The following is a 57671-nucleotide window of genomic DNA, read 5'->3' as shown; positions in this document are numbered from 1 at the left end:
CTGGGTTGACCGCACGTTTATGCCCGGACGTTTGAAACAAAAGACTTACGACGAACTTGCCCTTTCTACCCAACTACCCGCTACTTGTCTTACCATTTTTGGGTGCTTAATAGGTCAATTGTTACAAACTCCCAGTACTTCTTCTTTCAAACTTCAACGATTGATGGTATTTGGTGGCATCGGAATCGCCACGGGGCTAGTTTGGGGAGTGGTATTTCCTGTCAACAAACACCTCTGGTCTAGTTCATTTATCTTGCTTACGGGCGGTATGGCTTGCCTGATGATTGCGCTCTTCTATTGGCTGATTGACATCCGCAATTATACCCGTTGGGCTTTTTTCTTTAAGGTGATTGGGATGAACTCCTTGGTGATTTACCTAGCCTGTCGGTTTGTGAATTTTGGCGAAACATCGCGCTTGCTTTTTGCGGGTCTTTATTCACATACCACCGAAAAATGGCACGAAGTTTTCAATGCCCTTGGAGGTCTGATATTGGTCTGGCTCGTGCTGTATGTCATGTACCGTCACAAAATCTTTGTCAAAGTCTAACTTCTTTTACGATAGCCCAAATTCCCGCCGTATCAGTATTTTCTTTAATCACATCTTATTTCAAAAATGAAAAATAGAGTTTACTGGTACGGGGGAATATTGGCTCTTGCGAGTCATCTGGTCATGGCCCAAACAGGCAGTGTATATGAACCTGTACGATATGTAGGAGGCATTAGCGCCGATCCCCAAGTTCATGAAGGAAGGCTTCGCTACGCGATTGGGGTAGAAAGTCGCCAAACGGTGCGTGTCAACCGTACGCATCCTGAGATGGGAGATGGCTCAGGATGGACCTACAGTCATGCTTCTAATATTTGTTATTGGAACGATACCTTCTACCAACAATACCTCAGCAACCCCGTCGATGAACACATTGCCCCGGGCCAAACTCTCGTTTTGACCTCCAAAGACGGACGTACATGGCACAAACCTCAAGTGGTATTTCCGCCTTATGTGGCACCCAAAGGAGTCAAAGTTCCCAAAGGTTCAAAGGGATACATGATGCACCAACGCATGGGGTTTTATATCGCTCCCAACGGTCGCTTGTTAGTATTAGGATTCTATGCCCATGCCGAAGACCCTTTTAAAGAAGGTGGTATCGGGCGAGTAGTACGCGAAGCTTACAAAGACGGTACCTATGGTTCTATTTATTTCATCAGGTATAGTAGTCATAAAGCCACCAATGGCACCCAATGGACGGAGAAAAATACCGCTTTTTCTTTCTTTGAAAAATCATCTGATGCGGGTTTTGTGGAAGCGTGCCGCGCGCTTTTGAACGATAAACTCATGACTCTCCAATGGCGCGAGGAAGACAATGGCCTCGACGGATTTTATAAAAACAACCTCGACAAATCACTTGACATTCAAGCCCTTTCTTACTACCACCGCAAAGATGGTAAAGTAGTGGCTCTCTGGAAACGTTCCAAAACCGCTCTTTCGAATGATGAAGGTACTACTTTTTCAACGCCTGTTAAGGTACCCACTTTGACAATGGCAGGTGGCAAGCAATGGGGGCAACGTACCGACGACGGTCGCTACGCGATTTGCTACAATCCTATCGAAATGGATGAGCATCGTTTTCCGCTGGTTATTATCACGGGCGATGACGGGGCGATTTTCGACAATATGCTTTTGGTACAGGGCGAAGTGCCACCGCGTCGTTTTTTTGGACGCTGGAAAGACTTTGGCCCATGCTATATGCGTGGTATCGAAGAAGGCAATGGCAATCCTCCCGGCAATGACATGTGGCTTTCGTATAGCATGAACAAAGAAGACATCTGGATCAGCCGTATTCCTACTCCCGTACGTTATGAAATCAAAGGCAATGTGGAAGATAATTTTGATGCGTTAGCCCTTAACGGTTCGGTGCCAGATTGGAACATCTACGCTCCTCAATGGGCTCCTATCACGGTGATAAATACGCCTCAATCCACTGGTAAATGCCTCGAACTTTCGGACCAAGACCCTTATGATTATGCAAGAGCAATCAGGGTATTTGAAGAAGGAAATAACGTAGAATGTTCAGTGAAAATACAAGCGGCTCAAGCGCAAAATGGCACCCTCGAATTCGACCTTACCGACCGCTATGGAAACCGTCCTGTCAGGATTCGATTCGATGACAAAGGCAATATCGTAGCTTTTAATGGGGGCGTTGAAAAAATCTTGCAAACCTATCAAGCAGGGCAATGGTACGAGTTAAAATTAAAAATAGATGCCCGCCTGCAAGGAAGTTTTGATTTGAGCATCAACGGCAACAAAGTACTCGAAAAAGCAGCACTGACCGAAGCCGTAAAATCCATAGAGCGTCTTTCGCTACGTACAGGCCCCTATCGTGACTTGCCCAATCGCAAAACCCCCAATGAAGACCCACATCCACCATTGGCGGGAGCCGACGAGCCATTGACGAAGGCTATTTTTTACATAGATGATGTGAAAGTAAAAGGATATTAATTTTTTCAGTAAAGCCATAGGTACGATTGGCTTTACTGACAGTATTATACAGAGCCTTAGGCTAATTGTCATTTCCAAAAATCAATTCACAAACCTTAGGGCTTATCCTTATAAACTTACCAAGTTGTACGATTCGATTTCACTAAACTACCAACCTTTTTACTATTATCATGGAAGAAAACAAACCAGACCAACACTCCGATAGTCGTCGTCAATTCATCAAAGCCTCCTCGGTGGCAGCTACTTCTTTTTTCATTGTACCTCGCCACGTACTAGGCAAGGGCTTCGTCGCCCCTAGCGATAAGCTCAATATTGCGGGGATTGGAGTCGGTGGAAAAGGAAAAAGCGATTTGTCGTCGTTTGCGGCAAGTCCCAATGTCAATATTGTAGCTCTTTGCGACGTAGACGACCGCCAAGCCGTCGAATCTCGTAATCGTTTTCCCAAAGCCACTTACTACAAAGATTTTCGGGAAATGCTTTCCAAAGAGCGTAAAAACATTGACGCTTGCTCGATTTCGACCCCTGACAATACCCACGCCGTAGCAACGCTCGCAGCGATGCAATTGGGCAAACACGTATATACCCAAAAACCCCTCACCCACGACATCTACGAAGCGCGGATTTTGGGACAAGCCGCCAAAAAATACAAGGTAATCACCCAAATGGGCAACCAAGGTGGCTCGGGCAATGGGGTTCGCCGAATGAAAGAAATCTATGATTCGGGTATCATCGGGGATGTTCATAAAGTACTGACATGGACCAACCGCCCCGTGTGGCCACAAGCTATTCCGACCGACAAAACATATGATATTCCAAAAGAATTGGATTTTGATTTGTGGCTAGGGCCTGCCAAAAAAGTACCTTATAATGAAGCCTACTTGCCTTGGAACTGGCGCGGATGGTGGCCTTATGGTACAGGGGCACTTGGCGATATGGCTTGTCATATCATGGATCCGGTCTATCGGATTTTACCTATTGACTACCCGACTTCGGTCGAATGTAGCGTAGCTGGTACTTGGACTTTCACCCTTCGTCCCCAAGATGACAATCCTGATTGGACGCCATTTTCTACCTCTATTCACTTAGATTACCCGCGCAAAGACGGTAAAGGAAACATCAAAGTAAGCTGGTACGATGGCGGTATTTTACCTGAGCTTCCCGAGGAACTATTGCCTGGAGAAAGTTTTGGAAACTCCGACGGTGGCGTTCTGTTTATCGGAACCAAAGGAAAACTCATGGCCGATTGCTATGGTGCCAAGCCACGCTTGTTGCCTTTGAAAGCCAATGAATCTTTGAACATCCCCGAAACCATCGAGCGCGTGCCAAACGAAGACCACTACCTCCAATGGGTCAACGCATGTATCGCAGGCTACGGCAAAGGAGTTACAAGTTCGCCATTTGAATACGCTGCGCCATTTACCGAAAGTATTTTGATTGGAAACTTGGCAATTCGTAGTTGGATGCTCCGCGACAATCCTTCGGCCAAACGTACAGTCGATAAATACAATGGTCGCAAAAAGCTTTACTACGATGCGCCAAACATGAAAATCACCAATTATGACTTAGCCAATCAGTTTGTAAAACGTGATTATCGCGAAGGCTGGAGTCTGACGTTGTAGATTATAAAGATTCAACCCAATAAGCCCTTGCAAGTTTTGAAAACTTGGAAGGGCTTATTGTTTGACAAGTTTCTTATTTTTTTAGCATATATTTTTTAGTTATTACTACTTAAAATATTTATTTTTATTTACAAACCAAAAAAGCATCAAATATTTTGTATTTTGGCAATAAAAATCAAGCCAACCATGAAATTTTACAGCTTTCCAATCAAAACTATTAGTACTATTATTATCTCTATTTTTTTATTCAATTGTACAAGTTTTAAATACACAAATGGAACTTATGACAAAAGTACTTCAAAGAACATTGGGGTATTAAAACCAATCTCTATCATTGGTATTGTTGGAGAAAAAAATAAAATGAATTACGATTCGATTTTATCAATACAAATAACTAGTCAGTTACTCAACAATACCATTGAAGTTGCTGGCACTAACAAAACACCCGTACCTATTGAGGCTGACAATGATACAGAGGAAATCATATATAAAGAAGTTTTTGCATTAGGGCAAAAACTCAACTCGGCAAAAAGTAAAAAGAAAAAGCAAATAGTAGTTGACAATTATGAGATGTCAGAGGCTATTTATCAACTAATGAACGAAAAACAACTTGACCAGCTAATTATTTCTTATCACAAAGGCTTTTCACGAACAAAATCTAATTATCGCAATCAAAATTGGAAAGGATTAGGGGTAGGGCTACTTACTTTAGGAGCTTATATCCCAACTCCCATTAAGGCTAATTCTCTTATCTATACTTGGGTTTTTGATAAGAATAAAAAATCAATTGTTTTTAGCAATATGAGTATAAAAGAAATTGAGCCAACCGACACTAATGAATTTATAAAGCAAATATGTGAGTTATATCTTGGATTTTATACAGAAAAGACACCAGAAGGTCTCTGTTTTCATAGGTAGGAAGAACGATTAGTTTATTAAAACGGGGCTATCTTGAAAGCTCAATTCTGATTTTATAATTGATTTATACCCTCCCCTCCATATTAACTTGGAAGGGCTTATTATATCTTCTTAGTGACAGTTCGTAATTTTTATCATGAATCGATTCTTAATTATTGTTTTTCTTTTTTCAAAATGTACCCTGTGGGCCAATGAACCTTTTGTTTTGAATGTAAAAACATTTGGTGCCAAAGGTGACGGTAAAACTTTAGACACCAAAGCCATCCAAAAAGCGGTAGATCGCTGTGCAGCCCAAGGTGGCGGTACCGTTTGGTTTCCGGCAGGTCGCTATCTTACTTCTACTATTTTTCTAAAAAACAATGTAACACTCGACATTCCAGCGGGTACCACTATATTGGGGGCTACCGATATTACACTTTATCCAGTCATCACTCCAAAAGTGGAATATTACAGCAGTGACAATATTCACTTTTCGCTTTTTTATGCTGAAAATCAACAAAATATTACGTTAAAAGGGAGTGGCACAATCGATGGACAAGGAAGCGCTTTTAGCGACAAACACCCCTCCTTTCCCCCAAATTATAATCCTCGCCCTTTTATATTTTGGTTTGCTGAAGTCAAAGGATTGACCGTCAAAGAGCTACATTTGCGCAATTCGGGTTTTTGGATGCAGCATTATCTCAATTGTGAAAACATTTTGATTGACGGTATTAATGTCTTTAATCATAGCAATAAAAACAATGACATGATGGACATCGATGGCTGCAAAAATGTGCGGATTGTCAATTGCCTTGGCGACAGCGACGACGATGGTATCACTCTCAAAAGCATGAACGCAAGACCCGTCGAAAATGTAGTGATTAGCAACTGTATCTTGAGTAGCCATTGCAATGCTATCAAATGCGGCACCGAATCGTCGGGGGGATTTAAAAACATCGCTATCACCAATTGTGTCGTGCGCCCTTCTGCCGTAGCGGATCGGGCTATTTATGGCAACCCTACGGGCAACTCGGGAATTACGCTTGCTACTGTCGATGGCGGTCAGCTAGATGGTGTAGTGATTGACAACATTCATATTTCGGGTCCTCAGGTTCCTATTTTTTTGCGATTGGGCAACCGCGCACGTCCTTTCTCAAAAAACCAAGGAGAAATCCCTGTAGGTACTTTACGAAATGTACAGATTTCTAACATTGTGGCGACAGGTGCGTCCAAACTCGGTTGCTTATTGGCAGGACTCCCCAACCACCCGCTCGAAAATATCCATTTGTCTAATATTTCCATCACATTTTCGGGAGGAGGTACCATAGCCGATGCCCACAAACTCTTGCCCGAAAACGAAAAAAAATACCCTGATGCCGAGCAGTTTGGAATCAACAATGCCTATGGATTTCAGCTACGCCACGCGCGTAATGTATCATTACAAAACGTTAGATTGTATTTCAACCATCCCGAACAGCGCCCAGCCATTGTGCTCAATCAGGTACACGACGTCGTTGTAAAAGATATTTCGGCTATGATGTCGGCTCAAAGTGAATCATATATCAAACTTACTTGTAGCACAAAAGTGACCGTTGCCGACTGTACACCCTTTGTCCAAGAAAAGACCCGCTTTTTTTTGCAAGCAGACGATACTTCCGCCAAAACACTCATTGTCAAAGGCAATGACCTGCGCTCTTTCTTACAAATAAGCAATCTACCTCAAAATCAAATACTTACACTCTGGGGAAATGTGATGCCCTAAATCAAAAATTCCGTTGGGGAGATATAGTTCCAACGGAATTTTCTAATAAAAAAACGTTATTTACTCTGCTCAATAATCTGCTGCAATTCAGCCACTTCTGCCTCCGTAGGCATAGTAAGCGGTGGACGCACGTTGCCTGCACTACGTCCAATGAGCTTGGCACCTGCTTTGATAAGACTTACGGCATAGCCGCTTTTTTTGCTGCGCAAACGTACCAACGGAATATAAAATTTTTGGGTGATTTCGGTCACGGTGGCTGTGTCACCTGCCCGGAGACTTGCATAAAATTTGTTGGCCAACTCAGGCACAAAATTGAAAGCAGCCGAAGAATACGTATTAACCCCAATTGACAAATAAGCCTCCGCAATAATCTCCGCAGTAGGCACGCCTCCGATATAAGACAGGCGCTTGCCGACAGTCTTGATGGTATCGTTTAGGTCTTGCATGTTGCCTGTACCATCTTTCAGACCGATAAAGTTGGGGCAAGCATCCGCTAGTTTTTTGATATAAGTAGCCGACAATACGCCATTGCCACGATTGTAATAAATCACGGGCAATGAAGTATTTTGGATAATCGTTCGGGCATATTCATATATCCCGTCTTGAGGGCATTCGGTAAGATAAGGCGGAAACAAGAGCAAGGCGTTGATGCCTGCTTTTTCGGCTACTTTGGCAAAAGCAATCGCTTCTGGAATGCTCCTTCCTACGCTCGAAATCACGGGTACACGCTCCGCTACTGTTTGAGCAGCAATGCTGACAATTTGCTCATATTCAGCCGCCGAAAGCGAAAAAAACTCCCCTGTACCACCCGCTACAAACACCGACGATACATTATGACTAACAAACCATTCGAGACGGTCGGTATAAGTAGCGGGGTTGAATGCCCCCGTTTCATCAAAATCAGTAATGGGAAAAGACAGCAGTCCGTCTTCGAGCGATGATTTTATTTTCGACAATTCCATGTTTTGTGGTTGAGGGGTTTTAGTGATTCATCAATTATGTTTTTATTCTGAAAGATATGCTTCAATGTTAGCGAGTACTTTTTGGGAGAGACGCTCAAAGGCTGCATCGGTCATACCAGTAGTTTTGGAAGTGTAAAGCACTGACGGATGATTGACTAAATCTTCGGAAACACCAAATGCGCCATCCGCATCAAAAATGGCAAAATGACCAGCTTGAGCAAGCCAAGTAAGCAACGGTTCTGACTCAAAAGTAGGCCCGACCGAGGTGTTTATAAACACAGAATCGGGTTTCATCAACCCCAATTCGTGAGCAGTCATGAGTTTGGTATGACGAGGAAGGTGCGTACTCACTACGTCGCTTTCTTTCAACAACTGCTCCAAATCTGCATATTTAATCTGCTCACTTTCAAGCGAAATCTTGCGGGTACGGCTGTAGTAAAGTATTTTCATCCCAAAAGCCAAAGCGGTTTTAGCGAGCATTTGTCCCACTGTCCCAAATCCAACAATGCCTAGTGTCTTTCCTTTCAATTCGGTTTGCTGAGGCTTCCACTGATGAGTACCCAAGCCTTTGAAAAGCGAAATTAGCTGCGCCAATATAAACTCTACCACTCCTTCGTCTCCATAATCTCGCACTCCTTTTACGGTTATGTTTTGTTGCTCAGCGGCATCAATTGCTACATTTGCCGACTTTTTATCAATCAAACTACAACACATTCCGATATACTTTAGATTTTTAGCAGCCGCTATCACCTCAGCATCTAGCCGCGTTTTCCAGCTTACCAGTACTGCGTCGGCATCGCTTATTCTATTTATAATTTCTTGATTGTTAGAAGGATAATCATGGAAGACACGAACTTGTCGCTGCGAATATCCTGATAGTTTTTCTAAAGCCTCTTGGGTGAGCCTTGTATTATCTACACAAACAAGCTGTTCAAATTTTTTCATTTATGTTTACTCTGTAACAAATTTTGGAATCCATATTTACTAGACAAGTAAAGCCTTATGTATACCTTACAAGCTCCTTAAACTTGCCAAGTTTTGATAACCAACGCTTGTATAAACTTGGCAAGTTGATACACCCTAATATACCTTACAAGCTCCTTAAACTTGCCAAGTTTTGATAACCAACGCTTGTTATAAACTTGGCAAGTTGATACACCCTAATATACCTTATAAGCTCCTTAAACTTGCCAAGTTTTGATAACCAACGCTTGTATAAACTTGGCAAGTTGATACACCCTAATATACCTTACAAGCTCCTTAAACTTGCCAAGTTGATAGAAAAGTTTCAGGTCAAAGGTCCGGGGTTAAAGAGTACTAAATCATTGTAAAGCCCTAGCTTATCGGTCGCGACTTCTTTGGTACCACTCGCTACCTCCAAAATCAACTTAAACAGCTCCCACCCCATATCTTCGATGGTCTTGATACCAAAAGCCACTGGCCCTGTATCAAAATCTATCAAATCGTGCCAACGCGCACTCAGTTTTGAGTTAGAACTTACCTTGATTACAGGAACCATATTCAAGCCATAAGGTGTACCACGCCCCGTGATGAATACGTGTATATTCATACCCGCAGCCAACTGCAAAGTACCACATACAAAATCGCTAGCGGGCGTCGCTACAAAATTTAAGCCTTTCTTACGGATTTTGTCCCCTGGCGAAATCACATCCACAATCGGGCTTTTACCAGATTTGGCCACCGAACCAAGCGATTTTTCAACAATCGTACTCAATCCTCCACTTTTGTTGCCGGGAGTAGTGTTGGCACTGCGGTCAGCTTTGCCTCGCTCTAAATAATCATCATACCAAGCCATTTCATCTTTCAGGGCTTGGGCTACCGACTCGTCTATCGCCCTTGGCACGAGCAAGTGGATAGCATCTCGCACTTCGGTTACTTCCGAAAAAAACACCGTGCCACCTGCTCTCACAATCAAGTCGGCCGCAAATCCTGACACGGGATTGCCTGTCAGACCAGAAAACGCATCGCTACCACCACATTGCATTCCCACTACCAAATCTGAAGCAGGACAAGTAGTACGCTGACGTCGATTAAGCTTTTGGAGGTGTTTCTCAGCTAGCTCCATGATACCTTCTACCATACTCTCAAACCCCTCAAAGGCTTCGTCTTGTAAATACAGAATCGAAGCATCGTTTGAACTTTGTGGTAGTAGTCGTTCGGGGCGTAGTTTTTCACACCCTAATCCAATAATCATGATTTCACCACCAAAATTGGGATTTTGGGCAATGTTTTGGATAGTTCGAATAGGAACAATCGCCGCAGGAGCATCAATCGCAATACCACAGCCATAACTATGATTGAAAGCCACTACATCATCTACATTAGGATAAAGCGGCAATAGTTCGCGCCTGATTTTTTGACAGATATAATCGGTCATTCCGGCGACGCACTGCACACTTGTGGTAATCCCCAGTACGTTTTTGGTACCCACACTACCGTCGGGGTTTTTGTAACCTTCAAAAGTGTAGCCTTCGAGTGGTTTGGGAGGAGTCCATTCTTTCCGAACATAGGGGATATCTTGGAGCGCTGGCGGTAAAGGCAAACTAATATTAGTTTCATTGACCCAACCACCCCTGAGAATATCTTCACCTGCATAAGCAATCACTTGCCCATATCGTATTACAGGCTCACCTACCAACAGGTTTTTGAGGGCTACTTTATGCCCCATCGGAATGTCTTGCACCAGCATTAGATTTTCCCACACTACCGTCCCTTTTTTAAGCCCTAATGGGTTGGCTACAATACCCACGTTATCGTTGGGATGGGTACGAATCACAATATTTTCCGCCGTTTGAATCATCCGATTTTTTTGTTAACTCATTATACCAAAGGAAAAAGCTGTGCTGCTATCATGGTCAAAATCAACCCTGTCAGCCCCATTAAACTCTGCATAGGGGCGATAGTCTTGAGGGCTTCTTGCTCGGTTAGATTACTGGTTTTGCACATAATCCAAAATCCCGCATCGTTCATCCAAGGAATGAGTTTGGCACCACTTCCAATCGCCAAACATAGATACACAGGATGAAAACCCAGGTTGGCATTTTGAGCCATTCCCGCCAAAATCCCCGAGGCCGTAATGAGTGCTACCGTAGCCGACCCTTGGGCCGTACGCACTACCGCCGTGATAAAAAATGCCAAAGGAATCAACGCCATTTGATAGTCTTTAGTCATTTCGGCGATGCGTTGGCTAATGCCCGATTGCTGAAGCATTCCTCCAAAAGCGCCACCCGCTGCCGTAATAAGAATGATACCTCCACCACTCATCAGGGCGGTTTGTACAAAACTAGTCACGGCTTGTTTGGCCATTCTTTTTTGATACACAAGTACCAAAAGAGCGAAAATCGCGCCCGTAAGCAAAGCGATATTTTTATCCCCAAAAAACAAAACCACATCTATGATTCCATTCAAAACAGCAGAAGACGTAAGCGGTGCCTTATGAGAAGTAAAAGCCTCTACTGCTGACCGAATACAAATGGTGACTAAGGGAAATACAGCGGGTAACAGCGCCAATCCAAGAGAAGGCAAATCTTTGTCGTCTTTGTTGGCAATCGCCGCAATATCTTCCAAACGTGCATCAGGGGCATCGCGTAGCGGAATAGGATATTTTTTATTGAGCCAAATTGCAATAAAGTACCCCACTGTAATGGTACAAAGCCCTAAAATAGAGCCACAGACCATCATCAATCCAATGGGTACATTGAGCGCTCCTACCAAAAACAAAGGTCCGGGCGAAGGTGGCACGTAGGAGTTGGCCATGACTGCCCCCGCAATGACCGACAAGGCAAGCAAAAGATAATTTTTACCCAAACGCATCCCCATCGCTTTGGCCAAAGGCATCATAAGGAAGATGACCGTATCCACAAAAACTGGAATGGTAAGAAAAAAACTACTTAATACAAACCCAATAGGGGCGTTTTTGACGCCCGTTACTTTGAGCATGGCTCGAATGATTTTTTCGGCAGCACCACTATCAAGCATGGCTTTGCCTATGATGGCGGCCATCGCAATCAAAATTCCTATTTTGGCGCAGGTATTCCCAAACTCGGTACCAATACGCTCGCCGATGCTTTTGTGGGAAAGTTTAATTGCCTCCGCCGCAGAGCTTCCTTTTGATAAGTAAAACTGCTCTACCGATGCCGTAGGCGTGAGCAAAGCTACCGCCAAAGCCGCTAGTAACAACGCTAAAAAAGGATGTAATTTAAAACCAATAATGCCACCAACGACAATGACTACACCAACGATGAGAATAAGGATAGGGTCGCCCATTTGAGAGAGGTTTTGATGCTTAGAAAAGGAGGTTGTTTTGGAATGTAATATTTGATGCTTAGAAAAGGAGGTTGTTTTGGAATGTAATATAAACTAAGCCCCTACTTAACAATTCAATAGCGTAAAAGAGACTTTTATACAAGGAAAAAGCTTTTAATGGGTTTTATACTTTAAAAAATGTAACTACTTAGCAATACGCTTTAAGCTGTAAGCCATAGGCTTTTTATTAAAAATGGTCTTACCTACTAACGAGTCGCCGCTGTACTTGCCAAAAAACTACCTACTGCCTACAGCTTATAGCATAAGGCTATGTACTTCCAGCCAATTATCCTGCTTGATTTGGGATATTTATAGTTATTCTCTTGCTAAGATTAGGGCAAACATTATAAACAAACAAAGGAAATTTTGTCTTTTTTCACGCAAACGTTCCCGACAACGTTTGCAATTAATCACAAAGATTGAGAGAAAGAGAGTTATTAGATTTTATTAGGCGGTTTATTTGTGGATTGAAATACATGAATCTTCTACCTGTTTATTTATTTGATAATCAACTAAATACTCTTATTTACTACTTCTTTTATTTACAAAAACAAGCATTTAACACATTAATAAACATATGTTTAAAATAAGTAAACAAAATATTTGTCATCTTTGCATTCTTAGATTTTCAAAAAATTAATTTTATAGAGCATTCATGACAGGTTCTGGCACCTTACTCGTCTTCAATGGCACTGGCCAAAAAATGCAATTACAACAAAACACACTCCCCCATTTACGGTCAGGCGAAATACTCGTTCGGAACCTTTATACCACGATTTGTGGCAGTGATTTGCATACTTTTTGTGGAATAAGACAGGAAAAAACGCCGACGGTGCTAGGGCATGAGATAGTGGGTAGGGTTGTAGAAATCGACAACAATCATTCTGGGAAAGACCATGCCGGAAACCCTCTTAATGCAGGAGACATCGTAACTTGGAGTATTTTCTCCGCCGACCCTACTTCCGAAATGTCGGTCAAAGGAATGCCCCAAAAATCAGAAAATGTTTTTAAGTATGGGCATGCTATGATTACCGAAGAAGATTGTTTTCACGGAGGTCTTGCCGAATATACCATTCTAAAACCTTACACTGCTATTTTAAAAATCAACGCTAGTGTCCCGATTCCTGTGGCTGCTACTATCAACTGCGCCGTGGCCACTGTGGCGGGGGCATTGAGGCTGGCGGGAGAGCTGAAAAATAAGAAAATACTCATCACGGGCATGGGGCTACTAGGAATCATGTGCGCCGCTATGTGCAGGGATGCGGGAGCTCGCAGCATAATAGCCGCCGATGTAGAGGCGGCACGTTTGGGGCAAGCACTGGCATTTGGCGCGGATAGTACTTGCTTAATAAACACCGATTCCCTTCCTTCAGCTATTGACTTAGTATTTGATATGAGTGGTTCACCGAGCGCCATGGAAGCTGGCATCGAGGCCTTGGGAATTGGAGGCATAGCAGTGTGGATTGGGGCAGTGTTTCATAATCGCAAAATTATGATTGATGCCGAGCAGGTTATCCGCCGACTAATTACCATCAAAGGCCTTCACAATTACAACTATGAAGATTTCAGTTATGCCGTAGATTTTATTAGTCGCAATCATCAAAAATTTCCTTTTGAACAAGTCGTCGGGAAAGAGTTCACCTTAGCCAACGCCCACGAAGCTTTTGAGTATGCACTCATGCACAAGCCTTTAAGAGTAGGAATCCGCATCGATTAATCTCATTTATTCTAAACCCTTATCATGGAAAAATCTTTCCGTAGTCAACAATGGAGGATGTTGCTCGTCACCATGCTCTGTTACTTATTTTTTTATACAGGACGGCACAATTTTGGCTGGGCAGCCAAAGGCATGGCAGCCGCTTTAAATATTCCTTATACTTCTATTGGTTGGGTAAGTTTTGCGATGCTATTGGGATATGCGTTTGGGCAGCTTATCAATGGCAATTTGGCCGACCGTTTTAGTGCGCGCGTGATGGTCACCACTGGTGCTTATTTGTCGGTACTTACCAATGTCGCCATCAGCTATTCTAATTCATTTTCAGTCATTTTAGCGTTATGGGCGCTTAATGGATACTTCCAATCGATGGCTTGGGCGCCGGGAAGCAAGCTTATCAGCAACTGGTGGAATGGTCCCGAACTCGGCAAAGCATTTGGCTTTTATACCATGGCGGCAGGGCTCTCGTCGGTAGTTACTTATTTACTATCCATTGTATTGCTTCAGCAAGGGATGGAGTGGCGGATGCTATTTCGTATTCCTGTGTTGTTGTTGTTGGTAGCTGCTACGGTTTTTGTGATAGTAGCTCGCGATAAGCCCAGTGCATCACTTCAAAATGACTCCCATTCTCCTATTCCTAATGGCGAAGACACTTGGCTTTCTCGTTACAAGGTAGTGGTATCCCATCGGCATTTTCTATTTACATCCTTAGCCTTTGGTTTCGAAAACATGGCACGTTATGGGCTTATTTTTTGGGTACCGGTACATTATTTAGGTCAAAACTGGAAAGACAATCCGGGCAATCTTTGGGTAACCTTTTTATTGCCTATAGGGATGGCAGCGGGTGCTTTGTCGTTTGGGATGCTATCGGACACGCTTTTTCAAAGAAACCGTATCCATTCTATTCGTTTTGGGATGTTGATGAGTGCCTTAATGGCGTTGTTGGTATTTGTGGTTCCGACTACCAATCTAGTTTTGGGCGGAATCCTGATGCTATTGATAGGTTTCTTTGTGTATGGTCCACAATCATGTTTTTGGCCTCTCAGCCCCGAAATGTTGGGGACTTCCTACACCGGCACAGGCATCGGATTTATGAATATGTTTGGATATGTTTTTGCGGCTTTAGGCGAGCCTTTATTTGGCTATGTCATCGACAAAACAGGCAATAGCAGTACTATTTTTGTCTTTATTTCGGGGATTTGCTTACTATCAGTGTTGATGATTACTTTGGCAAAGAAATCTTGGAAAGTAACCTCTTAAAAAAAATCTCCGTTTCTCAGTAGTTGTTAATAAAACCACTGAAAAACGGAGAAATACACAATGCAAGAATAGGTTACTGTTTCGGGGCACTGATTACACCTAAGTACCGTCCCATCCAATAAGGCAACAGCCAAATATCACCCGCACTATGTTCGGAGGTACCATTGCTGCCTGTACGGTCGAGATGAAACATATTGCCATTGTGACGCTGTACGGGGCGCTCATCAGGAGGCAATACTTCCTTGATAGTTTGGTTACGGAAATTAGGCTGCATTTTCTCAATGTCTTTACGATGACTGTTTGAAATCGCCCAATCGATAAGGTCGAGCGGATGCTCTTTGAGATACCATACAGCTTCGTTCAAATCAAAATCAGGCGTACCTACCAAAGCCGTGAAAATATTCCAAGCTCCTTCTTTTTCAGGCCGTTCGATTTCCCAGTGATCAATGATGGCTTCTTTGTATTTGGCTTTGAGGGTATCGTTGAAAGCATAGCGATACAGCCCCCAATAACTCACAAAGTACATTTCGTCGTCGGAGTGGTTCCAGCCATCTGATAGTTCTTTGCTAAGGGCATCGGCTTCGCCAGGGGCAGGGCTAATCTCTTTCATAGGTCTCATCAAATTTTCCAAATAACCATGTTTTTGCATGAGTTCAAAAGCTTTTTCTTTATAGAGTTCTTTTTTGGTAAAATGATAAGCCGTTTGGAGCATCGCTACGATATTCGACGAAGTAATCTTGCGGTCTCCTACATTTTTAGGAAAGGCGTTGACGTATTCGGGGCTCCAACGTCCCCAAGTAGTAGGCTTACCGTCATAATCAATCAAATAGAAATTGTTTTTGACAATATGTCCCATCAAAGTATCAATCAAAGCAACAGCGCGGCTTTTCATATTGGGCTCGTCGATAAGCTCTGCCATGGCACCAAAAGCAAAGATATGCCCCACGGCTTCATCGCTACTTGTGGTAGCCTTCCAGTCCCAATTAGGATCAGACGAATGCTGCCAACGGTCAGGATCAGCTAGTTGGGAGATATATCCCGCTCTTTCAAAAGAGCGAGCAGGAAAGCCCGGCACAGGGTTAATGGTATAGAGGCGCTCCATTGCATCGAGCGATTCGCGGCAGTTTTGGAGTGCGTCTTCTTCTTTGGTAGTGGCGTATCTGAAAATCTCCCCTGCCAAATACATCGACGTCCAAAGACCGTCGTTGTCAGAATCGGCAAGATAGCCTGAAGCGATATTGCCTTTCTCCATGTTGTCGAGCGAAGCATTGAAACCATTGCGAATATGACGCTTACGTACTTGCTCTTCGTAGTAAACGGCTTTGTCGTGTAGGGTCATTTTTTTGAAACAAATTTGACCTAAACCAGCAGTAGTTAGTACCAAAACTGAATTTTGGGGGCCTTCCGAAATATGCACAACGCCATTGCTTGGTAGCCAACGCTCGCCGTTGTAATAATCTACTTTTCCGTCGGTGTGTAAAGCAAAGGCGCCATTGGTAGTACCAAACCATACTTTATCGCCAATGACTTCAATAGCGGTGATGTCAGTCCAAGGAAGTTTTTGATGAAGGGTGCCTATGGGTTTTTGGGTGGTGATGTCCCATTCAAGATAGCCGTCGTTGGTACCGATATAGATTTTTTTGTTGTCTGCCGCAAGGTCGAAAGCAGTGAGATTATTTCCTTGATACACATTTTTTAGTTGTGGGCTAGTGGAAGAGACTGTATAAAGACCTTTTTTACCCAACACCCAAAAAATACTTCCTTCTGCTTGATAGCGTACAGATAGGACTTCATCTTCTACGGCTCCTTTCCAAAGAGAAGTCGAATCTTTGACCAATTCCAACGATTTTCCGTCCGATACCAAAAAAGTAAAATCTTTACCTCCCGCCATTAGCTTGGCGTTAGGAAGTTGGTGTTTGGCGTAGAGTTTGCCCGCCCAAGCATCGCTCAAAACAGCTTTGTTGTCAAGCATTACAAATTGATCCTCATAAGCAATGACGGCCGTGATTTTTTTGTCTTTGATAGGACGATATTTACCATCGGCTTGAAGTTTTCCATGATAGAGAAAATGTCCATTGTGGGGTTGGAATAGCCCTGCCGAAGAAAGCACCTTGATGACGCCATTGCGATCGCTCGCCGCCGAAAGAAGTGTTCCATTTGAAGGCTCAGCATAATATTTGACACTATAGTCTTGCCAATAAGGGACATCTTCGTAAACGGGCTGGTTGGTTGTAGCCTTACGGTCACAAGCCACGAATAAGCCACCCGCACAAAGCACAAATAATACTAGAAATTTGACGAAACGCATGAGAAATTGTTTGAGAGGTGTATAAATTAAAAATTATATATAGAGGTTTGGAGAAGCTTAGCGAATCATTTCCAAATACCTTCCCATCCAATAGGGAAGCTGCCAAAAGACAGGTTCGCGTTCGCGATGAGGGTCGCCCCCAGCGGCAGTCCAAGGGTTTTTGTCCCAACGAACCGTCATCCGAATGCTAGGAGGTTGTAAAACATTAACTTGTTGGTCTTCCAACACTGGCGTCCTTACAATCTTTATATCTTCACGTATAGTATGGTCAATAGGCCAATCAATGAGGTCGAGTGGGGTATCTACCAAAAAATCAACCGAATTTTGGAGTTCTACTTTTTTGTTTCGGGCGTAGCAGTAAATAAAATTGATAAGCGGATTGTGGTCGCCTTTGCGTTTTTCAAACCATTCGTCCATGTGTTTTTGATAAAAGGCTAACCGTTGAGGGTCGGTTTCAGCTTTCAACAAAATAGGATATACATAGGCTTGTAGCATTACATCGAAATAAATAAACCAAGCTGGATTTTGATTAAGAATGTTGGCCATGTTGTCGAGATAATGCTCTTTTTCAATCAAGTGCAAATATGCTTTTTGGTATTTCTCATTTTGGGTCATATAATGCGCCAACTTCAAAAAAGCGAGCATTTCCATTGAATTTTGGCTTTTGTCGGGTGCCCATTCGGGGTCGCGGTTGAGTTGGTCAGGCGACCAAACCGACCAGCGGGTATGCTTCCCGTCGGTATCCGTAAAATTGAAATTATGAGCCATAAGGTAATCCACAATCCGTGCTACATGCTTTCTTACTACGGCTTTTTCGGCTTCGTCGGCCACGAGTTGATAGTAAAAAAAATAGCCAAACATATGTCCACACATCTCATCGCTACTTGTATCACCTTTCCAGAGCCATTTGCCGTCTTTAGATTTATGCCATCTAATTTCTACGGGCTTAAAACGCGGCTCTTTCACCAGCTCATCGGCTAGTTGTTCGGAGGTATAAGTTAGATTTCCATCGTGCACCTCCGTCCAATCGGCAGGTACAATAGTACGAGCAAAGAACCCTTCGGTATCGGTGATTTCTTGTAAAAGCTTTAAAAAGCCAAACGCTTTTTTTGCATTTTGTTTAGCATCTGGACTTTTGGTGGTAGCATATCGAAAACTCTCCATCGCCAGATAATTGCCCGTATATTCGCCGTCATTGTCGTCGTCTTCAGGTTCCCAAGTGCTAAGGTCACCTGCTGTTTTGAGGCGGCATTGCCCTGCTATCCAAGGCGCGCGGATGTGGCGTTTGAGCAATACATCTTGAAAATAATCTTGTTTTTGAGCCAACGTCATCTTCTGACGTTTGATGACACTTACGCCGCCTAACGTAGCAATCCAAGCATTACCATCGGCATCAAAATCAATGTCTGTCACATAATCATGAACGAGCCACCGCCTGCTAAAGCGCAACGAATGGCTCCCGTCTGTCGCATAGCGCACTACTCCTTTTTCGGTACCAACCCACACGGTACCATCAGGAGCGGTTTTGAGAGTGGTCACATATACAGTAGGGAGGCCGTCGGCGGTAGTAATGGACTTTATTTTTTTGCCTTCTTGAAGGATACTTACTCCGCCTAATCCACCCGCCCAAAGATGGTGCTTGGTATCAAAATCTACGCCTTTGATATACCCACTTTGAACCTCATTTGGCTGCCGAAAAATCTGCGTTTTCCCATCCTTATTTATATTATATAATCCGACATCACTTGCAAGCCAAATACCTCCCTTTTCATCGAAAGATATATCTCTTAGAGAACGTGGTATATCGTAGTTTTTTTTGACAAAATTATCACCCTCTTTTTTCCAAATTCCCTTCGGACCTAGTGCCCATATTTCCTTATCGTGACATCCTATGATGGAGATAGGAGCTTCAATCTCTTTAATAAATAATGGTGTTTGGTTTTTGAATTGATAAACGCCTTTCCAAGTACTTGCCCATACCTCTCCCTGACCATCCAGAGCTACTGAAAAAGCTGGCCCTTGTTCGGTAGTAGGCAAGGCGGCTTGCCATTGGGAAGATTGGGTAGTTTTCTTAAATATACCATTAGAAGTAGCAATCCAAGCATTACCTGTTTTATCAAGGACAATACTCCTAACATTCGTAGCTGACATAGGATGTGCCTCGTGGGATTCTTGCCAAAAAGCAATATCTCGATAGGGCTTGAGATCGGTAGCTTGTGCACTTGCATCATTTTGATAAACTGACACAACAAATATCAACAAAGCAACAACTGTCTTCTTTAGATAGTCAATAACTGAATAATGCATAAGTTACGAATGGGATTGATGCTAGTAATACTTGTTTGGGAGGTCACAGGGCTATTAAACAAGTATTAATTTTTGGAGTGTCAAAGGTTAATAAATGGTGTATAGATATAATGCAGTATTATGTTTTTATTATCATATTTCAAGTTTGCGCAATTTGAGGATATATTTACGCAATTTGATACGTTTTGTTGCAAAAAACAACGTAAATTTACTTTCGCAAATGCACCGTTATGGATTTGCCAACCCTCAACCAATTTATACCTCACCTCTTTTATAACCATGGCCTGTATCAGCGAATATACCCTCAGGAAAGTAATCCAAGGTGATCAATCGGCTTTCGCGGAGTTATATAATTTTTATAAAACTCCCGCTATCAAGTTTTGCGTGTCGCTCGTCAAAGACGAAGAAGAAGCAGAGAATATGCTGCATGAGGTTTTTATTAAAATCTGGGAGAAAAGAGCTCAAATTAATCCTACCCTAAATTTCAACTCTTACCTATTTACTTGCCTCAGAAACTTGGCTTTTGACTATTTTAAGAAAATGGAAAAAAGCCAGCTCATCAAACAGCAATACATAGAGAGAATGGAGCATTTTGATGACGAAGAGCTAGAAGTCGAAGAAGTAAAATTTACCAATTTGCGTACAGCAATCGATTCTCTATCCGAAAAGCGTAAGTTGATTCTCAAACTCAATGTAGAGGAAGGTAAATCATACCAAGAAATTGCGGAGTTGATGCGTATTTCGAAGAATACCGTCAAAAATCAGTTAGTAAAAGCGAAGCAATTTTTGAGAGAAAGAGTTGATATAGCTGCGGCATTTTAAAAAGGGCCTTTAAACAATAACTTTATCGACATAAATAAATCTACTCAGTAGACTTATCTCACACTATTATAATCTGCGCGATTAGTGAAAACATATATGTTTTCACTAATCGCGTTTTTTGTTATATCTAGCCTACTCACGTTTATCCAAAAGTCTACTTTTTTAATCGGAATTTAATCCCGTCTTTTTAGTCCATCCCTCAAATGAGAAGTATTTATGGATATACAAACCAGTTAAATACTCTAATCAAATGAACAACAATTTTACCATGGGAAGGGCTCTGAAGCGCCTTTTACTCACAACGCTCATTGTGAGTGGATGCTTCATGATGGCCTGGTCTCAGACCAGAACCATCACGGGGAAAATCACTTCTAAAGAAGACGGAAACCCCATGCCAGGCGTAAACATTATCTTGAAGGGAACTCAAAGAGGCTCAAGTACCAACGCAACAGGTAGTTATACAATCGAAGTGCCTAACAACAATGCCGTATTGGTTTATTCTTTTGTTGGTTACAAAACCCAAGAGATTCCAGTCGCTACTCGCAGCGCCATTGATGTTACGCTCGAAGCCGGCGCAGAAAGTTTACAAGAAGTTGTCGTGACGGCGTTGGGTATCAATCGCGAAAAACGCTCTCTAGCCTATTCGGTAGGTGAGCTAAAGTCAGAAGACATCGTCAAAGCAGCCAATCCTAACCTCCTCAAATCGTTGGACGGTAAAATCAGCGGCGTAAACCTCACCAACCTCAGTAGCGACCCTACCTCATCGGTTTTGGTAAATATTCGGGGCTCTTCGGCAATGCCTACTCTCAGTGATGCCAACGTCTCCTTAAAAAGCCAACCCTTGTACGTTATCAATGGCGTACCTGTAGGCACCCAATCATTTACCAACAAAGACGGAGTAGATTTTGGTAACATTCTTTCGCAGCTCAACCCTGAAGACATTGCATCCGTGACTATCCTCAAAGGTGGAAGTGCAGGGGCGTTATATGGAGCTGAAGGTGGTAATGGGGTAATTATGATTACTACGAAGTCAGGAGCAGGTATGAAAAAAGGAATTGGTGTAAGTTATACTTCTTCTGCTACTGCCGATCGCGCTTATCAGTTTTTTCCTGAGCAACAGATATTTGGGCAAGGAGAAAGAGCCTACGAGTGGCAATATGACAATACCGACACCTGGGGGCCTATTCTTGACGGGTCATTTTCGGCTGATTACTGGGATGTGGCAGCTAAGCAATGGAAAAATGGTCCCATGCGGTCTTCGGGCGAAAATCGCATGAAGTCGTACTTGCAAACGGGGAGCACATTTACCAATACCATCGGAGTAACAGGCAATTACGACAAAGGTTCGTTTCGCTTTTCGGTGTCTGACATGAACAACAAAGGGGTAATGCCCAACACCAAAACCGACCAAAAATCCTTTACGTTGAATACTACTTACAATTTGACACAAGACGTAAGAGTGACGGTAAGTGGTAGCTACATCAAAACTTTTACGCCCAACAAAGCCAACGTGACGGGTTCTAACAGTGTCTTAAATGATTTGTTGTTTAACCTCCCTACCAATCTTCAACCTTTGTCACAAATGCGCGATTATTGGTTGACTGGCTTTGAAGGCGTACGTCAAAACGGCGCCATCATGAAAGACAATGGCATAGACGTAGCCCAAAACAATCCTTGGTGGATTACGTACGAAAAAATCCACAAGTTTGCCCGTGACAACTATTTTGGAAAGGCACAGTTGGATTGGCAGCTCTCTCAGCCATTTTCTTTGATGCTACGCACAGGTATGCAAAATGTGAAAGAAAATTATGAATTGCGCCAATCTTGGGGAGCGAAAGGCGACCCTTACGGCCAATACGTGGTGGGTAGCAACAACAGTATGGAGGCCAACACTGATGCGATTTTGACTTACAACAATACCTTCGGAAAAACCTCAGTGACGGTATCGGGCGGGGGTAACTATCGATTCACCAATGCTAGTTCGCTCGAAGTGGTGGGAGGTGATTTGAGTTCTCCCAACTTATTTACTTTGGCCAACATCAAAGCTGGAACTTTGACCGTAAATGGTACTAGTACAAACTTAGGCACCAACGTAGGAGCGCCGTATTTCAACGGCAAATCGGTAAGTGCCTATGGTACGGCCAACATCAGCTACGACAATAAGTTGTTTTTGGAAGTAACGGGTCGTAACGATTGGAAAGGCGCCTATGCACAAGAAAAAATCAGTTATTTCTACCCTTCTGCTTCATTGAGTTGGGTAGCTTCCGAAACTTTTAAACTACCACAAGTTATCAACTATCTCAAAGCACGCTTAAATTATGCAGATGTGGGCAACGGTCTAGTACGTCGCCGCTCCATTGATACCTACAGCTTTGATGCCAGTCCTTGGGGTTCTATCAATACTGTAAGTTTGAATGCTACCATTGTAGATCCTGACTTAAAAGCTCAACATTCAGTTTCTAAAGAAGTAGGATTGGATCTTTGGATGCTAAGCAATCGATTGAAGCTGGACTTTACTTATTTTGTGAAAGACCAAAAAGATCAGATTGATAACATTCCTTTGGTACAAGGAACGGGCTATACAGGTTTGTTGACCAACATCGGTGATGTTCGCAATAAAGGCTATGAATGGGGACTAAACTTTACTGCGCTTAAAACCAAAGATTTTACTTGGGATATTTCAACCAGTTTTACTCACTACAAAGCAAAAATTACCCGCCTATCTGACAAATTTGCGCCAGCTGGTTATGTATTTGCGAGCTATGACGGTAAAACAAAAGTGAAACTAGCAGAAGGCGAAGTAATCGGAAGTATCTACGAAGAAAACCCAATCTTACGAGTCAAAACTGGTAAGTATGCCGGAATGCCTTTGTTGGATAGCAACGAAGGTAAAATCCAAAAATCAAGTGATGAACGCGACCGTGGCAAACTCGGCAACTTCAATCCTGATTTTATATTGGGTCTAAACACTACCCTCAAATACAAACAATTTACGCTTGGCTTAGTAGGTAGCTTTCGCAAAGGAGGTAAATATGTATCAGTAAACCAGCAATATGCAGAATCTAATGGCCGTGCTATCACTACTTTAGGAGCCGATGCCAACAACCTTTGGTGGGTAGGTGGACGCGACGCCGCTCATGGAGGGCTACCTTGGCCAGCCGAAGGCTCAAGTGAATATGCCGCTATCAACAGCAACAATGATGATAAGCGTTCTAACTTCCAAGATGCTAGCTACGTAAAAGGAGTTTTCTTGAATCCTAATTACACAGGCGACCCTTCAAAAGCTACCGACGCTGACTATATCGTAAACGGAGCTAACCCAAAAAATACGTTCTACGATTTCCCTTACAATGGTTACGGAGACATCATCTGGAACTTCTCTGCTACCAGAACCTACGATGCAACCAACTTCAAAATGAGAGAAATTTCATTGGCTTATACCTTGCCTAGAGCTATTACCAACAAATACAACCTCAACAACGTAAGCTTGGCTTTTATCGGACGTAACTTGTTTCAATGGAATGCATCTGGACGCAACGAAGACCCTGAATCGGCCTTTTCAGGCGTGGGCACCAACCAAGGAATTTTGAGAGCTACCCTCCCAAGTATTCGTTCGTATGGATTTAAACTTTCCTTGGATTTTTAAGTAATCACTCTTAAAGCAAAAACGATGAAATCATATATCAAAATACTTTCCGTAGCCCTGCTGACCACCGTAGCTACTTCTTGTAGCAAGGATGAGTTGAGGATTTACGACACCACTCAGCAGCTTGATGCTGTAGAGTCAGTCAATGACCCATTTTTGTTGGCCTCTGTCATCAAGCAAACTTCTCTCTTTTATCAAAATATGGGTTTTGATAATCGACGCCTTCCAAGTGCTGTTCAGCACATGCAAAGCAATTATCAAAGTGGCGATAATTTTTATTCAGGATTCAAATCGCCTATTGATGATATGTATTCGGCTATGAATATCCTGAAGTTGATTGATGGCTCTATCGGCTTGGCCGACAAAAGAGCTTCCAATGCTCACAAAGGAATTTTCATTACCTTCCGGGTATTATTGTTTTCATTCATGACCGATTTTTATGGGGATGTGTACTATACCCAAGCTTTGAAAGCAAGGCAAGGGATTCTTTATCCGAAATACGACAAGCAAGCTGATACCTATGCAGGTTTGTTGAAAGAGCTAGATGAAGCTACCGCTCTTATCACGTCAGGTACTGAGCCTATCGATAAAAGCTATGATTTGATGTTTGGAGGAGACAAAACAAAATGGATTAAATTTGCAAATTCTCTTAAACTTCGCCTTATCATGCGGGCATCGGGCAAATTGTCTGATGCAGGAGCACGCATGACGGCTCTGATGAATGCGCCTTTATTGACAGAAGCGACCGATAACGCTTCTATTGCATATGTAGGAACTACAGCCGATAACTCTTGGAAAGGTGGAACTATCAACTGGGGTTCAGTAGATGAATTTAATAAAAGACGTCCTTGCAAAACCTTGGTTGATAAATTAACAGACCTCAAAGATCCACGCTTAAACGTATGGGTAGCTCCTGTCGAAAACCCTTGGACTACGGATAAAACCAAAGACGGCCAAACTGTAACTACTACTGATCCTAACGGTTTTAGCTATACCTCAAAATGGGAGTACTTGGATGCCTCTAACAAAGACATATCAGCTCAACTTTCTAACGTTACCGACACCGATAAGCTATATGTAGGATTTATTGCTGGGATGTTGAGCGATTGGAAAAACGGTAATGGTCACTACAATACCGCCGCAGGTGGAGTAGTAGGTAATTTTAAAGTATCACAATTTTCGCAATTATTCCGTCAAAATAAACATAACTTGCTCAAGGCTCAAATCATCAATAGTGATGAAGTACAATTTATTTTGGCAGAAGCAGCCGCCAAAGGTCTGATTTCGGGAAGTGCTGATACTTATTACCGGAAAGGAATCACTAACTCTTTGTTAAGATGGGGCGTAAAACAAGCTGATATTGACAAATATCTAGCCCAAGCAAGCGTGGCACTTCCTTCTGATAAAGCAGGACAGCTGACCAAAATTGCTGACCAAAAATGGTTGGCATTGTTTACCGTATCTACAGAAGCCTACTTGGATTTGCGCCGCACAGGCTTACCCAATATTTTCAGTAACGGTCGCTTGAGCGGTTATACGTTCCCATTGAGGTATCGTTATCCAGGTAATGAACTCGGGCAAAACAGAAATGCTTATGACCAAGGAGTGAGTACATTGTCGCCCGCAACAGACAATGAATTTTCAAAAATTTGGTTGTTACAATAAATAAAGTAGGTGAAGAAAGAGTCTTTCTTCACCTATTTAACTGATTTTACATCAATAAATTTTCAATTTATCAATCGTTTACGTATATCTCAAATACTTCTTAGTCAATAATTCTACAAAAAAAATAACATTCTATCGATAGTCTGTTTGTTTAGTTATTTCGTACCATAGGTACTAACTAAACAAACAGACTATATGAGACACTTTTTTCTATTACAAAAAGCAATCAAACGATTGTGTGTGGTAGTTCTAGTATTTGGTATCTGCTGTACTTCGGTGTATGCCCAAGTCAGAACCATTACTGGAAAAGTCACTACGAGCGAAGATGGCTCTGGCATGCCCGGAGTAAACGTTGTTATTAAGGGTACTCAGAAAGGAACTAGTACCAACGCCACAGGTAACTATTCCATTGAAGTAAATGGTAGCAATCCTGTACTTGTCTTTTCATTTGTGGGCTATGATGCCAATGAAGTATCGGTTGGAAGCCGCAGTGTAGTAGACGTAAGTCTTACACCAGGAGCCGAAAATCTAAACGAAGTAGTAGTAACCGCCTTGGGTATCAAAAGAGAGAAACGCTCTTTGGGCTATTCGGTAGGTGAAGTATCGGGAAAAGACATCGTAAATGTACCTCAAGAAAACGTTCTCAATGCCCTTTCTGGCCGTGTGGCAGGGGTCACTATCAATCAAACAAGTGGCGCTGGTTCATCGGTTAGCGTCATCATCCGTGGAGCTACTTCATTAAGCAACGACAACCAGCCTCTTTTTGTGATTGACGGTGTGCCTGTAGCCAACAGCCTCAACAACATCCGTTCGATGGGAGATCGTAACAACGTTGACTATGGTAATGCCATTTCAGACATCAACCCTGATGATGTAGAAAGCATTTCGGTATTGAAAGGGCCAAGTGCTGCTGCGCTCTATGGCTCACGCGCTGGTAATGGAGTAATTTTGATTACCACCAAATCTGGTAAAAAAGGTAAAGGGCTAGGCGTATCATTCTCTACAAGCAACGTCTTCGAAACGCCTTACCGCTACTTAGATCTTCATTACAAATATGGGAATGGTGATCGTAATGCCCGTCTTGATGAAACTTCAGCTTATTGGGGAGGTCCTGAACTGGATAAGGGGATTTTGGCCGCACAGTGGAATAGCCCGTTGGATGCCAATGGTAACAAGATTCCTACCGAATTGCGCTCCTACAAAGACAATATGAAGAATTTCCTCCAAACTGGAATTACTTCTACCAACAACATCGCTATTTCGGGTTCAACTGACAAAACCACTTACCGGGTGTCTTACAACCTGATGACCAATCAAGGTCTTATTCCAAATTCAGACCTTAATCGTCACTCTTTATCTGCTTCTGGAACTTATGATATTCATCAAAAGGTAAAATTAACTACCAATTTAAACTTCGTACGTTCACAATCCGACAACCGCCCTTCTACTGCCAACCGCGGTGCCAACCCGCTAGAGGCCGTTTATCAATGGTCACATGTAGATGTAAGAGAGCTACAAAACTACTGGGTACCTGGTAATGAGCAAATCAAGCAAATGTCGCCTACAAATGGAGATAATCCTTACTTTTTGGCATATGCCATCAACAATGGCTTCAACCGCGACCGTATTTACGGTAATATGAAACTTGATTATGCTATTACTTCTAATTTGTCAGCTTTTGCTCGTATCTCTCATGATATGTTTGTAGAAGATCGCGAGACCAAAATCCCCTGGAGCTATAGCCGTGGTCGCAATGGAGGATATTATCTTCAAGGTCTAGGTCGCAAAGAAACCAACGCAGATTTCTTATTGACCTACAAGAAAAATATCAATGCTTTCGACTTTAGCGTATCGGGCGGTGGAAACTACATGGTCCAAAACTACAAAGAAGACTTTATGGGCGGAGCTATCTTGACGGTACCAGGGCTTTATAGAATTTCAAACATTCCTTTGGCCTCCCTTCAAGTAAGCAATAGCAGTGCTAAAAAAGCAATCTATAGTCTTTACGGAATGGCTTCTTTAGGTTATAAAAACATGCTTTATTTAGACTTGACTGCTCGTAACGACTGGTCGAGTACATTGCCTGCCGAAAACCGCTCTTATTTCTATCCTTCAGCTTCATTGAGCTGGCTTGCTAACTATGCTTTCAGTTTGCCTAAGTCGATTTCTCTTTTGAAATTAAGAGCTGGATGGGCACAAGTAGGTAACGACGCCAATCCTTATCAGTTGATGCCTACCTTGGGAACAGGAAGCTGGGGAAGCTTAATTACCACCAACGTACCCCAAACATTATTAAACGCTCAGTTGAAACCTGAAATCGCAACATCTACCGAATTTGGGGTGGATTTAGGTTTGTTTGAAAACCGTCTACGTTTTGAAGGCACTTACTATTACTTAGAAAACAAGAACCAAATCTTGGGTATTACTACGCCTTCTTCGTCGGGCTTTAATAGTAAGCTTATCAACGCTGGTTTGCTAGCTAGCAAAGGTTGGGAAATCAACCTTGGAGGTACTCCTATTCGTGACAAAAACGGCTGGAATCTTGACCTCAACATGAATTTCACTCGCAACCGTACTACGATTAAGGAGTTGACGGAAGGAATGGATTTCTATACGCTTTGGGACGACAACAATGGAGGGGCGTTTACATTTGTAGGAGAAGAAATCGGAAACATCTACAGCCGGGGTTATGCTACCGTAACAGACCCCGCATCGCCTTATTATCGTTGGCCTATCCTCAACAACAACGGTGAGTGGATTGCTGTAAACGACCGTAATGCCCGCGAGAAAGTAGGAAACTTTAACCCTCGTTTTATCATGGGTATGCAGGCTACGCTTTCTTACAAACGCTTCTCATTGGCCGCTAGCTTTGATGCCCGCGTAGGTGGAAACTTCCAATCTTATACTTATCGCTACGGCGAATCTGACTGGAAATCTCAACGTCAGTTAAATCAACTTATTCCGGGTGGATTGTACTCAGAAGCAGAATTAGTAGCCCTTTTGAAATCAGATCCTGAAAAATACATCATCCCTACCAACGGTAATTTCCCACGGGTAGGTGGACACACCAAAGCTACTGGTGGAATGGGTGCTGACGGAGACGGTGGATTCATCCCTGGGGTAATTCTACAATCTGATGGTACTTACAAAGAACACTTAGGGGGAGCTGGTACCAATATTTACCCTATCACTGATACCTATCCTTGGAGCTTCAATAAGCAAATCACTTTTGATGCCTCTTTCCTTAAATTGAGAGAGTTGTCTTTCTCTTATAGTATTCCAAACATTGGTGGCTTCCGCAATGCTAGTATTTCATTATTTACCAGAAACATCATGCTTTGGACTGCCTCCAAAATTGGTATTGACCCTGAAAGAGCTTTCCAAGCAGACAGCGGCCGCTTCCGTCAAGGAATCGAACTCCAAAACGTAATGCCTTGGACGGTACCTGTAGGTTTCAAATTGAACTTTAGTTTGTAATAACTAACATTTAAATCAATACGATGAACATGTTAAAACTCATATCAAAATCACTTTTGGTACTCGCCGTAATGGTTATCGCTTCTTGTAGCGACAAACTCAGCGAGATCAACGAAAACCCCAACGGGATTGATCCTGCCACCGCCAATCCCAACTTAATGATGCCCGAAATCATGAATTCTGTAGGGCGTGCTTATTTGGAACTAGGCTACGGGGATGTAGCGGGTGTAGCTCAACACATCCAACACGACGGTTGGTTTAGTGGCGTTAATCACTATGATTGGGGTCCACAAGATTGGAACGGTTGGTACAATATCCTTCGTAACAACGAATTTTTGTACAAACGTTCGGTAACTCTTAACTACAAATTCCACCAAGGAGTAGCGCTTACCATGCGTTCATTCATTTTTGGAGTGATTACAGATTTGTGGGGTGATGCTCCTTATACTTCAGCCGTGAAAGGCGACCAATCAAACGAATTTTTGAAGCCTGCCTTCGATAGTCAAGAAGTAATCTACAAAGGAATCATTGCTGACTTGAAAACCGCTTCTGAATTGTTTGCTTCTAAAGATGCTACCGGATATACAGCAGGCTATGATATTTATTACAACGGAAACCCTACCTCTTGGCAGAAATTCGCCAACACCCTTTTGTTGCGCTACTACATGAGAGTATCCGAAAAAATGTCGGCTGAGGCTAAGGCTGGTATTGAAGCTGTGTATGCTTCTGGTGTGTATATCAAGACCCCAAGTGAAGATGCTACTATGAGCTACATTGGAGCTACTTCTGGCAACTCTTGGCCGGGTGCAACTGCTTTTGACCAAGAGCAATCAAACTTTAGAAGAAAAAAACCAGCTCAAACTTTGGTGAATGCCTTGCTTACCAACAAAGACCCTCGCCTAAAAGTATGGATTGCTCCCGTGCATGTGCAGTGGGTAGCTGACCCTACTCTTGCTACAGCGGTTGATCCTTTTATCAGAAAAGACGGGGTTGTCATGACAGGGACTCCTTACTTGACCGATCAAGTATTGAATGTAGAAGTGAAAAAAGGAATTAAGTTCACACGCCGTTATAATCCGAACCTCTACACAGGCACACTCGACACCAACGAGTACGTAGGTGTGCCTCCTGGATTAAGACAACCAGATTATTACAACAACAACCCAACTCCGGGCCAAACAGTTCAGAATCAGCATGTATCACAGCTAGCAGATGTATATCGCGGTAGCAGTGGGGGTTTGTTAAGGGCTCGTTTAGCTTCATCGGCTGAAACGGCCTTTATTTTGGCTGAAGCGGCTCAAAAGGGTTGGTCTGTAGGTTCGGCAGCTACGCACTACAATGCAGGTGTGAAAAACTCTCTCGAAACTTGGGGCGTTGGAACTCAATATGACGCTTATATCGCACAGCCTGGGGTAGCTTTCAACAATACCCTTGCTCGCATCATGGAGCAAAAGTGGATTGCTAGCTGGACTGCTGCTACTGAAGCGTGGTTTGATTATAGAAGAACAGGCCTTCCAGCTTTGAAAGCAGGACCCGCTTCTGCTGAGCCAGTGCTACCTGTTCGTTTCAACTATGGTGACAATGAAGTAAACTTCAACCGTACCAACGCAGATGCGGCAATCAATAAGCTCGAAACCACTACTCATTCAGGTTTAAGAGGAAAAAATAGCCAATGGTCTAAGCCCTGGATTGTACAAGGCACTAGCAAACCTTGGTAAATGATAAGTTTAGATAAGATAGGATTAATGTACAATTGGTAGTTTGCTCAGAGGCGGAGGATTATCTTCCGCCTCTAGTTTTTTATCAGTCTATAGGACTTTCTTTATTATCAACATTTTGCCCTCCCAAACACAATCTTCTGAAAATCAACCAAAAACTATTATTTTATTTTTTTAAAGTATTACGTTTATATTATAAAATTTTTAATTTATCATTAAATAATACATTTTTTTAAAAAAATTCGTCATGCAGAGTAGTCTATTTCATAACCCTTGAGGTATTGGTTCTATAGAACTTTTTTTAACCAACAGGAACCATGAATGAAAACTCTATTCTGCGAAGAAACCTTAGGTACTTGCTTACTTTAACGGTGGTGGTGATTCTGTGCTTTTCGGAAGCTTGGGCGCAAACCCGAACTATCTCCGGCAAAATCACTTCAAGCGAAGACGGCACCGGAATGCCCGGCGTCAATATTATCTTAAAAGGAACTCAAAAAGGTACCACTACCAATGCTTTTGGCGCTTATTCGCTAGAAGTAAGTGGCAGTAATCCCGTCCTTATTATCTCCTTTGTGGGATACACAGCCCAAGAAATTGCAGTCGGAAATCGTAACGTAATAGACGTATCACTCGCTCCCAGTGCCGAAAACCTCAAAGAGGTAGTCGTAACTGCCCTCGGTATCAAGCGCGAAGAAAAATCACTAGGATATTCGGTAGGAAAAGTAGACGGAAAAGAACTTAATCGAGTAGCCCAAGAAAACGTACTCAATGCCATGGCGGGCAAGGTAGCAGGGGTTAGTATTAGTTCTACAGGAGGTACAGGCTCATCAGTAAGCATGATTATCAGGGGTGCTACTTCTCTCAGCAGCGACAACCAACCTCTTTTTGTGGTAGATGGGGTGCCCCTTGCCAATACACTCAACAATATCAGCCAAGTAGGAAACGACAATAAAGCTGATTTTGGAAATTCAATCTCTAACCTCAACCCAGACGATATTGAAAATATTTCTATTTTGAAGGGACCAAGTGCCGCCGCCCTCTATGGCTCTCGGGCGGGAAACGGGGTGGTACTTATTACCACCAAAAATGGCTCTAAAGCCAAAAAAATGACGGTTTCGATTACTTCTAATACCGTTTTTGATAAGCCTTTCAAATTTTTGAAATGGCAAACACAATTTGGCCCAGGCCAATTTTCGGCTATTCCTCCGTCTATTAGTGGAAATCCTCTCACCAACCCCTTCGGTAAGCTCATTCAAGAAGAAGTAGGAGCTACTTATGGAGCAGCCCTCGATAAAGGATACTCCGAAGTACAATGGAATAGTCCCCTTGATGCTAATGGTAAGCCTATCGCAATGCCTCTGGTATCTCATCCCAATAACGTAAAGAACTTCGTCCAAACAGGTATCACTACGACCAATGGCGTCTCAGTAGCCAATAGCAACGATACTTACAGCTACCGCCTCTCTTACTCTAATATGCAAAATAGAGGGATTATTCCTAATTCAGATTTGTTTAGAAATTCACTCAATCTCAATACTTCTATTAAAGTAAGTGAGAAAGTAAGGCTTAGTACCAATATGGACATTAGCCGCTCAAACTCCAACAATCGCCCTGCCGGAAACCGAGGAACCAATCCCCTTCAGTGGGCCTATGCCGTATCGCCTCACATCAATATTACGGATATGAAGGACTATTGGGTACCTGGTCAGGAAGGTCTTCAACAACGTTCACAATCAAAAGGTATTTACAATAATCCTTATTTCTTAGCCTATGAAGTCAACAATGGCTTCAATCGTGACCGTATTTTTGGGAATGTACGCGCAGATTGGCAAATCACGTCCGATTTGAGTTTGATGGGAAGATACGCGGTTGACACTTACAACGAGCGCCGCGAACTCAAAGTGGCCAATAGCTATACCAGCGACCCTCGCGGTGCTTATGGTATTATCAATTTGGCTAATTTTGAAAGTAATGCTGACTTTTTGGCTACTTACAAAAAAGATTTAAAAGATTTTAGCTTGTCGATTTCGGCGGGGGGAAATGCTCGTTATCAGAAAGGTTCAAACGTCACAAACGCTACTAAATCTGGTACTGGACTTATCGTACCGGGTGTATATACCATCCAAAACATCGCTCCTGCCAACTTAGATTATAACAGTACATGGTTCCAACGTGCCATTTACAGCGTGTATGGCTTAGCCAATATCGGTTTCAAGGACATGATTTTCTTGGACGTGACAGCCCGCAACGACTGGTCGAGTACCCTTCCAGCGGCCAATCGCTCCTATTTTTATCCTTCGGCTTCTTTGAGTGTCTTGGTCAATGAAATGCTGCCTTTGTCAAACCAAATCAGCTTGTTGAAACTCCGCACGGGCTTTGCACAAGTGGGTAACGATGCCAATCCATACCAACTCCTAGGAACTTTGGGCAATGCAGGTGCTTGGGACGGTGTTCCGCGTCTTACCACTCCTGGTACATTGCTTATTTCTGATTTGAAGCCCGAAATCGTGACTTCCTTTGAAAGTGGTATCGACCTCAATTTGTTTAAAAACCGCTTACGCTTCTCTGGTACTTATTACACTGTCGAAAACCGTAACCAGATATTGAGTACCAAATTGCCCCCTTCATCGGGCTATTCACTCAAAAACATCAACGCTGGTTTGCTCGTAAGCAAAGGGTTTGAGCTGAGCTTGGGGGGTACTCCTCTCGACAAAAACAACTGGCGTTGGGACATTAATGCCAACTGGACGCGCAACCGTACCACTATCAAACAACTTTCGGACGACCTTCCTTATTATACTCTCTGGACGGATGCCAAAGGGGGTGCCTGGACTTACGTAGGCGAACAAATTGGGGATATTTATGATGCTAAAATCGTAACTGTCGAAAACAAAGAATCGCCTTACTATGGCTATCCTATCTTGGACCAAACCGGAAAATGGCAATCTATCGACGCTATCAATACCCGCAACAAAATCGGGAATTTCAATTCCAAATTTAATATGGGATTGCAAACCTCTATTGCCTACAAAGGCTTCAGCCTCAACCTTTCATTTGACTGGCGACATGGGGGAGATTTTGTTTCACAAACATATCGTTATGGCGAAGAAAATGGTCAATCTCAACTTTTCTTAGACAAACTCATCAATCCTAATGGCCTCACGGGACAAGCATTAAGGGATTATTTGGTAGCGAATCAAGACGAACTCATTCGTATTCATGGCAACTATTTCCCACTCGTGGGAGGGCCGACACCTGATTATGGCGGCTATCCTTTCAAATATGGCCCTTATACTTTGCCTCATGGTGGGGTATTTATTCCGGGCGTAATTGCCACAGGTTATGATGCCAACGGCAACCCAACTGGCTTCAAAGAAAACCTCGGAGGGCCGGGCACTACTATCTTGCCTTTTGCGGGTAGTACAGCTTGGTCTTTCACAAGAGCATTCCTTTACGATGCTTCTTATCTTAAACTAAGAGAGGTTTCGTTGGGATATGATTTACCACAAAATTGGATTAAAAAAGTAGGTCTCCAAAATGCTAACTTCTCGGTTTATAGCCGCAATATCATCTTGTGGACAGCTGCCAAAATCAACATCGACCCCGAAACTGCCTTCCAAATGGAAGCGGGAGTTCAAGGCGGTGGAAGTCAATTCAAACAGGGTATCGAACGCTACAATGTCAACCCTTGGGTGATACCTGTCGGATTTAAACTTGGACTTACATTTTAAGAAAACATAAACGACCGTTTAGGCGGTTAAGAAAGATGATGAAAATGAACAAATTCAAATCTACATGCTTGGTGGTTTTGTTTTCTTGTACGGTATTTTCTTGTAAAGATTTAACCGTACTCAACGAAAACCCCAACGGCGTCAACCCCGAAACTGCCAATCCTAACTTGGTGCTGTCTACGGTATTGACCGAAACAGGCAAAGCATTTGTAAACTTAGGCTATCAGGATATTGCAGGGGTGATGCAACACACCCAAAAAGATGGCTGGAGTGGTGGCCACAATGAGTACGACTGGGGAGGTAGCCAAAGCTGGGCTTCTTATTATGACATCCTACGCAACAATCAGTATGTATATGACCGAGGCGTAGCTACCAATTCAGAACTACACCAGGGCATTGCTCTTGTGATGAAATCAATGATGTTTGGTTTGATTACGGATTTGTGGGGAGATGCTCCTTATACCAGTGCCCTCAAAGGAGCAGTAGGTGGGGCCGAAAATACTTTTCCTGCTTTCGATTCTCAAGAAACAATTTATACTGGTATTTTGGCTGACCTCGAAAAAGCCAATACGCTGCTTTCCAAAAACGCAACCGAATATACCACTACTGTAGGTACAGCTGACGTTTATTATCAAGGAGCACCTGCCAAATGGAGAAAATTGGCCAATTCGCTGGCATTGCGCTATTTGATGCGCATTTCTGCCAAAAAACCCGACGTAGCCAAAGCTGGCATCGAAAAAATCGTGGGTAATGCTACTCAATATCCTATCATCACTGCCATCGCTGATGATGCCGCTATGGCCTTTGCCGGAAATAGCAACGACGACTCTTGGCCGGCCAATGCCATTTATGATGCTAGTGAGAGTAATTATCGCCGTATCAAAATGGCGGCTACTTTTGTAGATAAACTCCTAGCCCTCAAAGACCCACGCTTAGGAGTATGGGCCAACAAAGTCAAAATTCAATTGGTAGTAGACCCTTCTCTTCCTGCCGGAACGGATAAAATCGACGGTAACAAACGCTATCTCTCGCCTGATAAAGTAGCTGGAAAAGAGTACAACACCAATGAATACGTAGGTCTTCCTACGGCTATGTTGGGTGGTCCTACCTACAATCTTAGTCCTACTGCTGAGCAAGGTGCCAACAACCCACACGTATCGTGGCTCAACGACATCTACCGCCAAGCCAAGGGGCCTTTGCTCAAATCTCGCCTGATGTCAACGGCAGAAGTGCGATTTATTTTGGCCGAAGCGGCTCTCAAAGGCTGGGCAGTAGGCGATGCCAAAACACACTATGAAGCAGGCGTAAAAGCATCTCTCGACACTTGGGGACTTACCAGCAGCTATGCCACTTACATCGCGGGAGCAGATGCTAAATACAACGGAACACTGAAACAAATCATCGAACAAAAATGGATAGCAAGCTGGACTGCTGCTACTGAGGCGTGGTTTGACTATCGCCGTACTGGCTTCCCAGAGCTTACAACTGGCCCGCAAGCCAAACGTAAAGTATTGCCAGTGCGCTTCTATTATATGCTAGATGAGCGCAATCTTAATAAAACAAATGCCGAGGCTGCTATGAGCAAACTTGAAACCACCAACTATTCGGAAGCCGATGGCAAAAATAGCCCTTGGTCGAAGCCGTGGGTAGTACAAGGAACTGGTAAGCCTTGGTAATTTTTTTGGGTTAGTTAATTGAAAAAAAGGTGGATACTCTCCACCCTTTTTTTATCTTTTTTCGAATATATTTTTATAAATAAAACCTCTCTATGCATATCTAAACCATGAAACTCTTTGCTTACTTATTATCTTTTTTAGCAACTTTCAATGTAGTGGCACAGGACTTTAAGGCTGCTGCTGCTTTGCGAAACATTACCCCCAATCCCCTACTTCCGGCTTCGGGCGGAATAGGAGTTCCTAAAAAAACGACCGAAAAGAAAGGGGAGTTGTTTGCAAGGGTATTGGTGCTAGAAAAAGGTACGACACGCGTAGCCATCGTCAGTGTAGATAATTTAGGGTGGTCGTCCGTTTTGGGGAATCGTTCGCGGGCATTAATCAAAGGCATTGCACCCGAAAATGTCTTGATTGGCTGCACTCACACCCACAGTGGCCCCGATGCCTATGCCTTTCCCGACCAAAACGGCAAAACTTCTGCCGACCTCAATTACCTTGAAGATTGCGTAAAAAAAATCGCCGAAGCTGTAAACGAAGCAGTCTCAAAGTTAGAGCCTGCCACGCTCAAAATTGCGGTAGGGGAAGCCAAAGGTAAAATTGCCTACAACTACTACGCTGACCAACTATACGATCCTCGTTGTGGGGTGATTCAGGCTGTTTCAAAAGCAGGGAAACCCATTGCTACATTGGTAAACTATGCGATTCATCCTGAGGTGATTGGCTCAGGGAGAGGCATCATGAGTCCTGACTTGTGTGGTCCGCTTTACGACCGTATTGAGGCCAAAGGCGGTGGAATGGCTCTTTTTATGAATGGTGCCCAAGGAGGAATGGTAACTGCCGATACCCGCCGCGAAGCAGGCACGGAAGCCAATACTTGGGAAGAATGTATTCGGATTGGAGAACTACTAGCCGACGAAGCCCTACGTATCGTACAAGACGCCCCTACTTTGTCGAACCCTGCGCTGTACTCAACAGCCCGTACGATTACATTTCCGGTAGATTCTGATTTGATGAAGTATATTCTTCAAAATTCACCACTCAAACATCCCAACGCCAAACCCAACGAAGTATCGACTCAGCTCAATCTCTTGAACATTGGCCCGGCGCAAGTATTGACGATTCCAGGGGAAGCATTGCCCAATATTGGTTTCTATCTCAAAAGAAATATGAATACCAAGTATCCATTTCTGTTTGGTCTTACCAACGACGCCTTCGGCTATATGCTTACCAAAGTTGATTTCAATAGTTTTAAAAGATACGAATACGTAAGTCGTACGAGTTTGGGCGAAATGACAGGTGAAATCTACATAGACCAAGCTCTTAAACTAATAAAAGAAAGTCCCAAACCTCAGTAATTTGACAATGTTGAATATAATTGCCTTGAGTAGTATAATGGTCAAATTTCAACCAAGTTCCCACCAATATTTTCAAATTATCACATTTTCAAATTGCCACATTAATCATAACTTCCTCAATTAATAAAAACTTATGTACAAATCATTTTTAGTTCTAATAATCGCTAGCTTGGTAAGTATTTCTCATCCCAAGGCGCAAAGCACCATCACTCCCGAAACAGCCCTTAAAAGTTATATCACCAATGGCGACAATACTTTTACTTGGGAATTAAAAGATTCTTTTACGCAAGGTGATATCACTGGCTATAACCTTTTGCTGACTTCTCAAAAATGGCGGGGCATTACTTGGCGGCACCAATTGACCCTTTTGGTTCCCAAAGAAAATACTCACGATGGCGCTATGCTTTTTATCACTGGAGGCTCCAACAAAGACGAACAACCCAACTGGAGCAAAAGCGATAAACTCTGGCCTACCTTGGCAGGAGTTGCCTCCAAAAACAAAGCCATCGTAGCCCTTCTCAAACAAGTTCCCAACCAGCCCCTTTATGGCAATCTTACCGAAGATGCACTCATCTCTTATACTTTACACAACTTCAAAAAAGACGGAGATTACAGCTGGCCTTTGCTCTTTCCTATGGTCAAATCTGCCGTAAAAGCAATGGATGCCGTACAGGCTTTTGCCAAACAAAAACTCAATCATGATGTCAAAAACTTCGTGATTTCGGGAGCTTCTAAACGCGGCTGGACCACTTGGCTTTCGGCAGCGATCGACGATAATCGCGTCAAGGCCATCGGCCCAATGGTAATTGATATGCTCAATATGCCTGCCACGCTCGATTATCAACTCAAAACTTACGGGGCTTACAGTGAGCAAATCGAAGATTATGTAAAACTAGAAATCCCTCAAACCGCCAATACTCCCCAAGGCAATGCCATCACTACGATGGTTGACCCCTACTCTTACCGCGCCAAATTGACCGTTCCGAAGATAATCTTTATCGGTACCAACGATGAGTATTGGACTGTCGATGCCATCAAGCATTATTATGATCAAATTCCCGGCCAAAATATGATTCACTACGTACCCAATGCCGGTCACGACTTAGGCGGCGGAAAACAGGCCATAGAAGCACTAAGCGCGTTTTTTGGTACTACTATCAATAATCAAGCTTACCCCACTCCTACTTGGAATGCAAAAGCCAGTAAAAAAGGAGTAAAAGTAAACATCAAAACGGCACCTGCTGACCTAGTAGATGCTATTGTATGGTCGGCTACCTCTACCGACAAGGATTTTAGAAACGAAAAGTGGAGTAGCCGCAGTCTAGGAGTTTCCAACACTTCCAATATCAAATTGACCGAATCATACGCTGACAGTGGTTACAAAGCATTTTATGTGGATTTGAAATACAAAGACCCTAACGGTGGCACCTATACCGTAAGTACAAGGGTATTTTTGACCGAACCTAAAAAACTACTTTAGTAAATATTCCACCACTTTTACCCAACTTTGACTCCCCGGCAGTTTAATTGTCGGGGATTTTTTTTAAACCAACCTTCCCAAGGCTATGAACCTTGGGAAGGTTGGTTTAAAATCTTACTATTTCACGATTAGTAGTTTTTTGGTCACTTGCTTACTTTCAGACTGCCAACGTAAAGTATAAGTTCCGCTGGGTACTTTGGAAAGATCTGTTTTATCTTCCTTATAGTCACAAAAATTCCAGATAAATATGTTCTATAGTTATTACTATTTTTTTCTAATTTGAAAATTGAATGTGTTGGTTTTACCATAATTTTTAGATTGTATTTCAATAGGCCTTCCCACTAAAGTGGTGGCTACTGCATCTTTATACAAGAAGATATTATAGTCCATCCCAAATCTGAATTTACTAGTTTCTAGAGGTAGGATATTAGCATTGTCAGTTCCGTTGGGTATGACTTGAGAAAGGTAATAGATACCATCTTTGTCTGTTAGTGCAGTTAGATAAAACGTTTCTGAATGTGAAAACGCATTTTTCTGATCGTATCCACTAAAGCGAAATTCTACTCCCTCTACAGGGGTATTATTTTCATCTATCACCCTGCCTGTCACGATAGTTGGCGTAGAGGTGAGAGTTTTCTCACAAGAGATAAGTGTCAATATGAGTATAATACTTACTAGGCTTAAAAATTGTCGTCTTTTCATGGCTTTTGGGGAGTAAATAAAATTTTCATATATAGATTAAAAAAGTAAATTTTTAATGTAGCCTATAAAATGGGGTATTCTTCCGTAAAAGTATGACACCGTCTATATTTCAATAACTTACTCTATATTTGGAGCTTAAAGAAAATACAGCTCCAACAGAGATATTTTTATAGTATAATTGAAATTGCTGGTGCCGATTTCGTTTGCGGTCAACTTCATCTTTCAAAGTTTTGAAACCATAATACTGCCGTAGTCTTAAACTATTAGCATAGTCTTTGAAGAAATATAACAACTAAAAACCAAGAACAGATTTCAAAATTTTTATCAGTTTTGTATTTTATGTTTAGAAAAATTATCAACCCTTGCCAGCATATTTTTTTTGCCTTTTTCAACTATGACTAACCCCCCTTTTCGGATATACCTCAAAGCTTGGGCGTAGCTGTGGGCGAAGCCGAGCAAGTATTGAACATAATGACATGAAAATTATTCAAGATAAAAATCATATGGTAATTTTCTGACATTTTCATTTTTTTGGCAAATATTTTCTATCATCGTTACAAGTTTATCTGCCTTCGCAACTGTGATAAAGTTAAAAGGATAATAACAGGGGTCGCAATAAGTTATTATAGAAGTGTCCTCTTTATTAACAATAGTAATTTTCGTTGTTAAAACAGGAAGTGAGTGTATATAAGAACAAAAGCCCTTATCTTTATTTTTAAGAAGAGCATCATTTTCATAGAGATAATTTACAACTTTTTTTATATCCTCTTTAGAGGGTTTGAAGGAAGCGGACTGATCAAAAACCTCATATACACCATTTACAAAATCTATTCTATGTACATTATCCTCTATCAAAATATTAAAATTGTCAATATCAATATGCTGTTTTGAACAGCATATTGAAGAAAAAAGACACAAAATTATAAAAACAATATTTTTCATTCTATTTATAAATTTTGAATAAATCATTTAATATCCAATTATAGTGGTTGTGATATAGAGAAAGCTGTGAGAGTGTCAATTTACTATAAAAAGAATGGAAATAATCCAAAGATGATAAAATATCAACATTTAAACAAATTCCTTGATATAATGACCAACTAGAGAGCCTTCTTATAAAAAGAACAAAGTACTTACAACCTCATATTATGTCTATCTTTTTAGGAGTTGTCATAGCCCAAACCCGGATTTTATTACTCATTTAACAATTTTAATGGCAAGCGAATGCTTTAGGCTTGATGGCAAAATATTGATTTACAGGCACAGCCTAAGAAAATTCATAAGTTGTTGTCAAACCATCGATTCCTCGGGTGCTGATTGGCTTGTCCCATTGTGGGTCGTAGTTAATCGTAATTACTTGAGGCTGTTATACCCCAAAGAGCATGGTAACGCTACAAGGACTTTGCCTGCTGGATTATCCTGCTAATTAGTTTGCTATATTTTTTGTAACATCTTACCTATTTATCCCCCCTCCACTAGTGTAATAAAACTTCTTCTCTAGGTATTTTTTTGCTCAAGGATTAGCCTATTTGCTGTTTCGGGGCGTACTATTTCAAACATCGTTTTATAAACAAAGTATGAAAAAACAAGTTTTGGCATTGGCTATGGTCGCCTGGGGAATTAGTGCATCCATCACTCCTCGCAAAATAGAAGAAATAAAAAAAGACTTCCTAGATAGTGGCTCTCCTACGGTATTGGTGGCGTCTCACCGAGCAGTGCACCATATTTTACCCGAAAACTCCATCCCAGCGGTGGAAGAGGCGATTCGTCTTGGGATTGACATCATCGAAATCGACGTCAAAGTCACTACCGACGGCGTACCTGTACTCATGCACGATGGCAAAATCAACCGTACTACCAATGGCCAAGGAGATCCCGAAGAGATGTCGTTTGCGCAGTTACAGCAATATAACTTGGTAGTGAAAGGTGAAAAAACCCTTCATAAAATCCCCACACTAGAACAAATTTTGCGCTTGGCCAAAGGTAAAATTTTGGTGGATTTGGATTTGAAAACCGACCGTCTGGGGCCTGTTATTGATATTGTAAAAAAAACGGGAACGGAAGACATTGTTTTCTTCTTCGATAGCGACTACAATTCGCTCAAATATGTGGACAACATCAGCAAAAAATACATGCTTATGCCCCGCGCCCACTCGCTGGCAATGGCCGACTCCGCTCTCACACTTTTTAAACCAGAAGTAGTACACATCGATTTTTCTTTTTATACCCCAGAAGTAACGCAACTCATCAAAAAACGTGGCGCTAGAATCTGGATTAATGCCTTAGGCAAAATAGATGTTTTGCTTCGCAACGGTCAGCATGAAGAAGCTCTTCAACAACTCCTCCAACATGGTGCCAATATTGTCCAAACCGATGAGCCTGAATTGTTGATGAAATTGTTGAAAGAAAAAAAATGGCACCGTTGATTTTGAAGTTACAACTATCCAAAACACAACTGATTGATAATAAGGGAATTAAAAACACAAAAAAGACATTTTGCCCACATATCTTTTTAAAATACACCTCAATCATGTAAAACTTCTAAAATTCCACAAAAAACCACCTCATGGATAGCCTTTTCCTAATACTAGTAAGTATATAGGTATATACCAAGCCAAAAAAATGAAGCCAAACCGTTCAGAATATTTGATTGGAAAGCTCTTGAGCAACGAACTCTCGATAGACGAGCTGAATGAGTTTTTGGAAGGGCTTGGTAGCCATGAGATGACCGAAGAATACAGTAGTATTTTTGAGCACTATTTTAACCAATTACTTGCTCAAAACCCAAACACAAAAGACAACGCCTCGTAGCCAATAAGTGCGTTGAATCTTCTTCTAAATTAGTATGAAATATCAAATCTTATCTTCACTATTATTAGGATGTGGAATAGTCGGGTTTCTTTCCTGTAAAAGTACCGCAAACTTTCCTAGCACCGTTCCTACTGTCGAAAATGTCATGGATGGCGCTGTTACTAGGCTTTATCAGAAGCTTTCTCCTACCCAACTTGACACCGTTTCGCAACCTTACTTGCTGACATTTTTGGACGAAACTGAGCAAAAATCCCTAGCCACTCAGTATTGGACTTTTGATGTCAATGTGCCGGTAGTGGTTTCGCTGATGCGCCACCAAGACCAAAAAGTTTTGCCGTTTTGGCTCGAAAAAAGTGGTTTTAAGAAAACCTCACTACTCGTCAAAAATGAAGAATACACTTACGAAGTATGGCAAAAAAAATACGACAAGGGCAGAGTGGAGCTAGGAGTCAATGGATTTGACAAGCACCGTCCAGTTTATTTTTTGAGTGTTGGTCCACAAAAAGAAGGGGATAAAGTCAAAATCACTAACGTGTTTCCTGAAAGTCAAACCTTCGCCGAAACAAAAGTAGGGGCTTTCACATACCATGATTGGGATGATTTGGTACTTACGGAAGTTCCCGAAGAATTGGACGGGGATGTTTTGTTTCAAACTATCCGAGGTCGCGCCCGCGAAGCGCACATGGTGGGGGCTTTTCGCCAAACGCCCTACCCTTCGAGTACCAAGCCCGACCAAATCCTACTTACCTGGAGCAACGACCCCGCCACAAGCGTAAGCATTCAGTGGCGTACACAGCAGAGTGTCGCTAGTAGTCAAGTTCAGTACTGGTCAGCGGCTTCGGCTGATACGCTCAAAGCAGCCGCTGAGGTGTTTAAGATGGAGGACCGATTGCTCCGCAACGACCGCTACATACATCGTTTTACGGCCAAACTTAGCGGCCTCACCCCCGCCACTACTTACTACTACCGCGTAGGTTCACCCGAGAAGGGCTGGTCAGAGGTAGCGTCGTTCAAAACGCAAGCTACTTCGCCCGAGGCCTTTTCTTTTATTTGGTTTGGCGATACGCACAAGTCCCCCGATTGGGGCAATATGGCTCGTCAGACGCTTACACGTCACCCCGAAATTTCGTTTTATTCAATCATCGGCGATTTGGTCAGTACTGGTCTAAACCGCGACGAATGGGATGAATTTTTTCATCATTCTGGCTCCATTTTTAGCCAAAAGCCATTGATGCCCATTCCCGGCAATCACGACAGTCAAGATGGCTTAGGAGCAGCGATGTACCAAAACACCTTTGATTTGCCTACTAAGGGCCCCGATAAACTTCCCAGCGAAAGAACCTACGCGTTTCAATACCAAAATGCGCAGTTTTTGATGATAGATGGGACTTTCCCGATTGATGCCCAAACCAAATGGATAGAACAACAGCTTGCCAATTCGAAAGCCAAATGGAAATTTGTAATGGTGCATTTTCCTCCCTACAACTTTGAGGAAGACTATGCCCAAATCCGCAAAGAATGGGGAGTACTCTTTGATAAATACCACGTGGATATGGTCATGAGTGGTCACGTTCACTACTATATGCGAAGCAAACCTATGCGCGCCGAAAGAGCCGTTGAAAGCCCCGCTCAAGGTACGATTTATACCATTTCGATTAGTATTCCGAGCAAGCACACTTACTGGCCCGAAGAGCCTTATGCGGCTGCCCGCTTTCAGAGCGGCCCTGTGTATCAACACCTCAAAATCGACAACAATCAGCTTATCTATCGATGCTTAGATACCAACGGGAAGGTAAAAGATGAGCTAAAAATCACAAAAGAATAATCACCTCCTCTATCTAGTTTATAATTTCTAAATGCCAAGGCCGCCCTGACAAGGCGGCCTTGAGTTTTTATAAAAACTTCTTGGTATTTCTTTTTGATATTTATTACGGCTCCAAACCTCGATTTCGCTACTCATTTATTAATTTTAGTGATAAGCGAATACGTCAGACTCAACTACAAAGCACTAATTTTTAAATATTTAATTTTCACAAGAAAGTTATATCGTTGAAGTTAAGTACAAAAATTGATAGTTACGCGTCTTACTAAACAGACACTGGGATTTGCAAATAGTTGATGTTATAAGGTCATACCTAACCTGCATAAAAACCCGAGTTACATACGGTTATTCTTCATCTATCTCTTCTTCGTATTTCCATTCATCATCTTTATGGTCTCGCCATGCCCACCAACCAAATTGTAAATGATAGAGTTCGTTTATTGTTGGGTCCAATTTGGTGATTTCTTCTAAACAAACAAGTTTTGCATCATCTAAATTGGGTTCTAAGCTTGTGTGAAATTGCCAGTCACCGTCTTCGTTATGATAAACATATAATATCGGATCCCCATTGAAAGCTTGACTTGTGGTATAGACACCTAAGTTTCGTTCTTCATAAAATTTAAAGTCCGTATTTCGGTCAAGCAAAGGTTGTTTGAATTTCCAGTTAGGGTCAAAGTCTTTGTGCCACGGAAAATTATGTTGCTTGTCTGGCCAAACAAGTTGTAATACTGGAAAATCAAAAGTCATGTCGTAAAACCAACCTGCATAACCTACATAGTCTGGGTAGTAGTCTTTGTCAACTTGCAAAAACTGAATGTCGAAACCCCTTAAAAAACCTGAATAGAGTTTATTAGTTGCAAGTGTTTCACCTCTCTTTATCAAGTCGCAAGCATGATTAATTATAGAAGCCATTACTTCCTTTTTTAAGCCAAAGCAAATAATTTCAGGGTGTCCAAAATTTTTAAATAGTCCGATTGAATAAACAAAAGCGGGTAAATAGTTGTCAGCCTCCAGTAATGCTAAGTGGCAACCATATTTTTCAATATTATCAAGAATTGCTTGTTTAGTTTCTATGTCGTGTTTGTAGTGATTGTCTGTCATATGCGGTTTGTAAATTGGTGATACGCCAGATTTTTAGTGAAAGTTCGAACAAATATTAAAGATTGCAGGGCGCCATATTACTAAATCGATGCTGTGTACGGTTTCTTCTCTACGGGAATTTGTCAACATTATTTTGTACAAATTCATAAAGTCGATTTATAAGTATTTGTTTTTGTTCTTTAAATCCATTTTCAACTTCTTGAAAGCCTTTGTTATTTCGCAAATCATGAGTAGCTCTTGAATAATTTTTATAGGATTTTTTCGCATCATATTCTTCGTAAACAAGTACCAGAATATTCTCCGCTTTTTTCAAAGAATGCATCAACTCTGAAAGGTCCAGCTTTTTATCAATTTGTTGGACAACTATATCCAAGTTAAACGACAAAGCATTTTGATAGCCTTCCCTCTCTTCAAAGTTAAGCCACTCCATAATTGCCACAAAGCAATAAATTTCGGAAGGCAAATTTTTCAAATAACCAAAATTGAGCCAAAAATCTCTTTCTAAATTATACTTCTCCTCAATCGTCAAATATACTTTGTCTAATGCTTCTTCTTTTTTGTCTTTATATTTTCTAATAATAAGTTCTGTCAAAGTGTAACGTTCTTCATCAATTCTTTTAATTGTCAACCCTATATCAAAATTACTTTTTGTTAAGTATCTAATTGCAGCGTCTGATGTCACTCCTGTTTTGCTAATTGTTAGAACAACCATTTCTTCCACAAAATGCTTTTCAGCTTTTTCTAAATCTCCTTCAACTTCTTCAAGCAATGTTAGCCCGTGTCGGAGTCCGATAGGAATCCGCTGTCGTAATATTTCAAGTTTGTGCTTATATATTTCGTTCACTTGTAATCGATTTTAAATAGTACAAAACGTTTTCGGATGGATTTCGAAGCACAAAGCTTCAAATTTGCATCGCAACAGCGACCGAATTCACCCTGCCTGATGCAAAATCTGTGTTAGTAGTATAGTAGTTCTATTCCTTAAAGCTATTTCCGCCAACATAAAGGTCAAAATTTATTGATAGTTTTAAGTCGTTCATTCTTCTTATGTCGTCTGTGTCAATGTTATATCCGCCAATCATTCCATTTCCATTATGAATCTCCATAGCAACCTGAACATATCCATTTGCTTTTGCAGCAAGTCGTTTTATTCCTTCCTTGTCTTGCTCCAAAAAGTCAAGCAGTTTTTTTAGTTTATCTTCAAATTCGTCAGGTTCTGGGTTGGGCAAAATTGTCAGATTGCTAAATGTATTATTAGATTTTCTACTTTTTCTAAGGTCGCCTTTATTCCACAATTCAGTTGGTGTTAATCGTGTCATTGCTTTTAATTCGTCCGCAGAGAATGTTTCTGATATTGCTCTGAAATACACCCGATGATATGCTTCAGTCCCAACACCTGTTATTTCGTTTGTCTCTGTGTCAATGTAAACTGCAAAATAAAATTTCTCTTCAAGAACAGGTAAGTAAGCGATAATTAGTTCGTCTTTTCTGTCTCGGTCAATGCGGTCAACTTTTAGTTTGTTGTCAACATGGATTGGACTATGAATTCCAAGATACTGTTCTGTCACTCCAAGTGTCTTGTCCTTGAATTCCTTTTCTATGAGTTCTATTGCTTGTTGGTCAGTCATACTATTATTGCTAATTTTGGGGATTGCCGAAGGCAGAGATTTTTAGCATCCCGAATGCATTCTGGGATTCAATCGAAGAACGAAGCGCCCCCCCGTGGTTGACCCTTGTATAAGTGTCCAATCGAAGGAGTTTAGCCCGCCTATTGCCAATACCTTTACTCACGGTAGTGAGTTTTTAATTTAACGATTGTCTATATTCCAATGGGGTAAAGTCCGTTTTCTTTTTAAATAATTTATGGAAAGATTGCGGTTGTTCAAAACCCAATTGATAGGCAATTTCGGCAACAGACATTTCTTGATTGCTTAAATAGTCTTTTGCCTTGTCTATAAGTTTTGAATGTATATGTTGTTGCGCATTTTGTCCGGTGGTAGCTCTAAGCATATCACTTAAATAACTTGAGGATACATTTAGATATTGAGCAACTTCCTTAACAGTAGGCAATCCTTTATTAATGGCCAATTGTCCAAAATACTTTTCTAAATAATCTTCCATTGCCGAAAGCAAGTCAGTGTTGACTGATTTGCGTGTAATGAATTGTCTTTTATAAAAACGATTACAGTAATTCAACAATACTTCAATGTAAGATATTACTAAATCCTGGCTTATTTCGTCAATACTTGTGTTGAGTTCTTGCGAAATACTTTCGAAAATTTGAATGATTTTCTCCTTTTCACTTTCAGAAAGGTGCAAGGCTTCGTTGACATTGTAAGAAAAGAATCCATAACGGGAGATGTTTTTAACCAAAGGATAATTGCGAATAAAGTCTGAATGAAAAATCAGACTGATACCCTCACAAACATCTGTATCTTCTGCTATTGATAAAACCTGATTTGGTGCAACGAAAATCATTCCTCCTTCTTCAAAATCATAAAACCCTTGTCCATATCTCATTTTTCCTTTCAAATTGGTTTTAAAGGAAATCATATAAAAATGAGCATTCAGTTTTTTTACAATTGTTTCAGGAGAAATATTGTTGTTTTTAAAAACTGAAACAAGTGGATGTTTGGGTTTTGCTACGCCCAAAGCGTTTGTAAAATCCGATATTGATTTAAAATTAAGTGTCGTGTATTTTGACTTTGAATGGTCAATCATTTTATTAGAATCTAATTACAAAGTTAAAAAACAGGAAGCGCTAAAAATGCTTCCTGTTAAACTATATTTACAATTTAAAACCGCTTGGATAGAAAATACTTCTAATCGTTTGCAGGTATTCTTCTTCTGGTTTGGAATTGCGTATTTCTATAAGAGGTTCAACATCAGATCCCGCAATAAATCGCAATCTATTGGATTGATCATTGGCAGCCTCATAAGTTACTTTGGCTACATCTTCGGCAGTGAAGAGGTTTTCTATACTTTCAAACCCTTTGAAAAACAAAGCCATATCATCGGAGAATTTTTGATAGTCCAACAAGGATTCATCGATAAAAGCAAACTCTTTACCTGCTCTTTCGTAGAAAGGCGTTTTGATAAATCCTGGTTCCACTACTTTTACTTTGATGTTTTGTGAATCTAACTCATAGGCAAGTGCTTCTGAAAAACCTTCAATAGCAAATTTGGAAGCGGTATAAATGCTTGTAATAGGCGTTGCAATTTTACCAATTCCCGATGAAATGTTCACAATAACACCTCCTTTATTACTTCTAAAATGTGGAAGCAATCCTCTTATCACATTCATCACACCAAAAACGTTGGTATCAAATTGTGCCTGAATTTTTTCGGGTGAGACAGCCTCAAATAATCCTTGCTGTCCGTAACCAGCGTTGTTTACAACCGCATCAATTTTTCCAAACTGTCCAATTCCCAAATTGATTGCTTCTGTAATAGATGTTGGATTAGTTACGTCCAAAGCAGTTACCAAAATATTTGGAATTTTTATAAGTTCTGTATCGCTTTTAGGATTTCTCATTGTCGCCACGACATTCCAATTATTTTTGGCAAAATGAATGGCTGCTGCTCTTCCGATTCCAGTGGAAGTTCCGGTAATTAAAACTGTCTTTTGCATTTTAAACATTTTTTAAATTAATTATGATGCAAAAGTATAGTCGCTAATTCTGCTGATTGTTTCCAAAATGAAGTTAATCGTAGTCAAAATGCAGAATAGTCTTTGCAGGGATGGGTGTGCTATTAGCGCTAATGTGCTGCAGCTTAGCGTTCGGGACACTCTTGAATACGAAGAACCGCAGTTCAAATTTAGCAAAAATGTTGATGCGAAGAATGTTCGCCCGCCTGACGCCAAACCCGTGTTGAACAAAATCCTCGTAGACAAAAGGGTTCATTTTAAGGCCTATTTAAACTTAAAATTAATCATGACAAAAAAAGAATTCTGATGAGCTAAGGGAGCATACGCTCATCAATCGCGCCATTAGAAAAGTGTCTGGTTTTCAAGAATTAACTCACCGTTTTGAGCGTAGTGTTTCGATACTTGGTCGCAACCCAAGTACTTTTAAAAACTATTCTCAGCATACCACAGCCATTGTGCTACATTATGGTAAAATCCCTACCGCTAGACTAGCCGCCCACCCGAGTTTCGTTCAATCCCAAAGGCTTTCGGGTCTTCATGACTTGGCCTACGGCCACCACGAATGCTTAGTTATTAGCGTTTGTTTTTCTTATTTTCAATATACTTGTCCATTAAATGTATGTGTGCAACACTCACAATAATGTTTCAAGTCTGTTGTTTGCAAATCGGGATTTGATAATTGCAAAATTCCGTCATCGTCAACATATAGTCCTGAAAAATATGTTGCTTTGCCAAGTCTTACAATTTCTTTTCTGTCATTTTGGTTCAATGCCACTAACCAAAATATTGGTTCTATTTTGTCTAGTCTTGATTTGGCTTCACTAAATATGTCATTCCAATTCAAACCAACTTTTGATAGTAAAAATCTAAAAAGAGGTGTATAGTCTAGCCCTCTTTCCTTATTGCTATACATTGTTCCTTTGGTTTGCTCCAAAGTTTCTTTTTTCTTGTGTCTTGAATATTTAAAGTCGCCACCGAAATTGTGATTTACATTCCTTACCTTTGTGTTTACCTTTCTGTAAAGTGTTTCTTTCTGGTTATTTCTGTTCATCGCTAATTCTTTAATTTTTGTTTGTATTCAGCAATGTGTTCTGGAAATTCTTTTTCGTAAACTTCACTGTCTAACCCAAGAATTGTTATTGTGTATTTTTCAGAGTCCATTCCTTCAATAATATTCCCTATTCCAACAAGCTCATAATTTTCAGAATTGTAAACTTTTAGATTTCCAATTTGCCCTGTTGAAATCAAATTGTCGTTTGGGCAATCTGTTTGAATTTCAATTAAGTTGTCAATGCAATATTGTTTAATATAGTCATATCCGATACTTTTATTATCAAAGTTTACTTGTCCAAATACAACACCCATAGGTGGGTCGCCAAATTCTAATTTTGTCGTTCCAAACAATTTGTCGTCAAGTAATATTTTATATTTTTTTTCTATCATTGTAGGGTCTCTATAAAATGTCAGCCAACCTCCCCGTAAATATACCTAATTTCGTTTACACCTCCTATGAGAACGAGAAAACCCCCAGTCAGTCATTTTGAGGTTCAAGATGTGTCGGGAGTGGAGCTCAAAGATGGCTTATCCCTTCTTGGGTCAATTAAAACGTGTTTCATTGTCACGCAAATAGTACATGGCTTCTCTTACTGCTTGCGTTGGGTTTTTGGGATTGAAACCCAACTCTTTTCGTGCTTTTGAAATATCAAAGTCTTGCTGAAGTCCCGAAAACATAGCGATATCTTTGGTGGTCAACAAAGGGGCTTTACCGCTTATTTTACTTCCAATTTCCATCAACCACGCCACCCCAAACAAAATGGTTTTGGGGACGGCGGTGGGTAGTTTTATTTTCAGTTCGGGAAAAAGCTCCTGCGCGATTTTTGTGGTTTCTTTGATGGAAGTACATTTTTCATTGGCCAAAATATAACGTTCGCCATTTCTGCCTTTTATAGCTGCCAAATAACACCCCTCTGCCACATCTTTTACATCAATCCAATTGAGGGTAATGTTGGTTTCGACCGGAATTTGCTTCTTCAAAATCAAGTGAATAATGTTGTAAGACACATTGAGCGGGGCAAATGCTTCGCCACCAATCATTCCTGACGGCAATACCGCCACTAACTCAATGTCGTGTTTTTTTGCCAACTCAAACGCCAGTTTTTCTCCGTCATTTTTTGAATTGTAATACATATCTCTGCGGTCGGGATTATAGCCATTTTGTTCTTTGGTAGGGAGTCTGGAATAATCCAAAGCCGCCACCGAACTCACGTATACAATGCGCTTTACCCCTGCTTCGGCGGCGGCCTCTATCATATTTTTTGTTCCTGAGAGGTTTACGTCGTAAATTTCTTTTTTGGGGTCTTTTGCCCAAAGTTTGAAAGCTGCCCCTACCGCATAAAACGTCTCCACGCCTTGCAATGCTTTTTTCAAAGATTGCTTATCTGTGATGTCGGCTTGTACAACTTCGCAATCCAATCCTACAAACGGCTCTCTGTTTTTGAGGTTACGAACCGACGCCCGAACAGGCACGCCTTTTTCAATCAACAATCGTACTAAATTGTTGCCCAAATGTCCGTTTGCGCCTGTGACCAATGCTAAATTTTGATGTGCCATATTTTTAAGGTTTTTAATGATGGCACAAAATTCTATCGACGAGGCTTCAATCTACTTCACAAATGTTACTTAATGATTTCTTTTCGTATTCGGCTCAGGCTTTTGGGATTCATCCCCAAAAAAGAAGCGATGTATTGGAGCGGAACGTTGTGCAAAATGGCCGGATAGTTGTCAATCAGTTTTTGATAGCGTTGTTCGGCGGTTAGCGTTGCCAAGTCCCTTGAGCGGTTTTCGTTGTAGGCAAGCGATTGTTGAAAGACCGAAATGCTAAAATCTTTGAATGCAGGGCTTTGTTGCGTCAATAGCTCCAAATTAGCTTTTGTGATTCTTAGCAAAGCACATTCCGTAATACATTCTAGATTTTCGGGGGCTGTGGTCTGATGGATAAAATTGAAATAGGACGTAATAAATCCCGGAGGACAATTGATGTGAGTAGTAACTTCGTCGCCTTTGTCATTGTAGTGAAATAGCCGCACAAAACCCGACACTACAAAATACAAGTGTTTTGGGATTTTGCCTTCTTCTTCTATCACGCGGTTTTTCGGAAAAAGCACAGGTTCAAAATACTGCTCACACAATACTTGATCAGCATCGGTGATGGTAATGCTTTCTGCTATGAGTTTCAGTAGTTGCGCGTGCATTTTATTGGGCGTAGAATTTATTGAGAGTTCGTTGTCTGAGCGTAAAATTTCAAAATAATGGCTCCAAATCAAAACGTTAGGCGGTGTCTCACTTTTTGGAAAAGTCGGGTATAATTTACGCATGTACAGCAAATTGGCTCTACAAAACCCTTCTCCATAGCGTTTGGTTAAATCTTTGGAAAGTTGCTCAAAAAGAAAAGCCCCATATTCGGCTCCATCTAACCATATCGCCCCAAAAAGTTTGTCTCTTTATCGCCTGCTTTCTCAAACAAAGATGCAAAAGTTGGATGATTCCTAGTACCTTAGTGTTTATTTTAACCGCATAGGTATGACTTTTGAAGAATTAAATCTCAACAAACCACTCCTCAACGCCCTCTCTGACTTAGGACTTACTACCCCTACTACGATCCAACAAAAAGTGTTTTCGGTGGTGATGTCGGGGCAAGATGTATACGGAATCGCTCAAACAGGCACAGGCAAAACCTTTGCTTACTTACTGCCTTGCTTGCGACAATATCAGTTTTCGAAAGAAAAAAATCCCCGATATATTATTCTGGTTCCTACCCGCGAGTTGGTGACCCAAGTGGTAGAGTCGGTCAAAAAACTCTCCACTTACCTCAATCTACGAGTAGTAGGGGTATACGGCGGTGTCAATCTAAAACCACAAGCTTTGGAAGTCTCCAATGGGGTGGATGTACTCGTTGCCACGCCTGGCCGTTTGGTAGATTTGCTTTCAAATGGGGTCATCAAACCCAATGTTGTCAAAAAATTAATCATCGACGAAGCCGACGAAATGCTCAATTTGGGCTTTCGTGCCCAGCTAAAACTGATTTTGGATGCTTTGCCCGAAAAACGTCAAAATTTACTTTTTTCGGCCACTATTACCGATGAAGTTGAACAATTGATGGCTCAATATTTCCACGATCCCGTCAAAGTAGAAGCAGCTCCTACAGGTACACCGCTCGACAATATTTACCAAATGGTATACGAAGTCCCTAACTTTTATACCAAAGTCAATTTACTAGAGCTTTTGCTCGAACATGACCCCGAAATGCACAAAGTGCTGGTGTTTGTGGCAACTAAACAATTGGCCGACCAATTATACGAGCAAGTGGAAAAGGATTTAGGAGAAAAAATAGGTGTAATCCATTCCAACAAAGCCCAAACCCAGCGTTTTGAGGCAGTCAATCGCTTTCAGAGCGGCGATTGTCGAGTACTGATTGCTACGGATGTCATTGCACGAGGCTTGGATGTATCGGAGGTATCGCACGTCATCAATTTTGATTTGCCCGAACTTCCCGAAACTTATATCCACCGCATCGGACGAACAGGAAGAGCCGACAAAAAAGGGATTGCGATAAGTTTTGTGACCGAAAAAGAAAAGGAACAACAAGAAGCTATCGAAAGCTTAATGAAACTTCCGATTCCCGTGCGACCTTTACCCAAACTTCTTGAAATTTCGGAAGAGCTTACCGACGACGAAAAGCCCAAAGGTTTTATGAAAACTATTGAGGTAAAAATCGTCAAAAGCGACACTTTTGGCGGTGCTTTCCACGAAAAATCAGAGAAAAATCAAAAAGTAAATGTGCGCCGCAATCACGCCAAAGAAATGATGAAAAAATACGGGAAGCCCATCAAGAAAACCCGTAAATCTTAATGCCCTCGTGTAGCAAATTTCCACCAAATCAAGTATATCAGTCTTCATTTTGCCTTCCTAAGTTTTAGACTTTTCAGGTTTAGCCTATTACAAAAATGAAGGGAAAGTACTTGATTTTGGTGTTGCTGTGGAGTAGCGGGCTGTTTATGGCGGCGAGTTATTCACCTTTTCATGTCCCCCTTCAACGCCCGTTAGATATTTGGGCCTTTCGGTCAGTTTTGGACAAAAAACCCAGAATGCTCACGATTGCGCTTGACAAAGAATGCTACCTAGCCTACGATCTGACTCAATGCAAAATCTATAAAGTATGGAAGGGAGGCGTCTCGATGGACGGTGCCGCCTATACCAACAAAAAAGATGTTCAACCCACCTCTTGGGGCGCGTCTTATCTGCTTGATAGCCTTGAGCCTTTTCGGTGGAACATCCAGATGTCTCAACAAACGCACCCCACTAAGCCTATTTATAAAGGGTATGTTTTCAGAAATCAGCAGATTTATCTCCACTATGCTTTTGCCCTTCCCTCTCGCGATACCATTTGGGTAGAAGAAAGACCCGAATTTGTAAAAAACAAAGAGGGCAAACCTGCTTTGGAGCGAATTTTCAAAACAACTCATGTACCACAGGGGGTACAAATCACATTGCAATCTGCTCAGACCAAGATTGTTTTAGCACCCAACGCCACGACTTCTTTTGTTCACACATTCGAGCTACTTCCTGACCAGACTCCTCCTGCGCCTGTCCAAACTTTTGCGCACATAGGAAGAGCTTTGATGGAAAAAAGCGATTGTTTTGTTTGCCATAAAATCGCCGAAGACGAAGTAGGACCCTCTTTCCAAAAAGTAGCCCAACGCTACTCAAACGACAAGAAAACCGTCGAAAAGCTCGTCGAAAAAATCAGAGATGGCGGCACGGGCGTGTGGGGAAATGGCGTCATGAATTCACATGCCTTACTCACGGAAGGCGACCTTACGGCAATGGTCAATTATATCTTTACGCTAAAACCCAAAGCTGCTCCCGCCGCTAAACCTGCCACCTCTAAAGACCCCTCTCCCACTCGCCCTACCAAGCCCGGCTTTGGGATGCCTCTTGAAGGCGTACACCCAAGTTATGATTTGCAAACACTCCACACCCAAAACTTCAACCCTCGTGTGGGAGCGATGGCTTTTTTACCCGATGGTCGCTTGTTGGTCACCACTTGGGACACCGTAGGGGGCGTGTATGTATTGGATAATGTCACTACCGGCGATACCAACAAAATCACCGTCAAACGCATCGCCTCTGGCTTGGCCGAACCACTTGGGATAGAGGTGGTGGATGGCAAAATATATGTACTTCAAAAACAAGAGTTAACCCAACTTATTGATCATAACGGCGACGACATCATCGACGAATACCGCGCTGTTTGTCATGCTTGGGGTGTGACGGCCGATTTTCATGAGTTTGCCTTTGGACTGGTTCACAAAGACGGATTTTTCTACGCTACTCTCTCCATGGCAATGCGCCTCAAACCCGACGAAAAACAACTCCCCGACCGTGGCCGAACTATCAAAATAAGCAAAGATGGTAGTTTTGAATCGGTCAACTATGGCCTGCGTACGCCCAATGGCATCGGGCTGGGGGTTGATAATGAGCTATTTGTGACCGACAATCAAGGACAGTGGCTACCAGCTAATAAACTCATTCATATCAAAAAAGACGAATACCACGGCATGGAATGGGGATGGCTCCAAAATGAAGCCCCGCCTAAAATGGCTTTACCTGCTATTTGGTTGCCTGAGCATGAGATTGGCAATTCGCCTTCTGAGCCGGTTTTGGTAAAAGAAGGGCCTTATACAGGGCAATTACTACACGGCGATGTAACGCATGGCGGTATCAAACGCGATTTTTTAGAAAAAATAAAAGGTGAATACCAAGGAGCAGTGTTTCGGTTTTCGCAAGGTTTTGAAGCGGGCATCAATCGACTTAGATGGGGACCTGATGGCGCTTTGTACGTGGGAGAAGTGGGCATGGTAGGCGGTGGATGGAGCTGGCATGATAAAGTACGAGGGCTTCAAAAAATCAAATACAATGGCAAATCTACTTTCGAAATGCTCGCTATACGTGCCAAACCACGGGGTTTTGAAATAGAATTTACCCAACCTCTCGCGGAATCTCAACAGATTCGTCCCAACGATTTTTTGATTCAACAATGGTGGTATGAACCCACCAAAAATTACGGAGGCCCCAAGATGGATTTGAGTCCGTTGTCGATTGCCCAATGGACTATCTCAAAAGACCGCAAACGACTTTATCTTGAAATCCCTCATTTAAAAAAAGAACACGTAATTTATTTTCGCCTTCCTGACGATTTGAAAAGCCAAACGGGTAATGCCTTGTGGTCGTCGGAAGCATGGTATACGCTCAACCGCATTCCCGATTGATTCCCTAAACCTTTTCTATCCAAATGCTTGACAACGCCCCCCTCAATCGCCGAGAATTTATGAAATACAGTGCCTCGATAGTGGCCGTAGGTATGAGTGAACCTTCTCTGGTAGGATTTGCCGAAAAAAACATTCATATCAAAAACGTAAGTGCCAATTTTGAACGTGAGCCTTTGACACCTTACCGATTCAAGGGAAGTGCGATCACAGATAGTTGGCAAGTCGCGGCGATGTTGGAATCCAATAGTGGTATACGAAAAGTAGGCTTGGGAACCCAAGGCGTATTGTGGTCAGATGCGCGCGTGTTTGCGGGGCATTCTGAAAGCGCTGGCAATGCCCTCATGTATGCCATGAGTGAGCACACCCTCCAGCTCGTCAAAGGCCAATCCTTTACCAATCCCGTAATGCTCATGGAAGAGCTTTTGCCGCAAGTATTGGCTTATGGCAAAAAAATCACGGGCATTAGCGACCTCCGCAAGACCTTTGCACTCAATGCCTTGGTATGTGTTGACAACGCCGCTTGGATGCTCTATGCTCACGAAAATAATCTTAAAACTTTTGACGAAATCATTCCCGTTGCTTATCGTGGAGGCTTATCAAATCGGCACTCCAAAGTAGCGAGTATCCCGTCTTTTAGCGTAGGCACTACCGCTGAGCAAATCAAAAATGCTGCCGACCAAGGGTATTTTATCATGAAACTCAAAACCGGCGCAGCAGGTACGCAAAAAGAAATGTTGGAAAAAGACATTGCCTTTCTCAGTGCCGTTCATAAAGCCATTGGTCATTACGAGACTCCTTATACGAAGACAGGCAAAATCCCTTATTATTTTGATGCCAATGGTCGATACGAGCACAAAGACACACTATTGAGGTTTTTGGACCATGCAAAAAAAATCGGTGCTTTTGACCAAATCGCCGTGGTAGAAGAGCCTTTTGAAGAAAGCAATGAGGTGTTTGTAGGAGACTTGGGCGTCAGAATCGCCGCCGACGAAAGCGCTCACACCGTAGAAGATGCCGCGCGGCGTATTGAGCAAGGCTACGC

The 57671-nt window shown here is 42.0% G+C and carries 39 protein-coding genes (2 of these 39 running past the window's edge); 22 read left to right on the top strand and 17 right to left on the bottom strand.

Annotated features, from left to right (window positions below; translation table 11 throughout):
• The 5 genes from P1X15_RS19625 to P1X15_RS19605 form a co-directional block, all read left to right on the top strand.
• Positions 1–547, top strand: partial view of an acyltransferase family protein gene (locus tag P1X15_RS19625; RefSeq protein WP_277339837.1) — the final stretch only. The gene continues 563 nt to the left of window position 1, outside the view; 547 of the gene's 1110 nt are visible here — the last part of the coding sequence; the start codon falls outside the window, past its left edge; it ends in the stop codon at positions 545–547.
• A gap of 66 nt (positions 548–613) precedes the next feature.
• Positions 614–2494, top strand: coding sequence for a hypothetical protein (locus P1X15_RS19620; protein WP_277339836.1), 1881 nt, complete (start codon positions 614–616; stop codon positions 2492–2494).
• Between the two features lie 170 nt (positions 2495–2664).
• On the top strand, positions 2665–4113 hold the full coding sequence (locus tag P1X15_RS19615; RefSeq protein WP_277339835.1) for a Gfo/Idh/MocA family protein: 1449 nt from the start codon (positions 2665–2667) through the stop codon (positions 4111–4113).
• A gap of 186 nt (positions 4114–4299) precedes the next feature.
• A complete protein-coding gene (locus P1X15_RS19610; RefSeq protein WP_277339834.1) occupies positions 4300–5031 on the top strand; it encodes a hypothetical protein in 732 nt (243 codons plus the stop codon).
• 136 nt (positions 5032–5167) lie between these two features.
• Positions 5168–6772 carry a glycoside hydrolase family 28 protein gene (locus tag P1X15_RS19605; protein ID WP_277339833.1) on the top strand — a complete coding sequence of 535 codons (1605 nt, stop codon included), beginning with the start codon at positions 5168–5170 and terminating at the stop codon, positions 6770–6772.
• Positions 6773–6828: 56 nt separating this feature from the next.
• Here P1X15_RS19605 and kdgD read toward each other — a convergent pair whose 3' ends face one another.
• The 4 genes from kdgD to P1X15_RS19585 all read right to left on the bottom strand — a co-directional run bounded on the left by kdgD (position 6829) and on the right by P1X15_RS19585 (position 12021).
• Entirely contained in the window at positions 6829–7734 is a 906-nt protein-coding gene (gene kdgD, locus P1X15_RS19600) for a 5-dehydro-4-deoxyglucarate dehydratase (protein WP_277339832.1), read from the bottom strand.
• A 42-nt stretch (positions 7735–7776) separates the two neighbouring features.
• Positions 7777–8679 carry an NAD(P)-dependent oxidoreductase gene (locus P1X15_RS19595; protein ID WP_277339831.1) on the bottom strand — a complete coding sequence of 301 codons (903 nt, stop codon included), beginning with the start codon at positions 8677–8679 and terminating at the stop codon, positions 7777–7779.
• A 343-nt stretch (positions 8680–9022) separates the two neighbouring features.
• Positions 9023–10555, bottom strand: a complete 1533-nt coding sequence (gene garD / locus P1X15_RS19590) for a galactarate dehydratase (protein ID WP_277339830.1) — start codon at positions 10553–10555, stop codon at positions 9023–9025.
• 20 nt (positions 10556–10575) lie between these two features.
• Entirely contained in the window at positions 10576–12021 is a 1446-nt protein-coding gene (locus P1X15_RS19585; RefSeq protein WP_277339829.1) for a GntP family permease, read from the bottom strand.
• Positions 12022–12763: 742 nt separating this feature from the next.
• Between P1X15_RS19585 and P1X15_RS19580 the strand changes: the two genes are divergently transcribed.
• Both P1X15_RS19580 and P1X15_RS19575 read left to right on the top strand, forming a co-directional pair.
• Positions 12764–13777 (top strand): zinc-binding dehydrogenase, encoded by a 1014-nt coding sequence (locus P1X15_RS19580; protein WP_277339828.1) that lies wholly within the window; start codon positions 12764–12766, stop codon positions 13775–13777.
• A 24-nt stretch (positions 13778–13801) separates the two neighbouring features.
• Positions 13802–15034, top strand: a complete 1233-nt coding sequence (locus tag P1X15_RS19575; protein WP_277339827.1) for an MFS transporter — start codon at positions 13802–13804, stop codon at positions 15032–15034.
• A gap of 73 nt (positions 15035–15107) precedes the next feature.
• Here P1X15_RS19575 and P1X15_RS19570 read toward each other — a convergent pair whose 3' ends face one another.
• Together P1X15_RS19570 and P1X15_RS19565 are read right to left on the bottom strand one after the other, a co-directional pair.
• Entirely contained in the window at positions 15108–17342 is a 2235-nt protein-coding gene (locus tag P1X15_RS19570; RefSeq protein WP_277339826.1) for a hypothetical protein, read from the bottom strand.
• A gap of 57 nt (positions 17343–17399) precedes the next feature.
• Positions 17400–19649: a regulator gene (locus P1X15_RS19565; RefSeq protein ID WP_277339825.1), complete on the bottom strand. Its 2250-nt coding sequence runs from the start codon at positions 19647–19649 to the stop codon at positions 17400–17402.
• A gap of 279 nt (positions 19650–19928) precedes the next feature.
• On the opposite strand from P1X15_RS19565, the gene P1X15_RS19560 reads away from it, so the two are divergent.
• From P1X15_RS19560 to P1X15_RS19520, 9 genes are all read left to right on the top strand, one after another.
• Entirely contained in the window at positions 19929–20471 is a 543-nt protein-coding gene (locus tag P1X15_RS19560; RefSeq protein ID WP_277339824.1) for an RNA polymerase sigma factor, read from the top strand.
• Between the two features lie 250 nt (positions 20472–20721).
• Positions 20722–24117: a SusC/RagA family TonB-linked outer membrane protein gene (locus P1X15_RS19555; RefSeq protein WP_277339823.1), complete on the top strand. Its 3396-nt coding sequence runs from the start codon at positions 20722–20724 to the stop codon at positions 24115–24117.
• A gap of 24 nt (positions 24118–24141) precedes the next feature.
• Complete coding sequence (locus P1X15_RS19550; RefSeq protein WP_277339822.1) at positions 24142–25782, top strand: SusD/RagB family nutrient-binding outer membrane lipoprotein; 1641 nt, start codon at positions 24142–24144, stop codon at positions 25780–25782.
• Positions 25783–25977: 195 nt separating this feature from the next.
• Complete coding sequence (locus P1X15_RS19545) at positions 25978–29259, top strand: SusC/RagA family TonB-linked outer membrane protein (protein WP_277339821.1); 3282 nt, start codon at positions 25978–25980, stop codon at positions 29257–29259.
• 29 nt (positions 29260–29288) lie between these two features.
• A complete protein-coding gene (locus P1X15_RS19540) occupies positions 29289–30977 on the top strand; it encodes a SusD/RagB family nutrient-binding outer membrane lipoprotein (protein WP_277339820.1) in 1689 nt (562 codons plus the stop codon).
• Positions 30978–31294: 317 nt separating this feature from the next.
• Entirely contained in the window at positions 31295–34708 is a 3414-nt protein-coding gene (locus P1X15_RS19535; RefSeq protein WP_277339819.1) for a SusC/RagA family TonB-linked outer membrane protein, read from the top strand.
• 38 nt (positions 34709–34746) lie between these two features.
• A complete protein-coding gene (locus P1X15_RS19530) occupies positions 34747–36384 on the top strand; it encodes a SusD/RagB family nutrient-binding outer membrane lipoprotein (protein WP_277339852.1) in 1638 nt (545 codons plus the stop codon).
• A gap of 107 nt (positions 36385–36491) precedes the next feature.
• The gene (locus tag P1X15_RS19525) at positions 36492–37736 is read left to right on the top strand and encodes a hypothetical protein (protein WP_277339818.1); all 1245 of its coding nucleotides are present in this window, start codon (positions 36492–36494) and stop codon (positions 37734–37736) included.
• A 133-nt stretch (positions 37737–37869) separates the two neighbouring features.
• Entirely contained in the window at positions 37870–39216 is a 1347-nt protein-coding gene (locus P1X15_RS19520) for a PhoPQ-activated pathogenicity-related family protein (protein WP_277339817.1), read from the top strand.
• 264 nt (positions 39217–39480) lie between these two features.
• Here the strand turns inward: P1X15_RS19520 and P1X15_RS19515 are convergent, their stop codons facing one another.
• Together P1X15_RS19515 and P1X15_RS19510 are read right to left on the bottom strand one after the other, a co-directional pair.
• Entirely contained in the window at positions 39481–39918 is a 438-nt protein-coding gene (locus P1X15_RS19515; protein WP_277339816.1) for a hypothetical protein, read from the bottom strand.
• Positions 39919–40401: 483 nt separating this feature from the next.
• Positions 40402–40860 (bottom strand): hypothetical protein, encoded by a 459-nt coding sequence (locus P1X15_RS19510; RefSeq protein WP_277339815.1) that lies wholly within the window; start codon positions 40858–40860, stop codon positions 40402–40404.
• A gap of 635 nt (positions 40861–41495) precedes the next feature.
• Here P1X15_RS19510 and P1X15_RS19505 point away from each other — a divergent pair.
• The 3 genes from P1X15_RS19505 to P1X15_RS19495 all read left to right on the top strand — a co-directional run bounded on the left by P1X15_RS19505 (position 41496) and on the right by P1X15_RS19495 (position 44554).
• Entirely contained in the window at positions 41496–42344 is an 849-nt protein-coding gene (locus P1X15_RS19505) for a glycerophosphodiester phosphodiesterase family protein (RefSeq protein WP_277339814.1), read from the top strand.
• Between the two features lie 196 nt (positions 42345–42540).
• The gene (locus tag P1X15_RS19500; RefSeq protein WP_277339813.1) at positions 42541–42729 is read left to right on the top strand and encodes a hypothetical protein; all 189 of its coding nucleotides are present in this window, start codon (positions 42541–42543) and stop codon (positions 42727–42729) included.
• Positions 42730–42763: 34 nt separating this feature from the next.
• A complete protein-coding gene (locus P1X15_RS19495) occupies positions 42764–44554 on the top strand; it encodes a metallophosphoesterase family protein (RefSeq protein ID WP_277339812.1) in 1791 nt (596 codons plus the stop codon).
• 342 nt (positions 44555–44896) lie between these two features.
• Here P1X15_RS19495 and P1X15_RS19490 read toward each other — a convergent pair whose 3' ends face one another.
• The 9 genes from P1X15_RS19490 to P1X15_RS19450 form a co-directional block, all read right to left on the bottom strand.
• Complete coding sequence (locus tag P1X15_RS19490; RefSeq protein WP_277339811.1) at positions 44897–45652, bottom strand: DUF4262 domain-containing protein; 756 nt, start codon at positions 45650–45652, stop codon at positions 44897–44899.
• A 109-nt stretch (positions 45653–45761) separates the two neighbouring features.
• Positions 45762–46496, bottom strand: coding sequence for a hypothetical protein (locus tag P1X15_RS19485; RefSeq protein WP_277339810.1), 735 nt, complete (start codon positions 46494–46496; stop codon positions 45762–45764).
• Between the two features lie 130 nt (positions 46497–46626).
• Positions 46627–47280, bottom strand: coding sequence for a DUF4279 domain-containing protein (locus tag P1X15_RS19480; protein WP_277339809.1), 654 nt, complete (start codon positions 47278–47280; stop codon positions 46627–46629).
• Between the two features lie 175 nt (positions 47281–47455).
• Complete coding sequence (locus P1X15_RS19475) at positions 47456–48373, bottom strand: AraC family transcriptional regulator (RefSeq protein ID WP_277339808.1); 918 nt, start codon at positions 48371–48373, stop codon at positions 47456–47458.
• Between the two features lie 67 nt (positions 48374–48440).
• Complete coding sequence (locus P1X15_RS19470) at positions 48441–49283, bottom strand: SDR family oxidoreductase (protein ID WP_277339807.1); 843 nt, start codon at positions 49281–49283, stop codon at positions 48441–48443.
• A 613-nt stretch (positions 49284–49896) separates the two neighbouring features.
• Complete coding sequence (locus P1X15_RS19465; protein WP_277339806.1) at positions 49897–50352, bottom strand: hypothetical protein; 456 nt, start codon at positions 50350–50352, stop codon at positions 49897–49899.
• A gap of 2 nt (positions 50353–50354) precedes the next feature.
• Entirely contained in the window at positions 50355–50744 is a 390-nt protein-coding gene (locus P1X15_RS19460) for a hypothetical protein (RefSeq protein ID WP_277339805.1), read from the bottom strand.
• A gap of 153 nt (positions 50745–50897) precedes the next feature.
• A complete protein-coding gene (locus P1X15_RS19455; protein WP_277339804.1) occupies positions 50898–51911 on the bottom strand; it encodes an NAD-dependent epimerase/dehydratase family protein in 1014 nt (337 codons plus the stop codon).
• 65 nt (positions 51912–51976) lie between these two features.
• Positions 51977–52780, bottom strand: coding sequence for a DUF1016 N-terminal domain-containing protein (locus P1X15_RS19450; RefSeq protein WP_277339851.1), 804 nt, complete (start codon positions 52778–52780; stop codon positions 51977–51979).
• 100 nt (positions 52781–52880) lie between these two features.
• On the opposite strand from P1X15_RS19450, the gene P1X15_RS19445 reads away from it, so the two are divergent.
• The 3 genes from P1X15_RS19445 to P1X15_RS19435 all read left to right on the top strand — a co-directional run.
• A complete protein-coding gene (locus tag P1X15_RS19445; RefSeq protein WP_277339803.1) occupies positions 52881–54209 on the top strand; it encodes a DEAD/DEAH box helicase in 1329 nt (442 codons plus the stop codon).
• A 95-nt stretch (positions 54210–54304) separates the two neighbouring features.
• Complete coding sequence (locus P1X15_RS19440) at positions 54305–56629, top strand: c-type cytochrome (RefSeq protein WP_277339802.1); 2325 nt, start codon at positions 54305–54307, stop codon at positions 56627–56629.
• Between the two features lie 92 nt (positions 56630–56721).
• Positions 56722–57671 carry the 5' portion of an enolase C-terminal domain-like protein gene (locus tag P1X15_RS19435; protein ID WP_409049698.1) on the top strand. The gene runs 364 nt beyond the window's last position, so 950 of the gene's 1314 nt are visible here — the first part of the coding sequence; the start codon lies at positions 56722–56724; the stop codon falls past the right edge of the window.

It is taken from the genome of Runella sp. MFBS21 (assembly GCF_029433105.1).
In the GTDB taxonomy this organism is placed as follows: Bacteria; Bacteroidota; Bacteroidia; order Cytophagales; family Spirosomataceae; genus Runella.
The sequence above is the reverse complement of the archived record's forward strand: the minus strand, read 5'-3'. Positions and strand labels throughout refer to the sequence as shown.

Excerpts from the sequence above, each read along its gene's own strand:
- P1X15_RS19620 (WP_277339836.1), top strand. The coding sequence starts at position 614 with ATGAAAAATAGAGTTTACTGGTACGGGGGAATATTGGCTCTTGCGAGT.
- P1X15_RS19615 (WP_277339835.1), top strand. The coding sequence starts at position 2,665 with ATGGAAGAAAACAAACCAGACCAACACTCCGATAGTCGTCGTCAATTC.
- P1X15_RS19610 (WP_277339834.1), top strand. The coding sequence starts at position 4,300 with ATGAAATTTTACAGCTTTCCAATCAAAACTATTAGTACTATTATTATC.
- P1X15_RS19605 (WP_277339833.1), top strand. The coding sequence starts at position 5,168 with ATGAATCGATTCTTAATTATTGTTTTTCTTTTTTCAAAATGTACCCTG.
- kdgD (WP_277339832.1), bottom strand. The coding sequence starts at position 7,734 with ATGGAATTGTCGAAAATAAAATCATCGCTCGAAGACGGACTGCTGTCT.
- P1X15_RS19595 (WP_277339831.1), bottom strand. The coding sequence starts at position 8,679 with ATGAAAAAATTTGAACAGCTTGTTTGTGTAGATAATACAAGGCTCACC.
- garD (WP_277339830.1), bottom strand. The coding sequence starts at position 10,555 with ATGATTCAAACGGCGGAAAATATTGTGATTCGTACCCATCCCAACGAT.
- P1X15_RS19585 (WP_277339829.1), bottom strand. The coding sequence starts at position 12,021 with ATGGGCGACCCTATCCTTATTCTCATCGTTGGTGTAGTCATTGTCGTT.
- P1X15_RS19580 (WP_277339828.1), top strand. The coding sequence starts at position 12,764 with ATGCAATTACAACAAAACACACTCCCCCATTTACGGTCAGGCGAAATA.
- P1X15_RS19575 (WP_277339827.1), top strand. The coding sequence starts at position 13,802 with ATGGAAAAATCTTTCCGTAGTCAACAATGGAGGATGTTGCTCGTCACC.
- P1X15_RS19570 (WP_277339826.1), bottom strand. The coding sequence starts at position 17,342 with ATGCGTTTCGTCAAATTTCTAGTATTATTTGTGCTTTGTGCGGGTGGC.
- P1X15_RS19565 (WP_277339825.1), bottom strand. The coding sequence starts at position 19,649 with ATGCATTATTCAGTTATTGACTATCTAAAGAAGACAGTTGTTGCTTTG.
- P1X15_RS19560 (WP_277339824.1), top strand. The coding sequence starts at position 19,929 with ATGGCCTGTATCAGCGAATATACCCTCAGGAAAGTAATCCAAGGTGAT.
- P1X15_RS19555 (WP_277339823.1), top strand. The coding sequence starts at position 20,722 with ATGAACAACAATTTTACCATGGGAAGGGCTCTGAAGCGCCTTTTACTC.
- P1X15_RS19550 (WP_277339822.1), top strand. The coding sequence starts at position 24,142 with ATGAAATCATATATCAAAATACTTTCCGTAGCCCTGCTGACCACCGTA.
- P1X15_RS19545 (WP_277339821.1), top strand. The coding sequence starts at position 25,978 with ATGAGACACTTTTTTCTATTACAAAAAGCAATCAAACGATTGTGTGTG.
- P1X15_RS19540 (WP_277339820.1), top strand. The coding sequence starts at position 29,289 with ATGTTAAAACTCATATCAAAATCACTTTTGGTACTCGCCGTAATGGTT.
- P1X15_RS19535 (WP_277339819.1), top strand. The coding sequence starts at position 31,295 with ATGAATGAAAACTCTATTCTGCGAAGAAACCTTAGGTACTTGCTTACT.
- P1X15_RS19530 (WP_277339852.1), top strand. The coding sequence starts at position 34,747 with ATGAAAATGAACAAATTCAAATCTACATGCTTGGTGGTTTTGTTTTCT.
- P1X15_RS19525 (WP_277339818.1), top strand. The coding sequence starts at position 36,492 with ATGAAACTCTTTGCTTACTTATTATCTTTTTTAGCAACTTTCAATGTA.
- P1X15_RS19520 (WP_277339817.1), top strand. The coding sequence starts at position 37,870 with ATGTACAAATCATTTTTAGTTCTAATAATCGCTAGCTTGGTAAGTATT.
- P1X15_RS19515 (WP_277339816.1), bottom strand. The coding sequence starts at position 39,918 with ATGAAAAGACGACAATTTTTAAGCCTAGTAAGTATTATACTCATATTG.
- P1X15_RS19510 (WP_277339815.1), bottom strand. The coding sequence starts at position 40,860 with ATGAAAAATATTGTTTTTATAATTTTGTGTCTTTTTTCTTCAATATGC.
- P1X15_RS19505 (WP_277339814.1), top strand. The coding sequence starts at position 41,496 with ATGAAAAAACAAGTTTTGGCATTGGCTATGGTCGCCTGGGGAATTAGT.
- P1X15_RS19500 (WP_277339813.1), top strand. The coding sequence starts at position 42,541 with ATGAAGCCAAACCGTTCAGAATATTTGATTGGAAAGCTCTTGAGCAAC.
- P1X15_RS19495 (WP_277339812.1), top strand. The coding sequence starts at position 42,764 with ATGAAATATCAAATCTTATCTTCACTATTATTAGGATGTGGAATAGTC.
- P1X15_RS19490 (WP_277339811.1), bottom strand. The coding sequence starts at position 45,652 with ATGACAGACAATCACTACAAACACGACATAGAAACTAAACAAGCAATT.
- P1X15_RS19480 (WP_277339809.1), bottom strand. The coding sequence starts at position 47,280 with ATGACTGACCAACAAGCAATAGAACTCATAGAAAAGGAATTCAAGGAC.
- P1X15_RS19475 (WP_277339808.1), bottom strand. The coding sequence starts at position 48,373 with ATGATTGACCATTCAAAGTCAAAATACACGACACTTAATTTTAAATCA.
- P1X15_RS19470 (WP_277339807.1), bottom strand. The coding sequence starts at position 49,283 with ATGCAAAAGACAGTTTTAATTACCGGAACTTCCACTGGAATCGGAAGA.
- P1X15_RS19465 (WP_277339806.1), bottom strand. The coding sequence starts at position 50,352 with ATGAACAGAAATAACCAGAAAGAAACACTTTACAGAAAGGTAAACACA.
- P1X15_RS19460 (WP_277339805.1), bottom strand. The coding sequence starts at position 50,744 with ATGATAGAAAAAAAATATAAAATATTACTTGACGACAAATTGTTTGGA.
- P1X15_RS19455 (WP_277339804.1), bottom strand. The coding sequence starts at position 51,911 with ATGGCACATCAAAATTTAGCATTGGTCACAGGCGCAAACGGACATTTG.
- P1X15_RS19445 (WP_277339803.1), top strand. The coding sequence starts at position 52,881 with ATGACTTTTGAAGAATTAAATCTCAACAAACCACTCCTCAACGCCCTC.
- P1X15_RS19440 (WP_277339802.1), top strand. The coding sequence starts at position 54,305 with ATGAAGGGAAAGTACTTGATTTTGGTGTTGCTGTGGAGTAGCGGGCTG.